At 62.9% G+C, this 55,429-nt stretch carries 52 protein-coding genes, 4 tRNA genes and 4 pseudogenes (1 of these 60 cut by a window edge); 38 read left to right on the forward strand and 22 right to left on the reverse strand.

The window, feature by feature from the left end; all coding sequences use genetic code 11:
* The 5 genes from ctaD to NKJ26_RS21895 all read right to left on the reverse strand — a co-directional run.
* Positions 1–1,457 carry the 5' portion of a cytochrome c oxidase subunit I gene (gene ctaD / locus NKJ26_RS21875; RefSeq protein ID WP_352697060.1) on the reverse strand. The gene continues 313 nt to the left of window position 1, outside the view, so 1,457 of the gene's 1,770 nt are visible here — the first part of the coding sequence; its start codon is at positions 1,455–1,457; its stop codon lies beyond the left edge, outside the window.
* Between the two features lie 21 nt (positions 1,458–1,478).
* A complete protein-coding gene (gene coxB, locus NKJ26_RS21880) occupies positions 1,479–2,363 on the reverse strand; it encodes a cytochrome c oxidase subunit II (protein ID WP_352697062.1) in 885 nt (294 codons plus the stop codon).
* A 398-nt stretch (positions 2,364–2,761) separates the two neighbouring features.
* Positions 2,762–2,835 (reverse strand) — tRNA-Gly (locus NKJ26_RS21885).
* A 336-nt stretch (positions 2,836–3,171) separates the two neighbouring features.
* Positions 3,172–4,266: an alkene reductase gene (locus tag NKJ26_RS21890; protein WP_352697063.1), complete on the reverse strand. Its 1,095-nt coding sequence runs from the start codon at positions 4,264–4,266 to the stop codon at positions 3,172–3,174.
* A 59-nt stretch (positions 4,267–4,325) separates the two neighbouring features.
* Positions 4,326–5,114, reverse strand: a complete 789-nt coding sequence (locus NKJ26_RS21895) for an SDR family NAD(P)-dependent oxidoreductase (protein ID WP_352598043.1) — start codon at positions 5,112–5,114, stop codon at positions 4,326–4,328.
* Positions 5,115–5,218: 104 nt separating this feature from the next.
* Here NKJ26_RS21895 and NKJ26_RS21900 point away from each other — a divergent pair, with 104 nt between their 5' ends.
* Together NKJ26_RS21900 and NKJ26_RS21905 are read left to right on the forward strand one after the other, a co-directional pair.
* The gene (locus NKJ26_RS21900) at positions 5,219–5,782 is read left to right on the forward strand and encodes a TetR/AcrR family transcriptional regulator (RefSeq protein ID WP_352697064.1); all 564 of its coding nucleotides are present in this window, start codon (positions 5,219–5,221) and stop codon (positions 5,780–5,782) included.
* A 234-nt stretch (positions 5,783–6,016) separates the two neighbouring features.
* Positions 6,017–6,271: a hypothetical protein gene (locus tag NKJ26_RS21905; protein WP_352697066.1), complete on the forward strand. Its 255-nt coding sequence runs from the start codon at positions 6,017–6,019 to the stop codon at positions 6,269–6,271.
* A gap of 47 nt (positions 6,272–6,318) precedes the next feature.
* Here NKJ26_RS21905 and NKJ26_RS21910 read toward each other — a convergent pair whose 3' ends face one another.
* Complete coding sequence (locus NKJ26_RS21910; RefSeq protein WP_502903169.1) at positions 6,319–6,621, reverse strand: transposase domain-containing protein; 303 nt, start codon at positions 6,619–6,621, stop codon at positions 6,319–6,321.
* A gap of 207 nt (positions 6,622–6,828) precedes the next feature.
* Between NKJ26_RS21910 and NKJ26_RS21915 the strand changes: the two genes are divergently transcribed.
* Together NKJ26_RS21915 and NKJ26_RS21920 are read left to right on the forward strand one after the other, a co-directional pair.
* Entirely contained in the window at positions 6,829–7,128 is a 300-nt protein-coding gene (locus NKJ26_RS21915; RefSeq protein WP_352697067.1) for a hypothetical protein, read from the forward strand.
* A 98-nt stretch (positions 7,129–7,226) separates the two neighbouring features.
* Positions 7,227–7,577 carry a hypothetical protein gene (locus NKJ26_RS21920; RefSeq protein ID WP_352697069.1) on the forward strand — a complete coding sequence of 117 codons (351 nt, stop codon included), beginning with the start codon at positions 7,227–7,229 and terminating at the stop codon, positions 7,575–7,577.
* Positions 7,578–7,625: 48 nt separating this feature from the next.
* Here the strand turns inward: NKJ26_RS21920 and NKJ26_RS21925 are convergent, their stop codons facing one another.
* Together NKJ26_RS21925 and NKJ26_RS21930 are read right to left on the reverse strand one after the other, a co-directional pair.
* Entirely contained in the window at positions 7,626–7,982 is a 357-nt protein-coding gene (locus NKJ26_RS21925) for a hypothetical protein (RefSeq protein ID WP_352697071.1), read from the reverse strand.
* A 142-nt stretch (positions 7,983–8,124) separates the two neighbouring features.
* Positions 8,125–8,199 (reverse strand) — tRNA-Asn (locus NKJ26_RS21930).
* 220 nt (positions 8,200–8,419) lie between these two features.
* Between NKJ26_RS21930 and NKJ26_RS21935 the strand changes: the two genes are divergently transcribed.
* The 5 genes from NKJ26_RS21935 (at position 8,420) to NKJ26_RS21955 (ending at position 12,138) form a co-directional block, all read left to right on the forward strand.
* Positions 8,420–8,680 (forward strand): PGPGW domain-containing protein, encoded by a 261-nt coding sequence (locus NKJ26_RS21935; RefSeq protein WP_027024869.1) that lies wholly within the window; start codon positions 8,420–8,422, stop codon positions 8,678–8,680.
* A gap of 138 nt (positions 8,681–8,818) precedes the next feature.
* Positions 8,819–8,892 (forward strand) — tRNA-Cys (locus NKJ26_RS21940).
* An 88-nt stretch (positions 8,893–8,980) separates the two neighbouring features.
* The gene (locus tag NKJ26_RS21945) at positions 8,981–9,649 is read left to right on the forward strand and encodes a protein-L-isoaspartate O-methyltransferase family protein (protein ID WP_352697073.1); all 669 of its coding nucleotides are present in this window, start codon (positions 8,981–8,983) and stop codon (positions 9,647–9,649) included.
* A 176-nt stretch (positions 9,650–9,825) separates the two neighbouring features.
* Positions 9,826–11,211 carry a TolC family outer membrane protein gene (locus NKJ26_RS21950; protein WP_352697075.1) on the forward strand — a complete coding sequence of 462 codons (1,386 nt, stop codon included), beginning with the start codon at positions 9,826–9,828 and terminating at the stop codon, positions 11,209–11,211.
* Between the two features lie 216 nt (positions 11,212–11,427).
* Complete coding sequence (locus NKJ26_RS21955; protein WP_352697077.1) at positions 11,428–12,138, forward strand: PopZ family protein; 711 nt, start codon at positions 11,428–11,430, stop codon at positions 12,136–12,138.
* 223 nt (positions 12,139–12,361) lie between these two features.
* Here NKJ26_RS21955 and NKJ26_RS21960 read toward each other — a convergent pair.
* Positions 12,362–12,910: pseudogene (locus tag NKJ26_RS21960) on the reverse strand (aromatic-ring hydroxylase C-terminal domain-containing protein); the annotation flags it as partial.
* Positions 12,911–12,994: 84 nt separating this feature from the next.
* Here NKJ26_RS21960 and NKJ26_RS21965 point away from each other — a divergent pair.
* From NKJ26_RS21965 to NKJ26_RS21990, 6 genes and pseudogenes are all read left to right on the forward strand, one after another.
* Positions 12,995–13,266: pseudogene (locus tag NKJ26_RS21965) on the forward strand (type II toxin-antitoxin system RelE/ParE family toxin).
* Positions 13,248–13,544, forward strand: a complete 297-nt coding sequence (locus NKJ26_RS21970) for a helix-turn-helix domain-containing protein (RefSeq protein ID WP_352697079.1) — start codon at positions 13,248–13,250, stop codon at positions 13,542–13,544. The pseudogene NKJ26_RS21965 and the gene NKJ26_RS21970 overlap by 19 nt, the downstream one beginning before the upstream one ends.
* A gap of 308 nt (positions 13,545–13,852) precedes the next feature.
* Positions 13,853–16,636 (forward strand): valine--tRNA ligase, encoded by a 2,784-nt coding sequence (locus NKJ26_RS21975; RefSeq protein WP_352697081.1) that lies wholly within the window; start codon positions 13,853–13,855, stop codon positions 16,634–16,636.
* 359 nt (positions 16,637–16,995) lie between these two features.
* Positions 16,996–18,225 (forward strand): outer membrane protein transport protein, encoded by a 1,230-nt coding sequence (locus tag NKJ26_RS21980; RefSeq protein WP_352697083.1) that lies wholly within the window; start codon positions 16,996–16,998, stop codon positions 18,223–18,225.
* A gap of 306 nt (positions 18,226–18,531) precedes the next feature.
* Positions 18,532–20,256: a dihydroxy-acid dehydratase gene (gene ilvD, locus NKJ26_RS21985; RefSeq protein ID WP_352697084.1), complete on the forward strand. Its 1,725-nt coding sequence runs from the start codon at positions 18,532–18,534 to the stop codon at positions 20,254–20,256.
* Positions 20,243–21,082: a tetratricopeptide repeat protein gene (locus tag NKJ26_RS21990; RefSeq protein ID WP_352607049.1), complete on the forward strand. Its 840-nt coding sequence runs from the start codon at positions 20,243–20,245 to the stop codon at positions 21,080–21,082. The genes ilvD and NKJ26_RS21990 overlap by 14 nt, the downstream gene beginning before the upstream one ends.
* Before the next feature lie 295 nt (positions 21,083–21,377).
* On the opposite strand, the gene NKJ26_RS21995 is transcribed toward NKJ26_RS21990, so the two are convergent.
* The 4 genes from NKJ26_RS21995 to erpA all read right to left on the reverse strand — a co-directional run bounded on the left by NKJ26_RS21995 (position 21,378) and on the right by erpA (position 23,335).
* Positions 21,378–21,695 (reverse strand): hypothetical protein, encoded by a 318-nt coding sequence (locus tag NKJ26_RS21995; protein WP_352607051.1) that lies wholly within the window; start codon positions 21,693–21,695, stop codon positions 21,378–21,380.
* Positions 21,696–21,777: 82 nt separating this feature from the next.
* Positions 21,778–22,572, reverse strand: a complete 795-nt coding sequence (gene xth, locus NKJ26_RS22000; protein WP_352607053.1) for an exodeoxyribonuclease III — start codon at positions 22,570–22,572, stop codon at positions 21,778–21,780.
* Positions 22,573–22,589: 17 nt separating this feature from the next.
* Positions 22,590–22,985 (reverse strand): VOC family protein, encoded by a 396-nt coding sequence (locus NKJ26_RS22005; protein WP_352607055.1) that lies wholly within the window; start codon positions 22,983–22,985, stop codon positions 22,590–22,592.
* Positions 22,986–22,987: 2 nt separating this feature from the next.
* Entirely contained in the window at positions 22,988–23,335 is a 348-nt protein-coding gene (gene erpA / locus NKJ26_RS22010; RefSeq protein WP_352607057.1) for an iron-sulfur cluster insertion protein ErpA, read from the reverse strand.
* Between the two features lie 88 nt (positions 23,336–23,423).
* On the opposite strand from erpA, the gene NKJ26_RS22015 reads away from it, so the two are divergent.
* The 13 genes from NKJ26_RS22015 to NKJ26_RS22075 all read left to right on the forward strand — a co-directional run bounded on the left by NKJ26_RS22015 (position 23,424) and on the right by NKJ26_RS22075 (position 39,854).
* Positions 23,424–24,638, forward strand: coding sequence for a deoxyguanosinetriphosphate triphosphohydrolase (locus NKJ26_RS22015; RefSeq protein WP_352697086.1), 1,215 nt, complete (start codon positions 23,424–23,426; stop codon positions 24,636–24,638).
* 61 nt (positions 24,639–24,699) lie between these two features.
* Positions 24,700–26,457 (forward strand): arginine--tRNA ligase, encoded by a 1,758-nt coding sequence (argS, locus tag NKJ26_RS22020; RefSeq protein ID WP_352697087.1) that lies wholly within the window; start codon positions 24,700–24,702, stop codon positions 26,455–26,457.
* 103 nt (positions 26,458–26,560) lie between these two features.
* Positions 26,561–30,007, forward strand: coding sequence for an SPOR domain-containing protein (locus tag NKJ26_RS22025; RefSeq protein WP_352697088.1), 3,447 nt, complete (start codon positions 26,561–26,563; stop codon positions 30,005–30,007).
* Positions 30,008–30,139: 132 nt separating this feature from the next.
* The gene (gene nagZ, locus NKJ26_RS22030) at positions 30,140–31,159 is read left to right on the forward strand and encodes a beta-N-acetylhexosaminidase (RefSeq protein ID WP_352607064.1); all 1,020 of its coding nucleotides are present in this window, start codon (positions 30,140–30,142) and stop codon (positions 31,157–31,159) included.
* A 61-nt stretch (positions 31,160–31,220) separates the two neighbouring features.
* The gene (locus tag NKJ26_RS22035; protein ID WP_352697120.1) at positions 31,221–32,021 is read left to right on the forward strand and encodes a segregation and condensation protein A; all 801 of its coding nucleotides are present in this window, start codon (positions 31,221–31,223) and stop codon (positions 32,019–32,021) included.
* The gene (gene scpB / locus NKJ26_RS22040) at positions 32,018–32,773 is read left to right on the forward strand and encodes an SMC-Scp complex subunit ScpB (protein ID WP_352697089.1); all 756 of its coding nucleotides are present in this window, start codon (positions 32,018–32,020) and stop codon (positions 32,771–32,773) included. Before NKJ26_RS22035 ends, scpB begins: the two co-directional genes overlap by 4 nt.
* Before the next feature lie 180 nt (positions 32,774–32,953).
* Positions 32,954–33,175 carry a twin-arginine translocase TatA/TatE family subunit gene (locus NKJ26_RS22045; RefSeq protein WP_027024888.1) on the forward strand — a complete coding sequence of 74 codons (222 nt, stop codon included), beginning with the start codon at positions 32,954–32,956 and terminating at the stop codon, positions 33,173–33,175.
* A 30-nt stretch (positions 33,176–33,205) separates the two neighbouring features.
* Positions 33,206–33,979, forward strand: a complete 774-nt coding sequence (gene tatB, locus NKJ26_RS22050) for a Sec-independent protein translocase protein TatB (RefSeq protein WP_352697090.1) — start codon at positions 33,206–33,208, stop codon at positions 33,977–33,979.
* Positions 33,976–34,839, forward strand: coding sequence for a twin-arginine translocase subunit TatC (gene tatC / locus NKJ26_RS22055; RefSeq protein ID WP_352697092.1), 864 nt, complete (start codon positions 33,976–33,978; stop codon positions 34,837–34,839). The genes tatB and tatC overlap by 4 nt, the downstream gene beginning before the upstream one ends.
* Before the next feature lie 372 nt (positions 34,840–35,211).
* The gene (gene serS / locus NKJ26_RS22060; protein ID WP_352607073.1) at positions 35,212–36,519 is read left to right on the forward strand and encodes a serine--tRNA ligase; all 1,308 of its coding nucleotides are present in this window, start codon (positions 35,212–35,214) and stop codon (positions 36,517–36,519) included.
* A gap of 223 nt (positions 36,520–36,742) precedes the next feature.
* Positions 36,743–37,501, forward strand: coding sequence for a 5'/3'-nucleotidase SurE (surE, locus tag NKJ26_RS22065; RefSeq protein ID WP_352697094.1), 759 nt, complete (start codon positions 36,743–36,745; stop codon positions 37,499–37,501).
* Positions 37,498–38,151, forward strand: a complete 654-nt coding sequence (locus tag NKJ26_RS22070; RefSeq protein ID WP_352607077.1) for a protein-L-isoaspartate(D-aspartate) O-methyltransferase — start codon at positions 37,498–37,500, stop codon at positions 38,149–38,151. The genes surE and NKJ26_RS22070 overlap by 4 nt, the downstream gene beginning before the upstream one ends.
* A 176-nt stretch (positions 38,152–38,327) precedes the next feature.
* Positions 38,328–39,854: a peptidoglycan DD-metalloendopeptidase family protein gene (locus tag NKJ26_RS22075; RefSeq protein WP_352697096.1), complete on the forward strand. Its 1,527-nt coding sequence runs from the start codon at positions 38,328–38,330 to the stop codon at positions 39,852–39,854.
* A gap of 312 nt (positions 39,855–40,166) precedes the next feature.
* Here NKJ26_RS22075 and NKJ26_RS22080 read toward each other — a convergent pair whose 3' ends face one another.
* A complete protein-coding gene (locus NKJ26_RS22080) occupies positions 40,167–41,042 on the reverse strand; it encodes an ATP-binding protein (RefSeq protein ID WP_352697098.1) in 876 nt (291 codons plus the stop codon).
* A 282-nt stretch (positions 41,043–41,324) separates the two neighbouring features.
* On the opposite strand from NKJ26_RS22080, the gene yajC reads away from it, so the two are divergent.
* The 5 genes and pseudogenes from yajC to NKJ26_RS33620 form a co-directional block, all read left to right on the forward strand.
* The gene (gene yajC, locus NKJ26_RS22085; protein ID WP_027024896.1) at positions 41,325–41,663 is read left to right on the forward strand and encodes a preprotein translocase subunit YajC; all 339 of its coding nucleotides are present in this window, start codon (positions 41,325–41,327) and stop codon (positions 41,661–41,663) included.
* Positions 41,664–41,715: 52 nt separating this feature from the next.
* Positions 41,716–44,268, forward strand: a complete 2,553-nt coding sequence (gene secDF, locus NKJ26_RS22090) for a protein translocase subunit SecDF (RefSeq protein WP_352607083.1) — start codon at positions 41,716–41,718, stop codon at positions 44,266–44,268.
* A 28-nt stretch (positions 44,269–44,296) separates the two neighbouring features.
* Entirely contained in the window at positions 44,297–44,689 is a 393-nt protein-coding gene (locus tag NKJ26_RS22095) for an Mth938-like domain-containing protein (RefSeq protein WP_352607085.1), read from the forward strand.
* Position 44,690: 1 nt separating this feature from the next.
* Complete coding sequence (locus tag NKJ26_RS22100) at positions 44,691–45,533, forward strand: phytoene/squalene synthase family protein (RefSeq protein ID WP_352697100.1); 843 nt, start codon at positions 44,691–44,693, stop codon at positions 45,531–45,533.
* A gap of 71 nt (positions 45,534–45,604) precedes the next feature.
* Positions 45,605–45,702, forward strand: a pseudogene (locus tag NKJ26_RS33620) (sterol desaturase family protein); the annotation flags it as partial.
* 18 nt (positions 45,703–45,720) lie between these two features.
* Here the strand turns inward: NKJ26_RS33620 and NKJ26_RS22105 are convergent.
* From NKJ26_RS22105 to NKJ26_RS22125, 5 genes are all read right to left on the reverse strand, one after another.
* Entirely contained in the window at positions 45,721–46,053 is a 333-nt protein-coding gene (locus NKJ26_RS22105; RefSeq protein WP_352607093.1) for a type II toxin-antitoxin system RelE/ParE family toxin, read from the reverse strand.
* Positions 46,025–46,327, reverse strand: coding sequence for a type II toxin-antitoxin system ParD family antitoxin (locus tag NKJ26_RS22110; RefSeq protein ID WP_352607095.1), 303 nt, complete (start codon positions 46,325–46,327; stop codon positions 46,025–46,027). The genes NKJ26_RS22105 and NKJ26_RS22110 overlap by 29 nt, the downstream gene beginning before the upstream one ends.
* Positions 46,328–46,394: 67 nt before the next feature.
* Positions 46,395–47,807, reverse strand: a complete 1,413-nt coding sequence (gene trmFO, locus NKJ26_RS22115; protein ID WP_352607097.1) for a methylenetetrahydrofolate--tRNA-(uracil(54)-C(5))-methyltransferase (FADH(2)-oxidizing) TrmFO — start codon at positions 47,805–47,807, stop codon at positions 46,395–46,397.
* 576 nt (positions 47,808–48,383) lie between these two features.
* Positions 48,384–48,524: a DUF1127 domain-containing protein gene (locus NKJ26_RS22120; RefSeq protein WP_352607099.1), complete on the reverse strand. Its 141-nt coding sequence runs from the start codon at positions 48,522–48,524 to the stop codon at positions 48,384–48,386.
* A 50-nt stretch (positions 48,525–48,574) separates the two neighbouring features.
* A complete protein-coding gene (locus NKJ26_RS22125; protein WP_081689447.1) occupies positions 48,575–48,715 on the reverse strand; it encodes a DUF1127 domain-containing protein in 141 nt (46 codons plus the stop codon).
* A 234-nt stretch (positions 48,716–48,949) separates the two neighbouring features.
* Here NKJ26_RS22125 and NKJ26_RS22130 point away from each other — a divergent pair, with 234 nt between their 5' ends.
* Both NKJ26_RS22130 and NKJ26_RS22135 read left to right on the forward strand, forming a co-directional pair.
* Positions 48,950–50,068, forward strand: coding sequence for a DUF2157 domain-containing protein (locus NKJ26_RS22130; protein WP_352607102.1), 1,119 nt, complete (start codon positions 48,950–48,952; stop codon positions 50,066–50,068).
* A complete protein-coding gene (locus tag NKJ26_RS22135) occupies positions 50,065–50,649 on the forward strand; it encodes a GDYXXLXY domain-containing protein (RefSeq protein WP_352607104.1) in 585 nt (194 codons plus the stop codon). The genes NKJ26_RS22130 and NKJ26_RS22135 overlap by 4 nt, the downstream gene beginning before the upstream one ends.
* An 86-nt stretch (positions 50,650–50,735) precedes the next feature.
* On the opposite strand, the gene NKJ26_RS22140 is transcribed toward NKJ26_RS22135, so the two are convergent.
* Positions 50,736–50,818: transfer RNA gene (locus NKJ26_RS22140), tRNA-Leu, on the reverse strand.
* Positions 50,819–51,337: 519 nt separating this feature from the next.
* On the opposite strand from NKJ26_RS22140, the gene tig reads away from it, so the two are divergent.
* Both tig and NKJ26_RS22150 read left to right on the forward strand, forming a co-directional pair.
* Positions 51,338–52,813 (forward strand): trigger factor, encoded by a 1,476-nt coding sequence (gene tig / locus NKJ26_RS22145; RefSeq protein WP_352697104.1) that lies wholly within the window; start codon positions 51,338–51,340, stop codon positions 52,811–52,813.
* A gap of 164 nt (positions 52,814–52,977) precedes the next feature.
* Entirely contained in the window at positions 52,978–53,502 is a 525-nt protein-coding gene (locus NKJ26_RS22150) for a hypothetical protein (protein ID WP_352598947.1), read from the forward strand.
* A gap of 144 nt (positions 53,503–53,646) precedes the next feature.
* On the opposite strand, the gene NKJ26_RS22155 is transcribed toward NKJ26_RS22150, so the two are convergent.
* Entirely contained in the window at positions 53,647–54,024 is a 378-nt protein-coding gene (locus tag NKJ26_RS22155; RefSeq protein ID WP_352697106.1) for a winged helix-turn-helix transcriptional regulator, read from the reverse strand.
* 132 nt (positions 54,025–54,156) lie between these two features.
* On the opposite strand from NKJ26_RS22155, the gene NKJ26_RS22160 reads away from it, so the two are divergent.
* Positions 54,157–55,011 carry an SDR family oxidoreductase gene (locus NKJ26_RS22160; RefSeq protein WP_352697108.1) on the forward strand — a complete coding sequence of 285 codons (855 nt, stop codon included), beginning with the start codon at positions 54,157–54,159 and terminating at the stop codon, positions 55,009–55,011.
* Positions 55,012–55,085: 74 nt separating this feature from the next.
* On the opposite strand, the pseudogene NKJ26_RS22165 reads toward NKJ26_RS22160, so the two are convergent.
* Positions 55,086–55,250, reverse strand: a pseudogene (locus tag NKJ26_RS22165) (JAB domain-containing protein); the annotation flags it as partial.
* Positions 55,251–55,429 lie beyond the last annotated feature (179 nt).

Genomic DNA, 55,429 nt, shown 5'->3' on the forward strand with positions numbered 1-55,429 from the left:
ACCGCCATGTCGGTCAATTCATTGTAACGCCGGGGCACGCCCATCAGTCCGAGATAGTGCATGGGAAAGAAGATCAGGTAGGCGCCGAGGAAGGTGACCCAGAAATGGAACCGGCCCAGCACCTCGTTCAGCATCCGGCCGGTGACCTTCGGATACCAATGGTAGATCGCGCCGAAGATCACGATGATCGGCGCGACCCCCATGACCATGTGGAAATGGGCAACGACGAACATCGTGTCCGACAGCGGAACGTCGACCACGACATTGCCGAGGAACAAGCCGGTCAACCCGCCATTGACGAAGGTGACGATGAAGGCCAGGGCGAAAAGCATCGGGATGGTGAGGTGGATGTCGCCGCGCCACAGCGTCAGCACCCAATTGTAGACCTTGATGGCGGTCGGAACCGCGATGATCAATGTCGTGGTTGCGAAGAAGAAGCCGAAATAGGGGTGCATGCCGCTGACATACATGTGGTGCGCCCAGACGACGAAGCTCAGCGCACCGATGCCGACGATGGCCCAGACCATCATGCGATAGCCGAAAATGTTCTTGCGCGCATGGGTGCTGATCAGGTCGGACACGATGCCGAAGGCGGGAAGCGCCACGATGTAGACCTCGGGATGGCCGAAGAACCAGAACAGATGCTGAAACAGGATCGGGCTGCCGCCATTATGCTGCAATTGCTCGCCCATCTCGACGATCGCCGGCATGAAGAAGCTGGTGCCGAGCGCCCGATCAAGCAGCATCATCACGCAGGCCACGAATAGCGCGGGGAAGGCGAGCAGCGCCATGACGGTCGCGGTGAAGATGCCCCAGACAGTCAGCGGCAGACGCATCAGCGTCATGCCGCGCGTGCGGCCCTGCAACACCGTCACGACGTAGTTCAGGCCGCCCATGGTGAAGCCGATGATGAACAGGATCAGCGAGACGAGCATCAGGATGATGCCCCAGTCCTGGCCCCCTGGTGTACCGGTCATGATCGCCTGCGGCGGGTAAAGCGTCCAGCCGGCACCCGTCGGTCCGCCGGGCGCAAAGAAGCTCGACACCAGAACCAGCACGGCAAGCAGGTAGATCCAGTAGCTCAGCATGTTGACATAGGGAAAGACCATGTCGCGAGCCCCGACCATCAGCGGGATCAGGTAGTTGCCGAAGCCGCCAAGGAAGAGGGCGGTGAGCAGGTAGATCACCATGATCATGCCGTGCATGGTGATGAACTGGTAGTAGGCTTCAGGCGTGATGAAGTCGAAGGTGCCGGGAAAGCCGAGTTGCAGCCGCATCAGCCAGGACAGCACCAGCGCCACAAGGCCGATCGCCGTTGCCGTTGCCGAATATTGGATGGCAATGACCTTGGCGTCCTGCGAGAACACGTATTTCGTCCACCAACTGTGCGGATGGTAGAGTTCGACTTCCGCGACTTCGGCCGGCGGGATGGCATCTGCAGGAGTAATATCGACCATAGGAACACCTCCGTGTCCTTTTTAGCGAGACCCGACGGTTTCGAGCTTTGCTGCAATCTTCGAACCTGACGCCGTTGTTTGGTCCGGCGCCTGGCCTGCCGAGCCCGTCTGCTGGGGGGCCGACATCTGTGCAAACGTCTGTTGCTGGCCGAGCCACGCCTGATAATCCTCCTGCGTGTCGACCATCACCACGCCATGCATCATCGGATGTCCTTGGCCGCAGAGTTCGGCGCACAGGACCTGGAAGGTCCCGGTTTTCGTTGGGGTGAACCAGAAGTAGGTGACCGAGCCCGGGATCATGTCCATCTTGGCGCGGAATTCCGGCACATAGAAATCATGCAGCACGTCGATCGAGCGAAGCAGCATCTTGACCGGCTTGCCAACCGGCAGATGCAGATCGGCCGCTTCGACCACGACATCGTCCTGGCCATTGGAATCACTAGTGATCACGCCCAACGGATTCTCAGCTTTGACGTCGCGGGTATCGGATGTGCCGAGTTTGCCGTCCTTGCCGGGCAGGCGGAAACTCCATTGCCATTGCTGGCCGACGACTTCGACCACGGTTGCGTCACTTGGAACGTTGACGAACCGGTTCCAGACGAACAGGCCGGGAACCAGCAAAGCCGTGACACCGACCGCGGTGACAACCGTCAGCCAGGATTCGAGCCGCCTGTTCTCCGGTTCATATGCCGCCTGATTGCCTTCCCGATGACGGAAGCGGAAGACGCAATAGGCCATGAACAAAACCACGGCGGCGAAGACGACGCCGGTGATCCAGAAAGTTATGATGATGGTGTTGTCGATATAGTCCCAGTTCGAGGCAATCGGCGTCCACCACCATGGGCTCAGGAAGTGGAACAACACCGAGCCCACGACTATCAGAACGAGTACAAGCGCAACGGCCATGTCCCGCTTCCTCCCGGCATTATAGGGCGCGCGAAGCTGTCCCGGCGAATGCCAATGTCATCATAGCTCTTTTTTCGGTCGAAATTCCAGAGCCGACTATCCTGACGGGAAAAATGCCGCCTTTTTCCACCGCGGGCCGTGGAGAACGACCATTCCTGGATCAGCCTTTCATGCTGGAGTGGCATTTTCGCCGACGATGATGTGGTCATGCGCGGCGATGCTGGCTCGATGCCTCCCATGGGAGGCACCGACTTACGCAGGCGATCTGTTGAAGCGTCCGATGGAAGCGTCCGAGCAGATTAGCATGAAGACGGCCCGGACCTCCTCATGCCGAAAAAAGGCAACCGCTTCCGTTTGCGGCCGCTGTGAATGCTCACGGCAGGGGCTTTGGGAGCCTTTGGCGCACTCGGCAGGGTTCGAACCTGCATCTGCCCGGGAGGTCCCGCTCTGTCCTAATTTGAGCTACGAGCGCTGACTTCGCAGGCTAAAGGAACAAGGCGTTTGATCAATTTGGAGATTGGGGGTAGCCGGCACATGCATTGGCAGTAGGCCAAGCCGCGATGATCCGGCGCTTCGCCAGCCGTGGCACACGTTGGGAGGTTGCTGGTTCTAGGAATTGGAAAGAGCCGCGCTTGCACGCCCCGCCAGCAAGGGAATCAAAGTTTGGCGGAGAGAACGGATTGCAGGTGCCGCGCGTACCCATTGTGTATCTGGGGCGGAATCCGGCTTCGCGGCGTCGGTAGTTAAGTATTTGAAAATGTAGGCGTGCGTATCGGTCGGGGCCACGCCTGCGCGCGGCCCCGAAGCGTCAGGGGCGACCTGCGGCTGCGAGGGTGGGATAGTCGGTATAGCCGGCGGATCCACCGCCATAGAGGGTCGCTGGGTTGAACTCCGCCAGCGGCGCGCTGGTCTTCAGCCTATCCACCAGGTCGGGATTGGCGATGAAAGGCCGACCGAACGCGAACAGATCGGCCTTGTCCTCGGCGACCTGCGATGCCGCGAGTTCGAGGTCATAGCCGTTATTGGCGATATAGGTATTGTTCAAGCGCCGGCGGAGCGATCCGAAGTCGAACGGCGCGACATCGCGCGATCCGCCCGTGGCGCCCTCGACGACATGGATATAGACGATGCCCAAGGCGTCGAGTTGATCGACGATATAGTCGAACTGCGCCTGGGGGGCGCTGCTCGAGACGCCGTTGGCGGGCGAGACGGGCGAAATCCGGATGCCGGTGCGCTCGGCACCGATCTCCTCGATCACCGCAGCGGTAACCTCCAGCATCAGCCGGGCGCGGTTCCCGACCGATCCGCCATAAGCATCCGTCCGGACATTGGCACCGTCCTTGGCGAACTGGTCCAGCAGATAGCCGTTGGCGCCGTGAATCTCGACGCCATCGAAGCCGGCCTCAATGGCGTTCGCTGCTGCTTGCCGGAAATCATTGACGATCCCCGCAAGCTCGTCGAGCGCCACCGCACGGGGCTCCGAAACTTCGACAAAGCCGTTGTTCACGAACGTCTTGGTCGCGGCCTGGATTGCCGAGGGTGCAACGGGCGCGGCGCCATGCTCCTGCAGGTCGACATGCGAGACGCGGCCGACATGCCAGAGCTGCAGGAAGATCCGCCCGCCCTTGGCGTGCACGGCTGCCGTGACCTTGCGCCAGCCGTCGATCTGAGCCTGAGTGTAGATGCCGGGTGTGTCCTGGTAGCCCTGTCCCTGCTGCGAGATTTGCGTGGCTTCGGAAATCAGCAGGCCGGCCGATGCGCGCTGGCCGTAATACTCCGCGGCGAGATCGCCTGGAACGAAGCCCGGGCCAGCGCGATTGCGCGTCAGGGGCGCCATGACGATACGATTGGAGAGGGTCAGCGAGCCGAGAGTATAGGGCTCAAATAGCGTTTTGCTCGTCACAGGTCACCTTTGTTTGTCCCCGCCGCGGCGGGTCATCTATTAAAATGGCTTCGTTGGTACTAGGCGGCTGTGCGGTACCGCTCGGCGGGATGTTCGTTCCCATAGTTCGGAAGCATGGCCTGGCGCGCGGCCTGAAGCGCGTCCCACTGCCCGGCATCGGGAAGCGGCGGGATGGTCACCGGTTCGCGGCGGTCGAAGCCGACCAGCGCCGCATCAACCAGATCGTCCACCTCCATCACGTTGGAAAGCGTGTTGATGTCGGCACCGACGTGTTCCCAGATCTCCGTTCGCGTCGTGGCGGGAAGCACGGCCTGGACGTAGACACCCTTCGGCGCGAGCTCGAGGCTGAGCCCCTGCGACAGAAACAGCACGAAGGCTTTGGTTGCGCCGTAGACCGTCATGCCGAACTCCGGCGCCAGGCCGACCACGGAGCCGATGTTGACGATCGCCCCTTCGCCGGCCTTCGCAAGACGCGGGGCCATGGCGCTGGCAAGCCGCAGAAGTGCGGTCGTGTTGAGCGCAACAAGCCGCGCGACGTCATCGGTGCTCTGCTCGATGAAGCTTCCGCCGATGGCCGTTCCGGCATTGTTGACGAGGATCCCGATGCGGGCGTCATCGCGCAGCCTCGTTTCTACCGTTGCAAGCTCGGCAGGCTGCGTAAGATCAGCCTGGATGATGTCGATCGCCACGCCGTTTTCCAGACGCAGACGCGCCCCCAGTGCCTCCATCCGTGCCGTATCACGGGCAACAAGCACGAGGTCGTGCCCCCGGCGCGCGAAGCGCTCGGCATAGGCGGCTCCAATGCCGGTGGAGGCGCCGGTGATGAGGACTGACGAAATGGTGGCCATGGGTTGCTCTCTTTTCTGGTGGGACCTATATTCATGACGGTCATCATGATTGACGCTAAATATGATGGGCATCATGTAAATGTCAACGGGCGGAGAATTTTAAAATGAAGGTGAGTCGAGAGCAGATGGCGGAGAACCGTCACCGGATATTGGATGCGGCCAGCCGGCTGTTTCGCGATAAGGGGTTCGACGCGGTCAGCGTGGCGGAGGTAATGAAAGCCGCCGGGCTCACCCACGGCGGCTTCTATGGCCATTTCAGTTCGAAGGACGACCTGATCGCGCAGACCCTTGCTTACGTCCTCGCCGCGGACTCAGGCGGGGGGGGCGATTTTCGCGCTTATGTAGGTTCCTATCTTTCGCCCCGCCATCGCGACAATGCCGCGGGTGGTTGCCCGACGGCGGGCCTTGCCGCGGCCATCCGCCATCAGACCCCGGCTGCTCGCTCGGCCATGACGGAAGGCCTTCGGTCGCAGATCGACCGTATTGGCAAGGCGCTTCCGGAGTTGGATCCGGCAGACAGACGTCGCGCGGCGATCGGAAGCTGGGCAGCAATGGTGGGGGCAGTGATCCTCGCCCGGGCGATCGACGACCCAGCGTTTTCCGATGAAGTGCTGGAACAGACGCGTGCCTGGGTTGATGCCGGTATCAACCAAGTGTCAGCCAGTTAGCCTCGACCGGCTTGTTGTGCAGAGTTCAGAGAGCGGTCGTTTCCGACAGTGCCGTTTGTTCCCCGGCCAGCGTCGCAGTGCGGGCTTCGGCTGGTTCTGGCGCGCCATGGCTTAGAATGCGCGGCCTGAGACATAGGTGAGGTTTTGTACCGGACACCATGTCTAAGGTACAATCTGGTCAGTCCCGCAACAGCCATGGCAGATACCATGATGCTCTCACCAAAGGAGGGATGGATGGTTTCGGTTATTGCAAGTCAGCATCGGAAGGCACCGGAAACTCAACTGAAAGCCGCCAAGCCAGAAACAGGCGAAGGATTTGCGCCGGGCAAGAGCGCCGACAGCGTAGGACATCGCGCCAAGGCGATGATTGCCGAATCGGGCGACACAGCTCCCAATTCACAGGGAAACGCTGCATCGAAGATCGCCAGAATGGACATCACAGTTCTGACGCCGCCGCAAGAAGCGTCACCAACGGTAGCGTTAGAGTAGCACTTTACCGGGAGCTCAAGGCGCCTGGACTTGGCTGCTCGGACGATTCAAGCCGGTTGTCCTAGGGACCAGCTCCATGGCGGCAGTTCATCGATCCGGTTAATCGGATGTCCCTCTGCAATGCGGGCGAGAATGTTCGTGAGCCAAGCTTCCGGGTTGACGCCGTTGAGCTTTGCCGTGCCGATCAGCGTGTAGATTCCCGCAGCCCGTTCGCCACCAGCATCGGAACCGGCGAAGAGGTAGTTCTTGCGCCCAATGGCGATACCATGGAGCGCATTCTCGGCGATATTGTTGTCGGCTTCCAGCTGCCCGTCATCGAGGAAACGCGACAACGCAATGCGGCGCTTGATTGCGTAGCGGAACGTGCCGAGAGTTTATAAATCGTTGCCTCCATCCAGGAGAAGAGACCGGCGAGCAGCGGCTTCGAGGTGGCGCGGATCGCCAGGCGCTCATGCTCCGGCTTGCCTCTTGCCTAAGCCTCGACAGCATAGAGTCGCGCGATTCGCTCAAGCGCTTCCTTCGCAACAAGCGATGCGGTCGCGTGGAAGGAGCCGGACATGCCGGAAGACGTAAGGACTGCGTTCGACGCCATGACGATCAAAGACATGGCACAGAACATCAAGCCGGCCATCTACGCCGCATGGCGCAACGAGATCAAAGAACAGAAAACCGCGAACAGGGCCTTGCGGGATGCTGCCGAAGAGGCATTCAACGCGATTTGCGACGAGGAATGGGAAATAGGCATGCGCATTTGCGCGATCCCTGCCCATACCCTCGAAGGCATGACGGTAAAGCTTCGGGGTGAGCGATATATTGGGATTGGGATTGGGATTGGGATTGGGACTGGAGATTTATGACAGTCCGAACGAGGTGTTCCTGTCGATCGCCGAAGATATCAGGCGCCTTTCGGCTCGCTCGAGTTGAGCCCGGAAGGTGCTGGACCTTTCGACCAAGAATGGCCTGCTGCCTCACGGTGGCGGGCTTCTTCGTAAAATGGGATAATTCGCCGGTTGGGCACGGGGTGGCGGAAATGCTTAGGGTTCTTGTTGGCGCGGCCAGCATCTGCATTATCTTGGTGAGCGGTATCTGGTTATACGGCAAAGCCGCTGAATTCAGGGACTGGCGAGCGCTCGTCAACAAGCAAGGCGAGCGCGAGCGCTGCCTCCAGGTGTTGCGTGAGTGGTCGAAGCTGGGCAGAGACCCGACCTCAGCGCTGCTACTTGATAAGATGTCATCTTGTGAGGCTGCGGGCGCCATAACAAATGACGATTTGAAAAAGGCCCTTGCTGATGCGCTGAGCCACTAGGCCCTGGCGCCGCTGGCGGGCTTTTCAATCAATCGCGTTGAACTCGCACTATTCGCCCCACACTGCTTGTGCATCGGAGCAATACTTTTCGTGCGCCCCAGCGGGGAAAAGGTAGTTGGCGTTCCGAATTCCCGCGAGGTACATCTGGTCGAGCGTGGCTTCCTTGCCAATCTCCGCCTCGGCTGCTGCGAATTCGCGCCGGTGATCCTCCTTTGTACGCTCGTTGTCGATGCCACAGGCCAGGTTGATGGCGTTAAGGTATTCGACCTGTTCAGCATGACGGTTGAACGGTTGGTGTTCCTCAAAAAGCGACTTGACCACCCGGGAAACCGGCTGCCTCTCCCCAGCGCCAGCTGTGTAGGTGGAAGGTAGAGCCGCGACGAGCAGGGCGAGCAGCTTGTACATGGTAGAGACCCGATCCAAGTGTTCGGAGACATCATTTCGAAACAAAGCACGATTCGCTTGGCGTTATTGCCCCAGATGTTGCCGAAAGGGGACCTTCCCGCTTTTGAGGGAAAGTGCATTCGACGCTAAGCGCTTGAAAATTTGGCTCCCCGGGCCGGATTCGAACCAGCGACCAACCGGTTAACAGCCGGTTGCTCTACCACTGAGCTACCGGGGAACAGAGGCTCTGAAGCAAGTGGCGCAGCCTATAGCAAACCCTTTTCGGCTTTGCAAAGAAGCATTTCGTATTTTTCCGAGACTTTTTCGCGCAGCGGTTTCTCGCAATCGGAGTTGTCCGTCCTCATATTAGCCGTCTTGGCGAAGGCGCGGAACCGAAACGGCGGTGGCGGCTTTCGTGAATAACATTGCAGAGCCACCAGACGGACCAGCCATTCGAGATGACGGCAGCAGACGAAAACCAGGAACCGGCGCGAAAAATCTCGGTCTTCGGGCGTCAATTCACCATGCCGCGTTCGCGCGCCCTCAGAATCACTATCGGCGTGATCTTGATCATCGGCGGCATTCTCGGGTTCCTGCCGATCCTTGGCTTCTGGATGGTTCCGCTCGGGTTGCTGGTGCTGTCCTATGAATTCGCCATGGTGCGCCGCCACCGCCGTCGATTCGTCGTCTGGTGGGAGCGGCGGCGCCGGCCGGATTGACGCTCTGCCTCATCGGCCCAACGATCGATGCGGGGCATCGGACCGAATGCAGAGGAAACCGCGGGGAATGCGCGGTGGCCGCTTGACGGCATTTTCGCCGCAACCTATTGGAACCGGGTGGAACGCCGGGAGCAATGAGGCCTCGTGGCGGAGTGGTTACGCAGAGGACTGCAAATCCTTGCACCCCGGTTCGATTCCGGGCGAGGCCTCCAATGCCCGGCTCCCGCGCGCCAGCGCCGGAGTTAGACGTTCCAATCTAGATGAACCGCGGTTTGGCGCGGCAAGCGGACTGGTTGGGACATGAGCGCTGATTTCTCCGAGCTTCGCGTCAAGATGGTCGATGGTCAGGTTCGCACCACCGACGTGACCAGCGCGCCGCTGCTGGATGCGATGCTTTCCGTGCCGCGCGAGATTTTCGTCGGCCAACGCCAGCGCGACCTCGCCTATATCGACGAGGACATCCGCATCGCCGACGGCGCCGGCGGGGCGCGCTACCTCATGGAAGCTTCGCCGCTGGCCAAGCTGATGCAACTGGCCGAGATCAGCCCGGCCGATTCAGCGCTCGATGTCGGCTGCGGCACCGGCTACGCCTCGGCCATCCTGTCGCGGCTGGCGAAGTCGGTCGTGGCGCTGGAAAGCGATTCGGCGCTCGCCGAAACCGCCAGCTCGGCGCTCTCGTCGCTGGGCTGCGGCAATGTGACCGTGGTTCAGGGCGCGCTGCCGCAGGGCCATGCGGCCAAGGCGCCTTACGACGTCATCTTCATCGGCGGCAGCGTCGAGAAAGTCCCGGCGACGCTGCTTGCCCAGCTTGCCGAAGGCGGCCGACTCGTCGCCGTCGAAGGGCAGGGCAATTCAGGCGTGGCGCGACTTTTTTATAAAGCTGGGGGGGTTGTAACCGGAAGACGGGCATTTAATGCGGCAATTAAGCCACTACCCGGTTTCGAACGTGAGCATGCTTTCGAATTCTGAATGATTTGCCTTGCAGCAAAGGCCTTGTCATGGTCGCTTGGGCTTGAACGATCGTTGCTGAATCCCAGACTGGGGGCACTTTGGGCTAGGCGACAGGGAATATTAACGCCGCTCCGGCTGCTCAAAGGAGAAGCTGGCGTGGCGCGGTTCCCATGGAAAACGAATGAGGGATACCCGTGCCGTCTTTATCCAAGTCACTTTTTGCCGCCGTCCTCGTTTCCGCGACCGCGCTTTCTTCCTTCCCGGCCTCGGCCGAAACCATCTCCGGCGCGCTTGCCAAGGCCTATCAGTACAATTCCTCGCTGAATTCATCCCGGGCCGGCGTGCGCGTCACCGACGAGAGCGTGGCGATCGCCAAGTCGGGATGGCGCCCGACGATCGCCGGATCGTCCGGCATCGATTATACGAACACCCGCCGGGCAAATGACGGCGGCAATTCGAAGCTGACGACCGCCAATTTCGGCATCCAGATCAACCAGACGCTGTTCGACGGTTTTCAGACCAGGAACAATGTGGCGGCCGCCGAATCGCAGGTCAAAGCGTCGGTGGAAAGCCTGCGCAACACCGAAGAGAACACGCTGCTCAACGCGGCCACGGCCTATATGGACGTCATTCGCGACCGGCAGATCGCGGTGCTGACCGAACAGAACCTTCAATTCCTGACCGAGCAGGCGCGCGCCGCGCGTTCGCGCTTCGAGGTGGGTGAAGGCACGCGCACGGACGTTGCCCAGGCCGATGCGTCGCGCGCTTCGGCGGTGGCCTCGCTCAGCGCCGCCCGCGCGCAGGCGCAAGCCAGTGCCGCATTTTACCATCAGGTCGTCGGCGACGAGCCGGGCAAGCTCAGGCCCGCTTCGCCATTGGGCAAGCTGCTGCCGTCGAGCCTCGATACGGCCATAGCGATCGGCTCGAAGGAACACCCGGCCATTCTCGCCACGCAGCATCTGGTCGACGCGGCGGCGTTCTCGGTGAAGTCGTCCGAGGGCGCGCTGTTGCCGCAACTGTCGGCGTCGGCCGGTATTTCTGAGAATTACCGCAAATCCATCCCCGACATTTCGGGTTCCAATGGCGATTCGACCTCGGCCAATATCGGCGCGACCCTGACCATTCCGATCTATTCGGGCGGCCGCACCTCCGCGGTCGTGCGGCAAAACAAGGAATCGCTCGGCGAGGCGCGCATCCAGGTCGACGTCAGCCGCGACCAAGTGCGCCAGGCCGTCGCCTCGGCATGGTCGCAGTACACCGCCGCGCAGCAGAGCGTTGCCGCCAACAGGCAGGTGATCGACGCCGCGCAGTTGGCGCTGAACGGCGTCATCGAAGAGCGCAATGTCGGCCAGCGCACCACGCTCGACGTGCTCAACGCGCAGGCCGCCGTCATCACCGCCAAGATCAACCAGGCCAATTCCGAGCACGATGTGGTGGTGGCAAGCTATGCCATCCTGTCGGCGATGGGTCGGCTGTCGGTCGACCGGCTTGCGTTGCAGGTTGCGAAGTACCGGCCCGAAGAGCACTACAACGCCGTCAAGGACAAATGGATCGGCCTGCGCACGCCGGACGGTCGCTAGACGCCGCCGGCTCCGAATCCGGTTTCCCCGGTCGAGTGGAACTTTTTCAAAGCGGTTCCGCTCTTTCTGTTCCGTGCCTAATCTGTTGAAATCCCACATGTCCCCAGATTGGGGATTCTCGTACGGCGATCCGTCGGTTACGCTGTCGCCATGATTCGAATCCGGCCTGCGCCGGAGCGGAAATCCACAGAGGTCACAAGGGCGGCGGATGTGACGATGGCGACGGCAAGCAGCGCACAGCGCGAACCTTCCATGGAAGAGATACTGGCTTCCATCAGGAGGATCATCGAGGACAGCGACACCGGCCGCAAGCCGCCGGGCGACGCCGATGAATTGCGGCAGGACCTGGAGCCTGCATCGAGCACGGCTCCAGCCGCCGATTTCGACGCGTTTCGTGCCGAGTTGCATGCCCCCGAAGTCAGGAAGCCGGTCGCGCTGGCGGAGCCGCCGGCCGCCGAGCCGGCACCCGCCGCAGGGATCGACCCGTCGGCGGCGCCTGATTCCGCCGCGACGAGTGAGGAAATCGTTGCCGATTGGCGGCGCGAGATCGCGGCGGTCGGCGAGCAGGCGAAAGCAATACCGGGCATCCGCAAGCCGGCCGCCCAGCCCGAGGCGTCGGTCCACGAGCCGGTGGCGGAGCCTGCGTTCGAGCGGCCTTCGTCGGGTGACGATCTTGGGCGACCGGCGGCAAGCGACGGCCCGGCTGTTCGCCCGGCAATTCTTTCCGAGCACACGGGCCGCCAGGTGGCCGCGGCTTTCGGCGAGCTTTCCGACGCCTTTGCCAGCCGCGGCAAGAAGACGTTCGACGAGATGGCCGAAGAGATGCTGAGGCCGATGCTGCAGGACTGGCTGGACAACAATCTGCCGACGCTAGTCGAAAGACTGGTGCGCGAGGAGATCGAGCGCGTGGCGCGCGGAGCGCAATGATTTCCGGATCCCTTAGGTAGCCAGTTGGACCCGGTTGCGCCGTCACCCTGGCGGCGCAGGCACGGTAATCTCGGGGCCGGCATGGCGAGGAAGGCTAGCTCCGATGATGGCGATTGCCACGATCACTCCGCTCAGCATCAACCGCCAGTCGAGCCTGTCCGACGCGCCAGCCACATTCTTCCAACACCTCTCGACGCTTATTTCGGTTCTTCTTCGGGTTGGACTACGCCATGCGGCTCAAATAGATTTCGAGCTTCGCGGTTCGGTCTGCACCAAGGATCGCGATCGCACCGACATACCCGTCCGGCCGGATCAGCACACACTCGCCCGGTGCCAGCGCATAAGCATCGCGAAGGTGTCCCCAGGCGTCGATGACGCCTTGCGGGCCGATGTGGTGGACATGCAGCCCCTGGCGTGGCCCAACCGTCTCTCTGCCGGCTTCCTGAACAAGCAGCGTCCAATGCGGTCCCTGGAGCAGTTGGAACAGTCGCCATGGTTGGCCCGCCGCGCCCCTGATTGGGGCATCCGGCGCGCGGTCCCCCGCACGCAGGCCGCCGCCGCGTTCGGCCAGCTCCCTGGAGAGCGGCGAGTCCGGATAGCCGATATCGAGCTGGCGCACCTCGCGGCCGCGCATCCCACCCTGTTTCTGGGCGTCGAGCAGCCGGGTCGAAAGGCCGAGAACCGATTCCGCGACTGGACGCCGTTCCTGCTCATAGGTGTCGAGCAGCCAATCCTCCGCACCGCCGAGCACGGCGGCGAGTTTCCATTCCAAAAGCCAGAGGACCCCAGCGCATCCTGAGGTGTCGCACTATTCCTAAGGTTCGCGATTGACTTTCTCTCTAGCCAGCGTGTATCAATATCGATACAGTACGAGCCATGTGGCTGGCAGCTCGAACTTGTCCAGCGCGGCGACGATCCCGACGACTGGAAACCTATGCAGACCGTCGGACCGGTGTCAGGGAAATCAGGGTTCGGGAAGCATCGGGAGCATTTCGCGTCATCTATCTGGCGACACTAGATGACCGCGTTTTGGTGCTTCATGCGTTTCAGAAGAAGACACAGGCCACATCCAAGAAAGACCTCGATCTAGCGACACAACGGCTGAAGCGATGGAAGGCAGAACGATGAACGTAGAAATCTATGAGAACGTCTGGGATGCCCTGGCGGATACGGAACAAGAGGCAGCAAACCTTAAAGCGCGCTCGGCGCTGCTCTACGAAATCCGTAAGGTGGTCCAGCGTTGGGACATTCCCCAGGAGGATGCCGCCAAGCGGCTCGGCCTGACGCGCCCCCGCACCAATGATCTGCTGCGCGGCAAGCTCGCCAAATTCTCGCTTGACGCGCTCGTCAACATCGCCGCCTCCGCGCACCTCGAGATAGAAATCCGGGTAAAACAGGCAGCGTAGTCACGAGATGTTTCGCGAAAATCGGGAGTTTTGCGACACACCCGTTCCGCTTCCACGTTTGGACGTTCCTGATCTCAACAACATCTTCGAAGCGGACGCTCGTTCGAATTGTGCGATCAATGGAGGCGTGGAGCAACGTATCGCCTGGCGGTCAAGCACGGTGCCCGCTGGCACCCCTGCGTTGAAATGAACAAGGCCGTGCCTATTTGCTCGTGATGAGCCGGGGCGGCCCCTTGCGGTTGACTTGGCCAAGACCTTCCGATTTACACCGGACCAGCAAAAATCCCGACAGCGCGGACCATTTTCCCATGCTTGAAAAGACCTACGACGCAAAATCCGTCGAGCCGAAGATCGCCAGGGTTTGGGAAGAGGCCGACGCGTTCCGGGCCGGCGCGGGTGCCGAGGAGGGGGCCGAGGCCTTCACCATTGTCATCCCGCCGCCCAACGTCACCGGCTCGCTGCATATGGGCCACGCGCTCAACAACACGCTTCAGGATGTTCTGGTGCGCTTCGAGCGCATGCGCGGCAAGAACGTGCTGTGGCAGCCCGGCATGGACCATGCCGGCATCGCCACGCAGATGGTGGTCGAGCGGCAGCTGATGGAAAAGCAGATCCATCGCCGCGACCTGACGCGCGAGGAATTCATCGAGAAGGTGTGGGAGTGGAAGGCTGAATCTGGCGGCGCGATCTTCAACCAGCTAAAGCGGCTCGGCGCCTCGGCCGACTGGTCGCGCGAACGCTTCACCATGGACGAGGGCCTGTCGAAGGCCGTGCTCGAAGTGTTCGTCACGCTCTACAAGGAAGGCCTGATCTACAAGGACAAGCGCCTTGTGAACTGGGATCCCAAGCTGTTGACCGCGATCTCGGATCTCGAGGTCGAGCAGCAGGAAGTCAACGGCAATCTCTGGCACTTCCGCTATCCCATCGAGGGCCAGATCTTCGATCCGGAGAATCCAAAAACCTTCATCACCGTGGCAACCACGCGCCCCGAGACGATGCTGGGCGACACGGCCGTCGCCGTGCATCCGGACGACGAGCGCTTCCGGCACCTGGTCGGCAAGAATGTCGTCCTGCCGATCGTTGGCCGCAGGATACCGGTGGTGGCGGATGAATACTCCGATCCGGAGAAGGGCTCCGGCGCGGTCAAGATCACGCCGGCGCATGATTTCAACGACTTCGAGGTCGGCAAGCGCCACAAGCTGCCGGCGATCAACATCCTCACCATCGAGGCCGCGATAAGCCTCGTGGATAATGAGGATTTCCTGGCCGGCCTCGACGTGACACCGGAGCGCCGGGCGGTCTGGGACGAACTCAACGGCCTCGACCGCTTCGCCGCGCGCAAGAAGATCGTCGAGCTGATGGAAGAAGGCGGTTTCCTCGACAAGGTCGAGCCGCATCGCCATGCCGTGCCGCATGGCGATCGTGGCGGCGTGCCGATCGAGCCGTTCCTGACCGAGCAGTGGTATGCCAATGCCGCCGAGCTCGCCAAGCCGGCGATCGCCTCGGTGCGCGAGGGCCGCACGAATTTCGTGCCGAAGAACTGGGAAAAGACCTATTTCGACTGGATGGAGAATATCCAGCCCTGGTGCATTTCGCGCCAGCTGTGGTGGGGGCACCAGATCCCGGCCTGGTACGGGCCGGACGGACGTGTCTTCGTCGAGAAGTCCGAAGAAGAGGCGCTTGCCGCGGCGATTGAATATTATCTGGCGCTGGAAGGGCCGTGGAAGGCCTGGGTCGAGGACAAGCTCGAGAATTTCAAGCCTGGCGAGATCCTGACCCGCGACGAGGATGTGCTCGACACCTGGTTCTCGTCGGCGCTGTGGCCATTCTCGACGCTCGGTTGGCCGGACCAGACGCCGGAGTTGAAGACCTACTACCAGACCGACGTGCTGGTGACCGGCTTCGACATCATCTTCTTCTGGGTCGCCCGCATGATGATGATGGGCCTGCATTTCATGGACGAGGAGCCGTTCCACACGGTCTATGTCCACGCGCTGGTGCGCGACAAGAACGGCGCCAAGATGTCGAAGTCGAAAGGCAACGTCATCGATCCGCTCGACCTCATCGACGAGTATGGCGCCGATGCGTTGCGTTTCACGCTGACGGTGATGGCGGCGCAAGGGCGCGACGTGAAGCTCGATCCGGCGCGCATCGCCGGCTATCGCAATTTCGGCACCAAGCTGTGGAACGCGACGCGCTTCGCCGAGATGAACGAAGTCGCGCGCAACGACGATTTCTGGCTGAACGATGCCAAGCTGGCCGTCAATCGCTGGATCCTTACGGAGCTGACGCGCGCGGCGCGCGAGATCACCGACGGCATCATCTCGTACCGCTTCAACGAGGCGGCTGGGGCGGCCTACCGCTTCGTCTGGAACCTGTTCTGCGACTGGTATCTGGAGCTGCTCAAGCCGGTGTTCATGGGCGCCGACGAGGCTGCCAAGGCCGAGAGCCGCGCCTGCGTCGCCTTCGTGCTCGACGAGATCTACAAACTCCTGCATCCGATGATGCCGTTCATGACGGAAGAATTGTGGGCGCAGACCGCTGGCGAAGGCAAGGAGCGTCCGTCGCTGCTTTGCCATGCCACATGGCCGTCGCCGGACTTCGAGGACGCGGAAGCGGCCGCCGACATCAACTGGCTGGTCGACCTCGTCTCCGGCATCCGCTCGGTGCGTTCGGAGATGAACGTGCCGCCCGCGGCGATCGCTCCGCTGGTCGTGGTCGGCGCCAATGATGTGACGCGTGAACGGCTGGTGCGTCAGGACTCGGCGATCAAGCGGCTGGCGCGCGTCGGCGACGTCTCGCTGGCCGACGCGGCACCCAAGGGCTCGGCGCAGATCGTGCTCAACGAGGCGACGATCTGCCTGCCGCTAGGCAGCCTAATCGATCTCGGCGCCGAGGCTGTGCGGTTGCAGAAGGAATTGGCCAAGGTGACCGAGGAAATCGCGCGCCTGCACAAGAAGCTGTCCAACGAACGGTTCGTCGCCAGCGCGCCGGCCGAGATCGTCGAAGCCGAGCGTGAAAAGCTCGCCGAATACCGCGATGCCCAGGACAAGCTTTCGGTCGCGTTGACCAGGGTTCGCGACGCCGGTTGAGGGATGGATTCGCGAGGCTTTAGCGCTCTCTAAAATGACGAGCTTTTTGCCCCGAAAGCAGGCATTCCGCAGCGTTAATGTTGACGTAAACGGAAGTTTTAGCCCCATTGTTGCCATAATGTAACAATGGGGCCGCAGCCTCTTAAAACTGGGTGTTTTTGGGCCTTTTCGGCTGTCTTTTCTCCATTTTTAGGGCCGGCCGAAGCTTCGGAAGCCGGTTTTCGGCGTTCTGACGCTCCCCCGCATTTTGTCGAAAATGCGTTTGGCGAATATGTACATGTACGCCCAAGAATTCATTGTTGCGCCGTTAACCCGAATTGGTTCTAGCTTGATGCACTAGTTATTCGGGGAGGACATTCATGAACAATCTGCGTCTGAAAGCACTGCTGGGGGCAGGGTGCTTTTCGCTGGCTTTGATCGGCCCGGCGCACGCCGGCGGCATCGAGCGCGGCGGCTATGACATCGATCTTCTGTTTGATCCGGCTCCTTTCGCGACGGAAGCCGAAGCGACCTTCGTGATGCCGGATCGCAAGCTTAAGAACGCGAAGGATACTGATCCGCTCAACGGTACCGTCGTAGGCTCGACCAGTGCCAACGATAGCGAGAATTACTGGGTGCCGCGCATCGGCGTTAAGGCCCAAGTCGTGCAGGGGGTCGACTGCATGTTCGACTACTCGCAGCCTTGGGGCGCGCATACGGCCCCCGGCCAGTGGGTTGGCGCGCAGTCCAACATGGAAACTGAAATCAAGAGCAACAACTACGCAGGTACCTGCTCCTATAAAATGGATGCTGGTAAGGGTCAGGTTCGCTTCATTGGCGGTGTGTTTTATCAGGAAGTCTATGGCTTCAAGGAAGACCTTGTAACTCCGCTGCTACCGAATTTCTCCGGTACCGGCCGCGTCGATCTGACGAGTAGCGGCTGGGGCTGGCGAGCCGGGCTGGCCTACGAAATTCCTGAGATCGCGTTGCGAGCCAGCCTCGTCTACAATTCCCAGGTGAGGCTAGATAATATTTCGGGCACTCTTGATCTGACCCATGTCGGTGGTCCGATTATTCCGATCTACGGTGAAGCTTCGATGCCGGATTCTGTCGAATTGAAGCTCCAGTCGGGTATAGCTCCCGACTGGCTCGCCTTCGGCTCAATCAAGTGGGTCAACTGGAGTGTTTTACAAAGCATTCCCATCTGCTCGCAGGCCTCGAAAGGGGTTGCTGCTTGTACAACGACCTCTCCGCAGCCGGTCAGGTGGACTTCCCTCGATCTGATGTATCGCGACGGCTGGACCGTTTCGGGCGGCATCGGCCACAAATTCAACGATCAATGGAGCGCCGCCGGTCAGCTTACCTGGGATCGCGGTACCTCACATGGCTACGGCTCACAGACCGACACCTGGACGTTGGGTGGCGGCGTCGCTTACACGCCTCGCCCCAACATCGAACTTCGTCTGGCTGGCGCGATTGGCGTGCTGACCAGCGGCCACTCCGGTACACTGACGGATGAAAACGGGTACGTGGCCGGTACCGATGCAAGCTACGACTTCGGCAACGATCTGGTCACGGCGTTTTCGGGCGGTCTCAAGATCAAGTTCTAAATCTCTGAAAAATCGAACAAAAAGGCCGGGCAATGTCCGGCCTTTTTTGTTGGGATGGGTATTGCCTGAGATGCAGTTTGCAAGCTGCTTAGCATATTAGCTTCGCCGCTTTCACCTCCTGCGATTGTGACGTTTTGGCAACACTTTCTGGACAACCCCTGCGCTGGAAGCCGGGCCGGGGAAATTGCCCATTTCCCGCCATAAACCCGGCGCACCTCGATCCTGTCTCGGGACACGCGCCAAAAGGCTCGGCGATGGGGTAGGCCGCACCGCCCCATTTGCAGGGAAGATGCGGCAAGGAAGAGTATGAACGCCAGAGTCATCTCCAAGGCTAAGCTCCCTAGCCGCCATGTGACCGTCGGTCCGGCACGTGCGCCGCACCGTTCCTATCTCTATGCCATGGGCCTGTCGGCGGCCGAGATCGCGCAGCCGCTGGTCGGCGTCGCATCGTGCTGGAACGAGGCCGCGCCTTGCAACATCTCGCTGATGCGCCAGGCGCAGGTGGTCAAGAAGGGGGTCGCCGCCGCCAACGGCACGCCGCGCGAATTCTGCACCATCACCGTTACCGACGGCATCGCCATGGGCCACCAAGGCATGAAGTCGTCGCTGGTATCGCGCGAGGTCATCGCCGATTCGGTCGAACTCACCATGCGCGGCCATTGCTACGACGCGCTGGTCGGGCTCGCCGGCTGTGACAAGTCGCTGCCCGGCATGATGATGGCCATGGTGCGGCTCAACGTGCCGTCGATCTTCATCTATGGCGGTTCGATCCTGCCCGGCAGCTATCGCGGCCGCCAGATCACCGTGCAGGATGTGTTCGAGGCGGTCGGCCAGCACTCGGTCGGCACGATCGGCGATGCCGAACTGCTTGAAATCGAGCAGGCCGCCTGTCCGTCCGCCGGCTCCTGCGGCGCCCAGTTCACCGCCAACACGATGGCCACGGTGGCCGAGGCGATCGGCTTGGCGCTGCCCTATTCCTGCGGCGCGCCGGCGCCTTACGAGATGCGCGACCGCTTCAATTTCGCTTCCGGCGAAAAAATCATGGAGCTGATCGAGAAAAACATCCGCCCGCGCGACATCGTCACGCTGAAGGCGCTGGAGAATGCAGCGACCGTTGTCTCGGCCACCGGCGGCTCGACCAATGCGGCATTGCATCTGCCGGCCATCGCGCATGAGGCCGGGATCAAGTTCGACCTGTTCGACGTGGCGAAGATCTTCGAGAAGACGCCCTACATCGCCGACCTCAAGCCGGGCGGCAAATATGTCGCCAAGGACATGTTCGAAGCCGGCGGCATTCCGCTCCTGATGAAGACGCTGCTCGACAACGGCTACCTGCATGGCGACTGCCTGACCGTGACTGGCCGCACTTTGGCCGAAAACATGGAGCACGTTGCCTGGAATGAAGATCAGGATGTGGTCCGCCCGGCCAACAGACCTATTACCCAAACCGGCGGTGTCGTGGGGTTGAAGGGAAACCTCGCCCCCGAAGGCGCGATCGTGAAAGTCGCGGGCATGACGGAGTTGAAATTCTCCGGTCCGGCGCGCTGCTTCGATTCGGAAGAGGAATGTTTCGAGGCGGTGACGCAGCGCAACTACCGGGAAGGCGAGGTTCTCGTCATTCGCTACGAAGGACCGCGCGGCGGCCCGGGCATGCGCGAGATGCTGTCGACGACGGCGGCCCTTTACGGCCAAGGCATGGGCGGCAAGGTGGCGCTGATCACCGATGGCCGTTTCTCGGGCGCGACGCGCGGCTTCTGCATCGGCCATGTCGGGCCGGAAGCGGCGGTCGGCGGCCCGATCGGGCTGCTCCGGAACGGCGACGTGATTTCGATCGATGCGGTGAACGGAACGATCGACGTGGCGTTATCCGAGGCTGAACTGGCGGCGAGGGCAAAGACATGGAAGGCGCGCACGACCGACTATCAGTCGGGCGCGATATGGAAATACGCACAGACGGTCGGGTCTGCCCGCGACGGCGCGGTCACCCATCCGGGCGGTGCGAAAGAAACACACTGCTATGCGGACATCTGAGTTGTTGAAGTCGTCTGTCCTTTCGGCACTGGTCGTGCTCGCCACTTTTGGCGCGACCTTTGGCGCCGTGGGCCAGGCCATGGCCTTCGACGACAAGGTGTTCGACGACAAGACTGGCGTGAAGCCGCAGTCGAGCCCATGGGCGGTGTTCCAGTTCGGCTTCTCCGCCTACAAGAACGGACACAAGGAACAGGCCGCCGAGGCCTACAAATACGCCGCTGAAAACGGCCAGATCGGCGCCACCTGGAAGCTTGCCCGCATGTACGCCGAGGGCGACGGCGTGGCGCGCGACGATTACGAGGCGTTCAAGTTCTTCTCGGAGATCGTCGACCAGGATGTCGAGCCCGGATCGCCCGAGGAAAGCTACGTTTCCGACGCGCTGGTGGCGCTTGGCGATTATCTGCGCAAGGGCATTCCAGGCAGCCCGGTCGCCGAAAACGAGGTGGCGGCCCAGGAATATTACATGCGCGCCGCCGCCAACTACCGCAATCCCAACGCCCAGTTCGAAATGGGGCAGATGTTCCTGAAGGGCGAGGGCGGCGTCAAGGCCAGCGTCAAGCAGGCGGGGCGCTGGTTCCAACTCGCCGCCGAGAAGGGCCATGCCGGCGCGCAGGCGACGCTCGGTCATCTGCTGTTCCAGAGCGGCAAGATAGTTCGCGGCCTGGCGATGATGACGGCAGCGCTCGAACGCGCATCGCCTTCCGATCAGCCCTGGATCCGCGGCATGCAGGAAGAGGCCTTCGCCGCCGCCGGCGAAGCCGACCGCCGCACCGCGATCTCGCTGGCCGACGACATTCTCACCAAGGGCGGCACCGCGGATCAATAGGGGGCGGTTGGGGTAGCCGCCGGTAGGACACAGATCTGCTCCGCAGTGGTTTGGGTTCTTGTAAATTGGAAGCGTAGCGCCGCCCCTCATCCGGCTGCCGCCACCTTCTCCCCGTATAGTGACGGGGAGAAGACGCAGTCCGCGACTTTGGCACTCATTCTGCAACGCTGGTAGTTGGCGAAATCGTCGGACACAGCTCACTTCTCCCCGTCACTATACGGGGAGAAGTGCCCGGCAGGGCGATGAGGGGCAGCCAAAGCGTCAGGAAAGTATCGGCCCAGCACCTACCCCAAAATCAGTTCTCGGTCGGCTCGGTCGGCACCATGCTTGGCGCTGGTGTCGAGATCGGCGTCATGTGCGGATGCGGCGCCAGCGTGTTTTCCGGACAGCTATTCCCGACCTTTGTCCATGAGGTGTTGTTGAGCACCATGTCGCAGCGGGCGAGGTGGCTCTGGTCGGCAATCGTCAGGCAGGCGACCTGGCCGATCTGGAACGATTTTCCGTTGGCGAGACATTCCGGGGCGGCAAAGGCCGGTGCGATCGCGGCGATGGCGAATGCCACGCCGATCGGACAAAGAACAATTCGGATGGTCATGGGAACCCCGGCCGCCATGATGATCTCCCATCATGCGCCGGAATGTGGCGATATGAGGTTCAGCGCGTTCGGCGTCCGGCGTCGGGACGGAGGCTCTCCGTCAGGCCGGCTGGAGCGCGAGATCGATCGCCACCGGCACGTGGTCGGATGGCTTTTCCCAGGCGCGCACATGCTTTTCGATCGAAGCCGACGAGAATCGGTTGGCGGCCTCCGGCGACAGCAGCAGATGATCGATGCGGATGCCGTTGTTCTTCTGCCAGGCGCCGGCCTGGTAGTCCCAGAACGTGTAGGTGTCCGGCGCGTCGGTGACGGCGCGCACGGCCTCGGTGAAACCGAGATTGAGCAGCCGGCGGAAGGCCTGCCGCGTCTGTGGCTGGAACAGCGCGTCGCCCAGCCAGTTCTCCGGAAACCGCGCGTCGACCGGTTCGGGAATGACGTTGTAGTCCCCGGCCAGCACCAGCGCCTCTTCGAGGCTGAGCCGCTCCTGCGCCCACCGCTCCAGCCGCGCCATCCAGTTCAGCTTGAAGGAGAACTTCTTCTCGTCGTCGACCGGATTGCCGTTCGGCAGGTAGAGCGAGGCGACGCGGAGCGCGCCCTTGTCGGTCGAGAACACGCCTTCCATGAACCGCGCTTGCTCGTCGGCGTCGTCGCCGGGCAGGCCTCTGATAACCTCGTCGAAGCGCAGTTTCGACAGGATGGCGACGCCGTTGAAGCCTTTCTGGCCATAGGTTTCGACATTGTAGCCAAGCGCCTCGATCTCGGCGCGCGGGAACTGGTCGTCGACCGTCTTGATCTCCTGCAGACAGGCGATGTCGGGCGCGCTCTCGGTCAGCCAGTGGGTAAGATTGCCGATGCGGGCGCGCACGCCGTTGATGTTCCAGGTGACGATTTTCATGACGGTCTCGATGCTGTTCAGTGGGGTTCTTGTGGCGGATGGCGTTCGACGAGTCCGATCGTATTGCCTGCCGGATCCTTTATAAAGGCCATCCATTCGCTTTCCCCCGCCGGACCGAACAGGCCCTCGGCATCGCGATGGACCAGCGTCGGCGGCGCGGTGAAGGGGACGCCGGCGGCGGTCGCCGAGGCATGGAAGTCGTCGAGGCCTGTTATGTCGAGATAGACCGTTCCCGCCGGTATGCCGTCGGTGAACAGCAGCCTGACATCACCGGCCATGATGAAGGCGATGCCGGGCGGGTCGAAGCGCGCATGCACATTCATGCCGAGCACGTCGCGCCAGAAGGCCAGCGTTGCGTCGAGGTCGCGCCCGGCCGACAGCGCGATCTGACGGACCGCGCCGATTGCAGGCATTTCTAGATGGAGAAGCTCGTGCCGCAGCCGCAGGAGGCGACGGCATTCGGATTGCGGATCTGGAAGGACTGGCCCATCAAATCGTCGACGAAGTCGATCACCGAGCCGCCCATATAGACCAGCGACAAATCGTCGATCAGCACCGTGGCGCCATCCTTCTCGATGGCGACATCGTCGTCATTGCGGGTGTCGACGAGATCGAACTTGTAGGAAAAGCCGGAGCAGCCGCCGCCTTCGACCGAAACGCGCAGCGCGGTCTTGCCGGCCTCGCCCGAAATGATCTTGGCGATCCGCCTTGCGGCGGCTTCGGTCATGTCGACTTTCATGGCAGTCTTGGCATCAGCGCCCATGGGCGTCACCTTGCTTTCGGTTTCACATGATAGGTATGAAGCGCGAGGGGCCAAGTCAACCAGATCACGTTAAGCTGCGGCATCGATCATGACCAACGAGTTGGGCGACATCGGATTTGGCTACCGGCCGCGCGCGGCCTATGCCACCGATCCTGCGCGCTCGCGCGGCCGGCTGTTCGATGAAGTGGAAAGCCCGACCCGCACGCCGTTCCAGCGCGACCGCGACCGCATCATCCATTCGACGGCCTTCCGGCGGCTGAAGCACAAGACGCAGGTCTTCATCGCCCATGAAGGCGACCACTATCGCACCCGGCTGACGCATTCGATCGAGGTGGCGCAGATCGCGCGCGCCCTGGCCAGGGCGCTGCGCGGCGACGAGGATCTGGCCGAGGCGGTAGCACTGGTGCATGATTTCGGCCACACGCCCTTCGGCCACACCGGCGAGGACGCGCTCAACGAGAAAATGAAAACCTGGGGCGGCTTCGACCACAACGCGCAATCGCTGCGCATCGTGACGAGGCTGGAGGCCCGCTATGCCGAATTCGACGGGCTCAATCTGACCTGGGAAACGCTGGAAGGCCTGGTCAAGCACAATGGGCCGTTGACGGACGCCCAAGGCAAGGGCCTGAAAGGGCCGGTGCCGCAGGCGATCCGCGATTATTCGCAGCTGCACGACCTCGAGCTGGACCGGTTTGCCGGCATCGAGGCGCAATGCGCGGCGATCGCCGACGATATCGCCTACAACGCCCATGACATCGATGACGGCCTGAGGGCAGGGCTGCTGACGCTGGACATGCTGGAGGCGGTTTCGCTGCCCGGAAAAATCCTGGACGGCGTGCGGGCGCGCTATCCCAGGCTCGACGACGTGCGCACGGGCCACGAACTGATGCGCCGGCAGATCACCGCCATGGTCGAGGACGTCATCGTCCGCGCGACCGCCAATCTGGAACGCGTCAAGCCGCGGAGCGCCGACGCGGTGAGGGCGGCGGGCGAGACGATGGTCACTTTCTCCACCGAAATGGCCGTGGCCGAGAAGGAACTGAAAGCTTTTCTCTACAAGCATCTCTACCGGCACGAAGAGGTGATGCGGGTGCGCGCCGATGCCGAGCAGATCGTCAGGGACCTGTTCGACGTCTATTTCGCCGATCCGCGCGCCATGCCGGATGGCTGGCGCGAGGGGCTGGATCGGGCCGACGATCGCATAAAGGCGCGCAGCGTCGCCGATTTCCTGGCCGGCATGACCGACACCTACGCGCTCAAGGAACACCGGCGTTTGTTTGACCGCACCCCGGATTTGAGCTAGGGCGGGCTCGATTTTGCCGGCCAGCGAGCCGGATTCGATGCAAGCCGCCAGAGCAACACCCATGAACATCTTCGCCGATTTCACCGCGCGAGTCATAAAGGCCGTCGAAGCGCTTGACCTGAAAGACGGAAATGGCGGTTCGCCCGACCTGTCGCGCATCGCCGTCGAGCCGCCGCGCGACGCCAGCCATGGCGACCTGGCGACGAATGCGGCGATGGTGCTGGCCAAGCCGACCGGCCACAACCCGCGCGCGCTCGCCGAGAGACTGGCGCTGGCACTGCGCGACGACAGGGATGTCGCTGCCGCTGACGTCGCCGGCCCGGGCTTCGTCAATCTCAGGCTGAAGGACGGCTTCTGGCAGGCGCATCTGACCGCGCTTCTTGGTGAAGGCCGCAACTACGGCCGTTCGACGGTCGGGGCTGGCCGGAAAACCAATGTCGAATATGTCTCGGCAAATCCGACGGGGCCGATGCATGTCGGCCATTGCCGTGGCGCGGTGGTCGGCGATGCGCTTGCCAATCTGATGGCCTTCGCCGGCTACGACGTGACCAAGGAATATGTCATCAACGATGCCGGTTCGCAGATCGACGTGCTCGGCCGCTCGGTCGTGCTGCGTTACCGCGAGGCGCTTGGCGAGGATATCGGCGAGATCCCGGCCGGGCTTTATCCCGGCGACTACCTGGTTCCGGTCGGCCAGGGACTGGCCAAGGAGTTTGGCCATTCGCTGCTGCAGATGCCGGAGGACGAGGCGCTGGCCATCGTCAAGGACCGCACCATCGATGCGATGATGGCGATGATCCGCGAGGACCTGGCGCTGCTCAACGTGCATCACGATGTGTTCTTCTCCGAGCGCACGCTACATGCCGACAACGCCAGGAAGATCCGTTCCGCGATCAGCGACCTGACGCTGAAGGGCCATATCTACAAGGGCAAGCTGCCGCCGCCCAAGGGCGAGAAGCCGGATGACTGGGAAGACCGCGAACAGACGCTGTTCCGCTCGACCGCGGTCGGCGACGACATGGACCGGGCGCTGGTCAAGTCGGATGGCTCGTTCACCTATTTCGCCGCAGACGTCGCCTACCTCAAGGACAAGGTCGATCGCGGCTTCGTCGACCTGATCTATGTGCTCGGCGCCGACCATGGCGGCTATGTCAAGCGGCTGGAAGCGCTGGCGCGGGCCATTGCCGGCAACGAGGTGAAGCTCACCGTCCTGCTGTGCAACCTGGTCAAGCTGTTTCGCGAAGGCGAGCCGGTGCGCATGTCGAAACGATCAGGCGATTTCGTGACGCTGCGCGAGGTGGTGGAAGAGGTCGGGCGCGATCCGGTTCGCTTCATGATGCTCTACCGCAAGAGCGACGCGCCGCTCGATTTCGACTTTGCCAAGGTGACCGAACAGTCCAAGGACAATCCGGTGTTCTATGTGCAGTATGCCTCGGCGCGCTGCCATTCGGTGTTCCGGCAGGCAAGCGAGCAGTTGGGCGAGGCGAATTTCGACCGTAATAGCCTGGCGGCGGCGGTGTCATTGCTGACCGACGAAGGCGAGATCGGCCTGATCCGCAAGCTCGCCGAATATCCGCGCCTGATCGAGTCGGCAGCCCTTGCGCTCGAGCCGCACAGGCTGGCATTCTACCTCTACGACCTGGCTTCCAGTTTCCACGGACACTGGAACCGCGGCACGGATAATCCGGACTTACGTTTTGTTAAGGTTAACGACCGAGAATTGACGCATGCCAGACTAGGGCTGGTGCAGGCTGTTTCGGACGTTCTGACGTCCGGCCTGACGTTGATCGGAGCCGCCGCGCCCACCGAAATGCGTTAGGTTTGACTAAAAAACCTGTCACCTTTTGCCCACATTGCGCTGGTAAGGGCCAACCCTGCGCGACGTCCATGGCGTCCGACTGAGTGCGAGTTCGGGAACAATAATGGCAGACAGAACCCAGCTGAGAGCAGCCGACAACAACGATATCGCCGACGACGATCCGTTCGCGGAACTGACCAGGATCATGGGATTCGACCCGCGCCAGCCGGTCAGGCCGCAGGCGCCCGCCCAGCCCAAGGCCATCGCTGACGTTCGGTCGGCGGAAGACGGCGATTTCGACATCGACCTCGAAAAGGAACTGATGGGCGATTTCGACGCTGGCTACGGCGACGCCGCTTCGGTTGCCGAGGAGCCGGCGTCCGAAACGGTTGCCGCCAGCGCGGCGGATGACGATCTGGCGCTGTCGCTCGACGACGATTTCGATCTGGACATGGCTGATGTCGACACGGCCGAAGCCGACATGGCCGAAGCCGGCGATCACGCGACCGCCGCCAGCCATTTGCATTCAGATGCCGCGGAAGTCGCGCCATCCGTCGAACCCGCCTTCGACGTCGATTTCGACAATGCCGCCGCCAGTTCGCTCGAAGACGTTTCGCCGTTCGAGGACGATCAACCGATGGAGGATGAGCTTGCCGCGTCGCTCGATCAGGGATTCCAGATCGAGGAAGAAGCGAGCGAAGCCCAGCACGCCGTTGCCGAGGCGCCGGTTGCCTTCGAGCCTGCCTCCGATCATGAGTTCGACGATGCGATCTCGGTCGAAGACGAGCTGACGCTCGACGGCCATTCGGCGGAGCAGCATCCCGTGGCCGCGCCCGCGGTCGAATATAACGAGGTCGAGCAGGCCTCCGCTGCGGATGACGCCCAGCCGATTGCCAAAGAGGATTTTGGCGGTCGCTCAGACGACGCCATGGCCGATGTCGACATGGATCTCGATATTCAGGCGGATTTCGACGTTCAGGCGGAAGAGCCGCAGGCTTTCGACTGGCCGGAAGCGCACGAAGTGCTCGCCGACACCGCGCGGGAAGAGACGTCCAGCCCGGAAGCCGTGTCGGATGATGCGTTCGATCTGAATTTCGACGACCAGTTTGTGCAGACGGCCGAGGAGCCGGTCACCGAGATCGCCGCCGCTCCCGCCCAGCCGGTGGCCCTCGCGGCCGAACCGGTGCAGGCCCCCGTGGAAGATGAACGGAGCCTGGAAGACGAGTTGAGCGCGCTGCTGGGCGCCATGACCGCGCGCCCCGCGCCCGTGGCCAGGGAGCCCGTCACGGTCCAACCGGCCGTCGCTCAGCCGGGCGAAGCCCAGCCGGCTGCCGCTGCTGCAACGGCAGAGATCGCGGAAGAGCCGGCCGTTCCGGCCGCGGACCTCGAATGGGATCTCGATGAACCAGCCGAGGAGCCGCATCACGCCGATGCGACCCAGGCGGCCGATGCCGATTTCGACAATCCGCAGGCCTATGAACTTCAGGACCAGGACGATGAACGTCAGGGCCAGGATGCTGGCGCGCACGCCGCCGGACAGGACGATGTCGATTTCGACGATGATGCGTTCGACGCGGCATTGGCCAAGAGCCTCGATCCGCGTGATGACGAGGCTTCCCGGCAGGATCAGGATGATTCCCTCGATTGGCTGGCGGAACGCTCCACGCCCGCGGAGCCGGCCCGTTCGTGGAGCCGCGTGACACCGGTTCCGCAGCAGCCGGCATTCGCCGCGCAGCCGAGCCTTGCCAGGAGCGCGGCGCCGGAAGTGGCTGCCGTGCCGTCCTACCGTTCGGCCGAACCGGCCGCGCCTGCTTATGAAGCCCCCGCATTCGTACCGCAGGCGCAACAGCCGGCGCGCTACGAAGACATGCCCGATGTCGAGACTGTCGACGTGCCGGAGCGCGTCGTAGCGCTGGCGGACGATCTCGACATTCCCGAACTGCATTTCGAGGAAGACGAGCCTGCCGCGCCCGGTTATGACGACCTCGACGCCGAGTTCGCCAGCCTTCTCACCGAGATGAATTCCGTGGAGGTCGCTCCCGCGCCGGCGAGCAGCGCCGCCTATGCCGATGAATCCTACAATACCGGATTCAAGCCAGGCCATGATGGATTCAATCCGGGATATGAGCCGGCCAATCCGGGCTACGCGGCGCTCAATCCGGGCTATGAGGGGCTCAATCCGGGATATGAGGGGCTCAATCCGGGTTATGAGGAGCCCAAGCCAACCTATCAGCCGGAAGCACGGAGCTACGCGGCACGGCCGGCGGCAATGTCGGCGCGCGCGGCCGCGCCCACGGGTTATGCCGATGCCGCAGGCTTCGACCTCGATAGCCTGCCCGGCAGCCAGCCGGAGGCGGACGATTTCACCGTCGACGAACTCGACTACGATCCCGAACTGAACGAGGCTATGACCGTTCCGGGTCTCGGCGAGCGCGCGGCCGCGAGACCTTCGCGCGGGCGTGGCCTGTTCATTGCCGCGATTGTCGCTGCCGTGGCGGTCGCGGGCGGGGTCGGTGCCTTCGCGCTGTCCTTCGGCGGCAAGGGCGGCAGCGAAGCGCCGGTGATCGTCAAGGCCGACAATGCGCCGATCAAGATCAAGCCGGAAAATCCGGGCGGCGCCGTGGTGCCGAACCAGGACAACAAGGTCTATGACGCGGTGGTGAAGGGCGCGAAGCCCGCCGAAGCGGTCCAGCAAAAGCTCGTCACCAATGTCGAAGAGCCCGTGGACGTCGCGGCGAAGGATCCGGCTCGCGTCGTCGATCTTGCGCCTGAACAGGGCACGGCCATCGGCGGAGCGGATGACGGCAACGCCGCGCCGGCCGCCAGCGCCGCGCCAGTCGACAATGCGGCGCCCGCGCCCAAATCCGAGGATCGCATCGCGCAGGTGCTGCAGGATGCCGACAAGGGCACCGATGCCGATGGCGTCGCGGTTGCACCACGCAAGGTGAGGACCATGGTGGTCAAGTCGGACGGTTCGCTGGTGCCGCGCGAGGATCCGGCACCTGCCGCGCAGCAGGTTGCCGCCACGGAGCCGGTCGATCCGGCGCCGCAGCATGTCGCGCCTGCCGCGCAGGCCGACGGGGCACAGGCCAATGCCGACCAGACCGGCACGGTGCCGCCCGCCGCCGCGCAGGCGGATGACGAGCCGGCGCTCAAGCCCGTGGCCGCCGCCAAGCCCGCGAAGGAAGCCAAGGCTCAATCGTCCAACACGCCGGCCAGGGTTCCGCTCGCGCCGCAGCGCCCGTCCGACCAGCCGGTCGACGTCGTCGGCGAGGTCAAGCCCGACCAGGTCGCGTCCATCGATCCAGCAACGCCGGCCGCCGGCGGTGGTTCGTGGTCGATGCAGATCGCTTCGCAGCCGACGGTGGAAAGCGCCCAGTCGACCTATCAGGATCTGCAGCGCCGCTATGGCAGCGTGCTTTCGGGTCGCACCGCCAACATCGTCAAGGCAGAGATCTCCGGCAAGGGCACGTTCTACCGGGTCCGCGTTCCGGCCCAGTCGCGCAACGATGCCATCAACCTGTGCACCAGCTACAAGGCCGCCGGCGGCAACTGCTTCGTTTCGCGCTAGCAACTCATCCAATCGATCAGCCGGCGCGGTCCTGGACCACGCCGGCTTTTTTCATGGGGAAGCGGATTCCGCGTTCGACCTCATGTGATCGGGGCGATTCCCTTTGATCGCGGGAAGCCTTAGACTCCTGGCATGACCGAATCAAAATCCATGATCCTCGGCTGTGCCGGGAAATCGCTCACCCGCGAAGAAATCAGTTTCTATCGCAATGAATGTCCCTGGGCCTTCATCCTGTTCGCCCGCAACATCGGCGAGACCGAACAGATCCGCGATCTTGTCGCCGAAATGCGCGACTGTATCGGCCGACCGGACGCGCTGGTGTTCATCGACCAGGAAGGCGGCCGGGTGCAACGCCTGCGTCCGCCACTGGCGCCGAACTATCCGGCCGGCGGCGCTCTCGGCGCGCTGTGGCGCGACGATCACGACGCCGGAGCCCGCGCCGCCTGGCTTATGGCGCGGCTGCACGCCTTCGACCTGCTGCGCTACGGCATCACGGCGGATTGCCTGCCGGTGCTCGACGTGCCGATCGAAGGCGCCAGCGACGTCATCGGCGCGCGCGCCTACGGCAAGGACCCGCGTCCGGTCATCGAACTAGGGCGCGCCGCTGCCGAGGGGCTGATAGCGGGCGGGGTGCTGCCCGTCATGAAGCACATTCCGGGCCATGGCAGGGCTTTTGCCGACACGCATTTCGAGTTGCCGACGGTCGACGCTTCGCTCGGCGATCTGCAGCGTCACGACTTTGCCCCGTTCCGGGAGCTCAACCATCTGCCGATGGCGATGACGGCGCATGTCGTCTACAGCGCGATCGACCCGAAGAACCCGGCGACGACTTCCGGCAAGGTCATCGACGAGATCATCCGCCGCGACATCGGCTTCGATGGGCTGCTGATGAGCGACGACACCTCGATGAAGGCACTTTCTGGGGATTTCCCGACAAAGGCGGCCTCGATCCTTGCGGCGGGCTGCGATCTGGTCCTTCACTGCAACGGCGTTTTCGAGGAGATGGCCGGTATCGCGTCGCGCACCACGGGGCTTGAAGGCAAGTCGCTGGAGCGGGCAAAACGGGCGATGACCTATATTAGCAAAAGCGACGCGGCCGAAGAGACCGAGATACGCGCCGAATTCGCCACCTATTTCGACGCGGTGGCCTGACCAAGGGGAAGAAAGCAACGTGGCGGAAGCATTGGACCAGAAGGTCGCGAAGGCCGCGCCGATGGACCGCCTGTGGGCCGAAAACGACGATTCACGGCTGACTGGCGATCCGTCGCTGGTCGTCGATGTCGACGGCTTCGAAGGTCCGCTCGACCTTCTGCTGCATCTTGCCCGCAACCAGAAGGTCGACCTGGCGCGCATTTCCATTCTGGCGCTGGCCGAGCAGTATCTGGCTTTCGTCGAGACGGCGAGAACGCTGCGCCTCGAGCTCGCGGCCGACTATCTGGTGATGGCGGCGTGGCTGGCCTTCCTCAAATCGAAGCTGCTGATCCCCAAGCAGCCAGGCGAGGAGGGCGAAAGCGGCGAGGAACTGGCGGCGGTGCTGCAATTCCGGCTGAAGCGGCTGGAAGCGATGCGCGATGCGGCGGCGCGTCTCGTCAATCGCAACCGGCTCGGCCGCGACGTGTTCGCGCGCGGCATGCCGGAAATGGTCATCATCGAGAAGCGCAACGCCTATTCGGCGTCGCTCTACGATCTCCTGACCGCCTATGCCCAGCAGCGGCAGAAGCAGGCGATCACCAATGTGACGATCGCCAGGCGCGGTGTCTGGTCGCTCAAGGACGCGCGCGACATCCTGACCCGGCTGGTTGGGTCGCTGCGCGACTGGACGGCCCTGGAGAGCTTTCTGGTCGGATACATGACCAGCCCGGAAGAGCGTCGTACCGCGATCGCCAGTTCGTTCGCGGCGACGCTGGAACTGGTGCGCGAAGGCAAGATGGACGTGCGGCAGGACGAGGTGTTCGCACCGATCTACCTGCGCGGCCGCGCACAGGCAATCAAGGCAGTCGAGGTGGCATCATGAGCGAACGCGCCAACGCTTCGGTTATCCCATTCAAGGTGGACGACGAGCCGGAGGAGGGCGGGCTTGACCAGACTCCCGCCCAGAACCCGGCCGAGCGGCTGCATATGGCGGAAGCCGTGCGCATGGCTGAGGCTATCGTGTTCGCCAGCACTGAGCCGGTCAGCGAAAAGCAGCTTGCAGCGCGCCTGCCCGACGGCATCAATGTCGGCCTCGCCATGGCCGAGCTGCAGCAGATCTATGCGCGGCGCGGCGTCAATCTGGTGCATGTCGGCGATGCCTGGGCGTTCCGCACCGCCGGCGACCTTGCCTTCCTGATGAGCCGCGACACGGTGCAGCAACGCAAGCTGTCGCGGGCGGCGCTCGAAGTGCTGGCGATCATCGCCTACCACCAGCCGGTGACGCGCGCCGAGATCGAGGACATCCGCGGCGTCGAAACCTCGAAAGGCACGCTCGACACGCTCTTGGAGACGGAGTGGGTGCGCATGCGCGGCCGCCGCAAAACGCCGGGACGCCCTGTTACCTACGGCACCACTGAAACCTTCCTTGATCATTTCGCGCTGGAGGAAATCCGCGATCTTCCCGGCATGGAGGAGCTCAAGGGGGCCGGCCTGCTTTCCGGCCGCATGCCGTCGAATTTCTCCATCCCGCAGCCACCGGCCGACCCCGACGCGCTGACCGAGGACGAGGATCCGCTGACCGATATCGACCTCGAGGAGCTCGGCCTGCTGACTCCGCGCGTCACGGATGATTGACCGCCGGCCTCCGTCAAAGGACGCCGGCTGACCGTGGATGCGCGGATTGGTAGCGGGCCGACGCGTCGAAAAAGCGTGACATCGCGCGGCCTTTCATAAACTCTGTCGCAGTTGTGTTTGAATCCCACCGCGAAAGCGCATAGATCATCGCCAGGGAAAAACGTTCGAGAGAGATTTGTTATGGGTTCATTTTCGATTTGGCACTGGATGATCGTGCTCGTGATCGTGCTTCTGGTGTTCGGCCGCGGCAAGATCCCCGAGCTGATGGGCGACATGGCCAAGGGCATCAAGAGCTTCAAGAAGGGCATGGCCGACGACGATACCGCCGACGACAAGCGCACCGTCGAGCACCGTGCCGACGAGACCGTTTCGGCCGCGAAGGAAAAGGCCAGCAAGAGCTGAGCCGCAAAGTTCTAGTCGGAACAGATTGCCATGTTTGAAGTCGGCTGGACCGAAATGCTGGTGATCGCGATCGTCATGATCGTGGTCGTCGGGCCGAAGGACTTGCCCAATATGCTGCGCACCTTCGGCCGCACGGCGGCGAAGCTGCGCACCATGGCGGCCGATTTCCAGAAACAGTTCAACGAAGCGCTGAAGGAAGCCGAGCTCGACGACGTCAAGAAGTCGGTCGACGAGCTCAGGGGCCTCAGCCCGGTTGCCGAGATCAGGAAGCAGCTCAATCCGTTCGAGCAGGCGGCGACCGACGTGCGCGCCGGCGTCGACGCGGTGATGAAGCCGAAGCCGGCCGTCGATACGGCAGCGCCCGCTGCCTCGACCCCGCAAGCGGTCGAACCGTTGAAAAACGGCGCGGCGACGGCGACGGACCTCAATGGCCCCGAGGCAGGACCGGCTGCCCCTGCAACGTTTCCGGCGATGACCGATGAATCGGTGGTGACGTCGTCAACGTCCACCGAGCCGGCAGCGGCGGCGTCTTCGGCAAAGAAAGCCAAAAACGCACCAGTGGCAAAAGCACCGGCCAAGGCTTCGGCCAATGGCGGGAAAATTTCCGCGCCGCCGAAAGCCGCGAAGGCCGCGCCTGTGTCCAAATCACCTGCGCCCAAGGCGGAGGCGATAGCGGCGGCAAAGCCTGAGAAGACCGCTTCGGCCAAGACGGTCGCTACGAAGACAGCGGCGAAAGCAGAGCCCAAGCCTGCCGTGGCGAAGAAACCGGCCTCGGCGAAGAAGCCGGCGGGAGCTGCCAAGTGAGCGTTTCGGACAAGGAAAAAGACGAGATCGAAAAGTCGTCGGCGCCGCTGATGGAGCACCTCATCGAGTTGCGCCGGCGGCTGATCTGGTCGCTCGGCGGCTTCTTCGTCGCTTTCCTGGTCTGTTTCTTCTTCGCCAAGAAGCTGTTCAACCTTTTGGTCGTCCCGTTCAGATGGGCAACGCAATGGGCTGGACTCGATCCGCACAAGGTCGAGCTGATCTACACCGCGCCGCAGGAATTCTTCTTCACCCAGGTCAAGCTCGCCATGTTCGGCGGCATGGTCATCGCCTTTCCGCTGATCGCCACGCAGATCTACAAATTCATCGCGCCCGGCCTCTACAAGAACGAGCGAAACGCCTTCCTGCCGTTCCTGATCGCGTCGCCCATCCTGTTCCTGATGGGCGCTTCGCTGGTCTACTTCTTCTTCACGCCGATGGTGATGTGGTTCTTCCTCGCCATGCAGCAGTCGGGCACCGACGAGCAGGTGCAGATCTCGCTGCTGCCGAAAGTGTCGGAATATCTCAGCCTGATCATGACGCTGATCTTCTCCTTCGGGCTGGTGTTCCAGCTGCCGGTGGTGACCAGCCTGATGACGCGCGTCGGCATGCTGTCGTCCAAGGCGCTGGCCGAGAAGCGCAAATGGGCGATCGTCATCGCCTTCGTCGTCGCCGCCGTGCTGACGCCGCCCGATCCGATGAGCCAGATCGGCCTCGCCATCCCGACCATCCTGCTCTACGAGGTCGCCATCTGGTCGGCGCGGCTGATCGAGCGCAGCCAGGAGCGCGAGCGTCTGGCGCGGGAGAAGCAGCAGGCCGAGGAAGAAGTGGCCGAAAAGCCGGCGGACGTATCGTCCACATAGGCGAGGACGCGGCTCCCGTCAGGGGTCGCCGGGTCCGGACCGGCGCATGGCAAGAATAGGAATTTTTTCTTGACAGGTGAGTGCAGCTATGGTAGATATTTATCTATGGTGTAGATTCGCGCCAGCGACCCGCCGCCAAGGCGGGTTTTTTGTTTCGGGCCGTCGCACTATCCTTCACTGGTCGAAAGCGAGCTCGCGACCGTGCCGTGACCAAGCCCGATCTTGCATCGATCAGAGATGCGGTTTACCCCGTCTGGCCTGAAACGCATCGCGAAACCGGCGATGCGTTTCAGGCTTTATTCTTGAGCATATCGTAGCGCGCAAACCGCCGCGCGCTTTTGGGCGGCACGCTACCGCAGGAGCTTTCAGACCATGCTTGACATCAAATGGATTCGCGACAACCCGAAGGCCCTTGTCGAGGCGCTGGCAAAGCGCTCCTGGTCGGCCGGTGAGGCGCAGTCCACCGTCGATGATCTAATCGCCAGGGACGAGGCGCGGCGCGAACATGTCACCGAGCTGCAGTCCAAGCAGGAACGCCGCAACGCCGCCTCCAAGGAGATCGGCAATGCCATGCGCTCGGGCGATGCCGCGCTTGCCGAAAAGCTCAAGGCCGAGGTCGGCGAGATAAAAACCTTCATCCAGGACGGCGAGGCGCGCGAACGTGAGCTCGACAAGGCGCTGAACGACGCGCTGGCGGTGCTGCCCAATGTGCCGTTCGACGACGTGCCGGTCGGCAAGGACGAACATGACAATGTGGTCAAGCACATTGTCGGCAAGGTGCCGGCGCGGCCGAACTGGGTGAAGGAGCATTTCGAGATCGGCGAAGCGCTCGGGATGATGGATTTCGAGCGGGCGGCAAAGCTGTCCGGCTCGCGCTTTACCGTGCTGAAGAGCGGGTTGGCCCGGATGGAACGCGCGATCGGCCAGTTCATGCTCGACCTGCACACCACCGAGCATGGCTACGAGGAGATCATTCCGCCGTTGATGGTCAAGGACGACGTCCTGTTCGGCACCGGGCAGTTGCCGAAATTCGAGGAGGATCTGTTTTTCATGGCGCACGGGGAGGGCAGGCTTGGCCTGATCCCCACCGCCGAGGTCCCGCTCACCAATCTGGTGCGCGAAGAAATCACCGCGCATGAAAAACTGCCGCTTCGCTACACCGCGCTGACGCCGTGCTTCCGTTCGGAAGCCGGTTCGGCGGGGCGCGACACGCGCGGCATGCTGCGCCAGCATCAGTTCTACAAGGTCGAGCTGGTGTCGATCACCGACCAGGAATCCTCGCTCGCCGAACACGAGCGGATGACGCAATGCGCCGAGGAAGTCTTGAAGCGGCTCGGCCTGCCGTTCCGCACCATGGTGCTGTGCACCGGCGACATGGGGTTTGGCGCGCGCAAGACCTATGACATCGAAGTCTGGCTGCCCGGCCAGAACGCCTATCGCGAAATCTCGTCCTGCTCGGTCTGCGGCGATTTCCAGGCCAGGCGCATGGACGCCCGCTACAAGGACAAGGACGGCAAGGGCAACCGTTTCGTCCATACGCTGAACGGCTCGGGCACCGCCGTCGGGCGCGCACTCATTGCCGTCATCGAAAACTACCAGAATGAGGATGGCAGCGTAACCATTCCTGAAGTGCTGCGGCCTTACATGGGCGGTCTGGAAAAGATCGAATCATCGAAGTGACAGGCTTGGCAGTGTCGCATTCCTTGGCGCCCCCCTCTGCCCTGCCGGGCATCTCCCCCTCAAGGGGGGAGATTGCGCGGTCATCACAGCTTTCGCCAATTGTTGGCGGAAAGGCGGCGACCACGAAACTGCCGATCTCCCCCCTTGAGGGGGAGATGGCCGGCAGGCCAGAGGGGGGCGCCGTAGAGCGCTGCCGGCAACCCAATTCTGCGAAGGCAGTCCCATGCGCATTCTCCTGACCAATGACGACGGCATTCATGCCGAGGGCCTGGCCTCGCTCGAACGCGTCGCGCGCACGCTGTCCGACGATGTCTGGGTGGTGGCGCCCGAGCAGGACCAGTCCGGCTACGCGCACTCGCTGTCGATCTCGGAGCCGCTGCGGCTGAGGAAAATCGGCGAGAAGCATTTTGCCGTTCGCGGCACGCCGACCGACTGCGTCATCATGGGCGTGAAGAAGATCCTGCCCGGCGCGCCCGACCTGATCCTGTCGGGCATCAATTCCGGCGCCAACATCGCCGACGACGTCACCTATTCGGGAACCGTCGCCGGCGCCATGGAAGGCGCGCTGCTCGGTATCAGGTCGATCGCGCTCAGCCAGGGCTACAGCACTGTCGGCGAGGACCGCGTCGTCCCTTACGAGACGACCGAGGCGCTGGCGCCGGCGCTGCTCAAGAAACTCGTCGCTGCGCCGCTGCCCGACGGCGTGCTGCTCAACGTCAATTTTCCCAACTGCCTTCCCGAAGAGGTCGCCGGCACCGTGGTCACTTCGCAAGGCAAGCTCGTGCACAGTCTGTGGGTCGACGAGCGCCGCGACGGACGCGGCCTGCCTTACTACTGGCTGCGCTTCGGCCGCGAGCCGGTCGAGGGCAAGCAAGGCACCGATCTCCACGCCTTGCGCAACCGGCTGGTGTCGGTGACGCCGTTGCAGCTCGACCTTACCGCGCATGAAATCCGTGACCAACTGAGCAAGGCGCTTGCATGAATCTGCCAATCGATGACCGCGAAGGCTTCGCCGCTTTTCTGCTGCGCCTGCGCGGCAGGGGAACGGTGCCGAAGCCGCTGATCGCGGCATTCGAGGCGACGCCACGGCGCGGCTTCCTGACCGCCCAGTTCCACCCCATCGCCTGGTCGGACCGGATGCTGCCGATCGAATGCGGCGAGGCGATCGAAGGCGCCGACATGCAGGCGGCGGTCATCGCGGCACTTGCCATCGAGGCGGGAAACCGCGTGCTGGAGATCGGCACCGGGTCCGGCTATACGGCCGCGGTGATGTCGCGGCTGGCGGCGCGGGTCGTCACCATCGACCGTTACAAGACGCTCGTTGAACAGGCCAGGCAGCGGTTCGAGGCGCTCGGTATCGGCAATGCCATCGCGCGCCAGGCGGATGGCTCCAACGGCCTGCCGAATGACGGGCCGTTCGATCGCATCGTCGCCTGGGCCGCGTTCGACAACCTGCCGCGCTTCCTGCTCGACCAATTGTCGAGCGGCGGCATCGTCATCGCCCCGATCGGCCCCGAGGAGGGCGAGCAGGTTCTGGCCAAGCTCACCAAGGTCGGCAGCCGTTTCGAGCGGGAGGATATCGGCCTGGTCCGGCTGCAGCCGATCCTGCGCAGCCTGGCGTCCGTCCTGTAGATTTCGCCCGCCCGCACGATCGCCGTGCGGGGCCAATTCGGCCTCAGGATATGCACCGCCAGCGCCCCGAAATATTTTAAGAAAATTTGCGTCTGATTCTAAGGGGTTAACCGACCAGTAACATTAACGCGCTTTAATCCTGTCCAGTTGGTTCAGCGTTTGTGCGGGTTAGTGCGATGCAATTCAGTGTTTTGAAGGCAAATAGTCGCAATCTGGCGCGGGGCTGCGCCGTTCTCATGATTGCGGGCGCCGCGGCGGGGTGCAGTTCCCAGGCCTCGCGGTTCAACAGCGTCGACGACGTCTTTACCTCCTCGACCAATAATCAGCGTACCATCATCAACAAGCAGGACGCCGTACAGCCCTATCCGGGCGATGTCGCGGCCGCTCCGCTCGATGGCGCCAATACACAATCTGTCGCCCGTTCCAGCCTCGAGCCGGTGTCGTCGCGGCCGCTGCCTCCGCCCGTCGCCCAGGCGCAACCGGCTCCCGCACTGGCTCCCGCGGCCAATCCGGTCCGCACCGCATCGGCCCCGGCCCTGGTGCGTCCGGCGCCTCATGTCGACCGGACGACGACCGGCACGGTGGCTCCCGCGGCAAAGCCGTTCAAGGATGCCCAGCCCGATGCGCCGAAAATGGCGACGGCGCATGCCACCGAGATCGTGGTCCGGGACGGCGAGACCATTTCGGGCCTGGCGCAGCACTATAAGGTGCCGGCCGACGTCATCATGAAGGTGAACGGCCTGAGCGCGACCAAGGGGCTGCGCTCCGGGCAGAAACTGATCATCCCAGCCTATGGCTATTCGAGCAAGGCCGAGCCGACGGTGGCAGACGCCAAGCCGGCGAAGGATGGCAAGCACGACCTGCCGGCGACCGCGCCGGAGAAGGTTGCCGTGCTGCCGCAGCAGCCCAAGCCTAAGGAAGGCAAGTCCGCTCAGGTCGGCGCGTCCGCCGCCGCGAACCAGCCGAAGGAGCCCAAGCCCGCACCGCAGGCCGCCGCCGCCAAGACGACCAATGCCGCTGGCACCTACACGGTCCAGTCGGGCGATTCGCTTTCCTCGATCGCCAGGAAGACCGGCGTCGGCGTCGTTGCGCTGAAGCAGGCCAACGGCATGCAGGACGGGTTGCTCAAGATCGGCCAGACCCTGAAGGTGCCGGCCGGCGGAACCGCGACGGTCGCCGCCGCCAAGCCGGCGAAGATCGATCCGGTGACCACGGCCACCACGCAGCCGCCCGCGAAGGCCACGCCGTCGGAAACGCTGGCGTCCTACACGCCGCCGAAGAAGGACACGAAGGTCATCCAGCAGGCCGAGGACGACGACGCCGTCGCGCCCGACGCCACCGGCATCGGCAAGATGCGCTGGCCGGTGCGCGGCCGCGTGATCTCCGGCTTCGGGTCGGGCAAGGACGGCGTCGATATCGCCGTGCCCTCGGGCACGCCGGTCAAGGCGGCCGAGAACGGCGTAGTCATCTATGCCGGCGACGGCCTCAAGGAATTCGGCAACACGGTGCTGGTGCGACACGAGAACGGCCTGGTCACGGTCTACGGCCATGCCAGCTCGATCGAGGTGCAGCGCGGCCAGAAGGTCAAGCGCGGCCAGGAGATCGCGCTGTCGGGCATGAGCGGCACGACGGACTCGCCGAAGCTGCACTTCGAAGTGCGTAAGAATTCGGCCCCGGTCGATCCGTCGGGCTATCTCGAATAGCCGGGCTATCTCGAATAGAACAAAAAAAGCGATTGCGGGCCGTCTGACCTCCAGTCCGGCCCGCCGGCTCAGCCCGTTCCGCAAGGAGCGGGCTTTTTCAGTTTGGCATCTTGCAGTTTCGGATATTCGACCCTTTGACTGGGTCTGATGTGCTTGCGTTGCCGAACTGCATGTCTTGGCGATTGGCGAAAACACACATCGCGTGGTCATCAACTCTGAGGGATCGTAGCATCTCGGAATTCGGGCCTACGGAGCGCCTCCTCATCCGCTGCATTTCTCGGCAGGCGTCACACAGGATCCTAGGGTCTGCGCCTAATCCTTCAGCGGCTTTCCAAGCCGGCCGGCGAGGTCCTGGGTGAATTGCCAGGCGACGCGGCCGGAGCGGCTGCCGCGCGTGGTCGCCCATTCCAACGCTTCGGCGCGCAGTTGCTCGGGGTCGACGGCAAGGCCGTGATAGCTGGCGTAGCCGTTGACCATGTCGAGATAGTCGTCCTGCGAGCATTTGTGGAAGCCGAGCCACAGGCCGAAACGATCGGACAGGGAAACCTTCTCCTCGACGGCCTCGGACGGGTTGATGGCGGTGGAGCGCTCATTGTCGATCATGTCGCGCGGCAACAGATGGCGGCGGTTCGAGGTGGCGTAGAAGATGACGTTGTCCGGACGGCCCTCGACGCCACCTTCGAGCGCGGCCTTCAGCGACTTGTAGGAGGTGTCGTCATGGTCGAAGGAGAGGTCGTCGCAAAACAGGATGAAGCGGTAGGGGGCCGCCTTGAGCAGCCCCATCAGCTTGGGCAGCGTGTCGATGTCCTCGCGGTGGATCTCGATAAGCTTCAAGGGCAGGTCGGACTTGGTCTTGGCGTTGATCTCGGCATGCACGGCTTTGACCAGCGACGATTTGCCCATGCCGCGCGCGCCCCACAACAGCACGTTGTTGGCCGGGTGGCCGGCGGCGAAGCGCTCGGTGTTGTCGACGAGGATGTCGCGCACGCGGTCGACGCCCCGGATCAGCCCGATGTCGACGCGGTTGACCTTGTGCACCGGCTCCAGATAGCCCGGATCGGCCTGCCAGACGAAGCAATCGGCCTCGCCAAGGTCGGTTTCGGGTACCGGCGGCGGGGCGAGGCGGCCGACCGCCTCGATCAGGCGGTCGAGTTTCTGGTTCAAGGCATCGAGGGTGCTGTCGGTCATGTCTGGCTTTGTCTTCGCGTTTGAAGTATGGACCCATCCGGTTCCGTCAGGTTCGAAACCGGTTCCAACTGTTTGTTCGAGCGTGATCTTTTCGCAAAACCGGCTCGCGCTTTTGGCGCTCATGCTCTAACACGCGCAAACAGGCCGGAAAAGCTGCCGATTTGCTGGGCAGCGCAGTTGCATTGACAACTTTACCGACTATATTCCGGCCAAATTTCGCGGGGCCGCCAAATTTCCGCAGGGATCGTTGGCGGCTGTCTTTCAAAATTCAGGAGTACCTCGATGTTCGTGACACCGGCATACGCGCAAGGCATTGGGGCTTCTCCCGACATGTTCATCAGCATTTTGCCGTTTGTCCTGATCTTCGTGATCATGTATTTTCTGATCATCCGCCCGCAGCGCACGCAGCTGAAGAAGCGCGGCGAGATGCTGGCGGCGGTTCGCCGCGGTGACACGGTGGTCACCGGCGGTGGCTTCGTCGGCAAGGTGACGAAGGTGATCGACGACAACGAACTCGAGATCGACCTCGGCGGCGGCACGAAGGTGACCGCGCTGCGCTCGACGATCGCCGACGTGCGCGTCAAGGGCGAACCGGTCGCCAACCAGAACGCCAAGAAATAACCAGATTCCAGGCGGAGCGATCCGCGGACACGCTCTGACGGACGACGCCCATATGCTTTATTTTTCGCGCTTCAAGATGATCCTGATCTGGGTGGCCGTGGCCATCACAGTGATCCTCGCCGCGCCCAATCTGTTCTCCGCCAGCACGCTGGCGCAACTGCCCAGCTGGGTGCCGAAGCGGCAAATGACGCTCGGCCTCGATTTGCAGGGCGGCTCGCACATCCTGCTGGAGATGAACCAGAACGACCTGATCAAGGATCGGCTCGAGACGACGCGCGACGAGATCCGGACGTTGCTGCGCGACGCCAAGATCGGCTACACCGGCCTCGGCGGCACGGGGCGCAACTTGCAGGTCCGCATAACCGATCCCAATCAGCTCGATGCCGCCAAGAAGGCGTTGAAGACCCTGACCGATCCGGTCGCAGCCGGCCTGTTCACCGGCGGTTCCATCCAGGAAATGTCGCTGGATGATTCCGAGCCCGGCCTGCTCAAATTCACTGTCACCGACGCCGGCATCAAGTACCGCACGTCGACCGCGTTGGCGCAGTCGATCGAGGTGGTCGAACGTCGCGTCAACGAGCTTGGCACGACCGAGCCCATCGTGCAGCGCCAGGGCGACGACCGTATCCTCGTCCAGGTGCCGGGCCTGCAGGACCCGCAACGGCTGAAGGAAATTCTCGGCCAGACCGCCAAGCTGACCTTCCAAATGGTCGACCAGTCGATGCCGGTGCAGGACGCGCTCAAGGGGCGTCCGCCCGCCGGCTCGTCGGTGCTCTATTCGCAGGACGATCCGCCGGTTCCTTATCTGATCGAGAACCGCGTCATCGTCTCGGGCGAAAATCTCGTCGACGCCCAGGCGACTTACAATTCGCAGAACAATGAGCCCGTGGTCTCGTTCCGCTTCGATTCGAAGGGCGCGGCGCGCTTCGGCCAGGCGACCTCGCAGAATGTCGGCAAGCTGTTCGCCATCATTCTCGACAACCAGGTGATTTCGGCGCCGCAGATCCGCGAGCCGATCCTTGGCGGCACCGGACAGATCTCCGGCAATTTCACCGCACAGAGCGCCAACGACCTCGCCGTGCTGCTGCGCGCCGGCGCACTGCCGGCGACGCTGACGGTGATCGAGGAACGCACGGTGGGCCCGGGACTCGGCCAGGATTCGATCCATGCCGGCAAGGTCGCCGGCATCATCGGCTCGATCCTCGTCGTCGCCTTCATGTTCGTTTCCTACGGCTTCCTCGGCTTCCTCGCCAACATCGCGCTGGCGGTACACGTGGCGATGATCGTCGGGCTGCTGTCGCTGCTCGGCGCGACGCTGACCTTGCCCGGCATCGCGGGTATCGTGCTGACCATCGGCATGGCGGTCGATTCCAACGTGTTGATCTATGAGCGCATCCGCGAGGAGCGGCGGGCCGGCCGCTCGGTGATCCAGGCGATCGACACCGGCTTCTCGAAGGCGCTGGCGACCATCGTCGATTCCAACGTCACCTCGCTCATCGCCACCGTGGTGCTGTTCTATCTCGGCACCGGCCCGGTGAAGGGCTTTGCCATCACCTATGCCATCGGCATCCTGACCACGGTCTTCACCGCCTTCACCTTCACCCGGCTGCTGGTCTCGATCTGGCTGCGTCGGGCTCGTCCGAAGGAGCTGCCGAAGGCTCCGGTGACCTTCGTCAAGCCCGGTACGAAAATCCCCTTCATGGGCATCCGTCGCTGGACGTTTGCGCTGTCAAGCACCCTGTCGATACTGTCCGTGGTGTTGTTCATGACCCTCGGCATCAATTACGGCATCGATTTCAAAGGCGGCTCACTGATCGAGGTGCAGGCCAAAGGTGGCAATGCCGATATCGCCGACATCAGAGGTCGACTGTCGGACCTCAACATCGGTGAGGTCCAGGTGCAGCAGTTCGGTGCGCCGAACGACGTGTTGATCCGCGTCGGCACTCAGGATGCAGGTGAGAACGCCGAGCAGACCGTGATCGACAAGGTACGCGGGGAACTGCAGGATCAGTACGATTTCCGCCGCGTCGAAGTGGTGGGCCCGACCGTTTCGGGAGAACTGGCCAAGCAAGGCACTATCGCCATGCTGGTCGCGCTGATCGGGATCCTGGTCTATGTCTGGTTCCGTTTCGAATGGCAGTTCGCGGTCGGCGCCATCGTGGCGACCGTGCACGACGTCGTCATGACGCTGGGTTTCTTCGTCATCACTGGGCTGGAATTCAACCAGTCGTCGCTGGCGGCGATCCTGACCATCATAGGCTATTCGCTGAACGACACGATCGTGGTCTATGACCGCGTTCGAGAGGATCTGCGAAAATACAAGAAGATGCCGCTGCCGCAGCTGCTGAACAACGCCATCAATGAGACGCTGTCGAGAACGACGCTGACCTCAGTGACGACCAGCTTGGCGCTGCTGGCGCTGGTGCTGTTCGGCGGCGAGGTGATCCGCTCCTTCACGTTGGCGATGCTGTTCGGCGTTGTCTTCGGCACTTATTCGTCGATTTTCATCGCGGCACCGCTGCTGATCCTGTTCAAGCTGCGGCCGCAAGCCACAGCCGACGAGGAGAAGCCGGTTGGCGGCGGTGGCAAAGCGGTCGCGACCTGACGCGCGGCCCCGAAGGGATGACAGAACGGTGACCGGCAAAGGCATCGTCATCCGCGAGGCGCACTTCCCGGGCCGTGCGCCGATCGAGGCCTACGGCAATGGCGGGTTCCGCTTTGCCGACATGTCGCATCGCGGCTCGCTGCTGTGCCTGCCATCGGGCATCCATGGCTGGGAGCCGGCTGATCCCCTGGCGTTGACGGTGGCTGATTTCGACAAGCTTCTGGCAGAGGCCGGCAAGGTCGAGATCCTGCTGGTCGGCATGGGCAGGGATCTGCGGCCGTTGCCGGCAGCGTTGCGGGCGGCGCTGAAGGCGGCTGGCATTGCCTCCGACCCGATGTCGACCGGTGCGGCGGTGCGGACCTACAATGTCCTTCTGGCGGAAGACCGCGCCGTGGCCGCCGCGCTCATCGCCGTCGATTGATATGTCCGAAATTAGCAAAATCGTCATGGACGCGGTGCGCGCGGCCGATCATGACCGCTATCTCACCGCGCTCTACGCACCGGCCGACAAGCGCGATGCGCTGTTTTCGCTCTATGCGTTCAATGCCGAGATCGCGGGCATTCGCGACCGCATTCATGGGCCGTTGCCGGGCGAGGTGCGGCTGCAATGGTGGCGCGACGTCATCGCCGCCGGCGGCGACGCGGGCGCCGGCCATCCCGTTGCCAGTTCCTTGAATGCGACCATTGCCGCGTTCAAGCTGCCGAAGGCGGCGTTCGAGAACATGCTCGAAGCGCGTATTTTCGACCTTTACGACGACCCAATGCCGTCGCGCACCGATCTCGAAGGCTATTGCGGCGAGACAGCGGCGGCACTCATCCAGCTTGCGGCGATGGTGCTCGATCCCATCGAGGCGCCACGGTTCGCGGAACTGGCGGGCAGGGCAGGCTGCGCGCAGGCGATGACCGGCCTGCTGCTGCTGTTGCCGCTGCACCGCAGGCGCGGACAGTGTTTTGTCCCGGCCGATATCCTGGCGGCGGCAGGCTCTTCGCCGGAGGAGTTCGTCGCCGGCGACGGTGGTCCCGGTGCGCGGCGCGCGGTGGCGGCGATGATCGCGCTGGCGCGCGAACATCTGTCCGTCTTCGAGAAGGGCGCCGCGGCATTGCCGGTTTCGCTGCGCGCGTCATTTCTGCCGCTCGCCCTGTCGCGCGCCTATCTGGCGAAAATCGAGCGTGGCTCGCCGCTCGACGGCGTGGCGCGGCTCGCGGCGTTGCGCCGGCATTGGCTGCTTGTGCGCCGTGCAGGCAAGGGCTGGCCGCCACTTTGACGTAAACGTCAATCGTGTTAAGACTTGCCGAGCCGTGAACTGTCGCCAAGACGACAGGCCGGCCCGGAGGAGATACCTCCGAAAGCCTGAAGGCAGCCTATGTCAGGCGAAATCCCGGTGAGGCGGGCAAGCCAGATTGCCGATGGCGAGTGCCGGGCCGGCCGAATAACAGGTTCGTTCGCTGCCGTTAAGAGGGGTCGCCCGAACCACTATCGCGCATCATCGTCTCGTAGTCGCGACCGCCATAAAAGACATTGACGACGTACACGAGATCCTTGTCGACGATGTAAGCGATGACAGCGGAATGCTCGAACGGAACCGTTCGCAGCCCCGGCACGATATCGTCGCGGGAACGACCGCCGCGAGGCGCATTGCCGATGCTCTGGCAGCGCACCTTGATCCGGTCGACAAACTGGTCGGCTGTGCTCTCGCTTCCGCTCCGATCCAGGACGTAAGCGGCAATCGATTCCAGATCGGTGATCGCGCTTTCGCTAAGAACGACGGCGAGACGCTGGATCATCGCTGTCTCTCGCCAGTTCCGAAATCCTGCTTTTTACTCTTGCGATTGCCTCATCCAGCGGAACGCCTGGCCTCGTATCCTCGATCGACGCCTTCACCCGCGCCCTGATCGAGGCCATGCGCTCGGCGTGCTCTTCCTCTTCGCGCTGGAAGACGCGAAGCGCGGCGCGGATGACCTCGCTCGCCGACCCGAAGGAGCCGTCCTCGACCTTCTCGCGGATCATGCGCGCCATGGCGGGCGTGACGGTGACCGACAGTTTCTCGGCGGATTCCATGGCGACCTCCTTCCAACGGAAAGTAGGATATTATCCTACTTTACGCCAATGATGCAACCAGAGCGATCTATTCCGCGGCCTCGGCCGTTTGCGCGGGCAGTCCCAGCCATTGCCGGCAATCGGCTCGCGCGCGCGATGTAATGGCGTGCCGCTTGGCCGACGTCTTGTCCTTGCCGCGCAGGCGCTTGCCTTCGGTTTTCGGCGCTTCCATTGGCGGGAACAGGCCGAAATTGACGTTCATCGGCTGAAACGAACGTTTCCCCGGTTCGTCATCGGACACGATGTGGCCGCCGGTGATGTGGTTGAGCAAGGCGCCGAAGGCGGTGGTGAGCGGCGGCAGGGACGGAGCATGGCCGAGCCGCTCGGCGGCGGCGAAGCGCCCGGCGAGCAAGCCGATCGCGGCACTTTCCACGTAACCTTCGCAACCGGTGATCTGGCCGGCGAAACGCAGGCCGGGCCGCGATTTCAGCTGCAGCGAGGCGTCGAGCAAGGTCGGCGAGTTGATGTAAGTGTTGCGGTGCAGGCCGCCGAGGCGGGCGAAGTCGGCGTTTTCCAGGCCCGGAATGGTGCGGAATATGCGCACCTGCTCGGCATGCTTCAATTTGGTCTGAAAGCCGACCATGTTGTAGAGCGTGCCCAGCGCATTGTCCTGCCGCAGTTGCACGACGGCATAGGCCTTGACCGTCGGATTGTGGGCGTTGGTCAGCCCCATCGGCTTCATCGGCCCGTAACGCAGCGTCTCGACGCCGCGCTCGGCCATGATCTCGATCGGCAGGCAGCCATCGAAATAGGGCGTGCCTTCCCATTGCTTGAACTCGGTTTTTTGGCCGTCGACCAGCGCCTGCACGAAGGCAAGGTACTGCTCCTTGTCCAGGGGGCAGTTGATGTAGTCCTTGCCGGTGCCGCCGGGCCCGACCTTGTCGTAGCGCGACTGGAACCAGCAGGTGTCCATGTCGATCGTGTCGAAATGGACGATCGGCGCGATGGCGTCGAAGAAGGCGAGCGCATCGGCGCCCGTGGCTTCGGCGATCGACTGGGCAAGCGAAAGCGCCGTCAGCGGACCGGTGGCGACGATCGCCTGGTCCCAGTCCGCCGGTGGCAGGCCGGGTACTTCCTCGCGCCGGATGGTGATCAGCGGGTGCGCTTCGAGCTTCTTCGTCACCGCTTCGGAGAAGCCGTCGCGGTCGACGGCCAGTGCGCCGCCGGCCGGCACCTGGTTGGCGTCGCCGGCGTTCATGATCAGCGAGCCGGCCAGCCGCATTTCGGCGTGCAGCAGGCCGACGGCGTTGTTGTCGGCGTCGTCGGAGCGGAAGGAATTGGAACAGACGAGTTCGGCCAGCCCATCGGTCTTGTGGGCATCTGTGCCGCGAACGGGCCGCATTTCATGCAGGATGACGGGCACGCCTACCTGCGCCGCCTGCCAGGCGGCTTCGGAGCCGGCGAGGCCGCCGCCGATGATATGGATGGGATTTTTGCTCATGAGCGCCGGAATAATCGCTTGGGGCAGCGATTGCAATTGCGGCGTTCACGCAGAGCGGACGCCGCTGACGCAAGCGAGCCCTGAAAACAACAACACCCGCCGGGGGAGGAGGTCCGGCGGGTGTCGTTTTTGGGGTCGACCCTCGGGAGGAGGTGAAGGCCGACCGTATTCGTCATCGCCGGGGAGGAGGTCGGCTTTGACGAAATCTCTTTCGCTATTTTCAAAAGGGGCGAAACCCTTTTTTGGAGCAAAATTCATTTGCTCCGGGGAAACAGCGCCCGCCGCGGGAGGAGGTGCGGCGGGCGCCGTTTTGGTGGCCAACCCTCGGGAGGAGGTGAAGGTTGGGCCTATTCGTCATCGCCGGGGAGGAGGTCGGCTCTGACGAAATCTCTTTCGCTATTCTCAAAAGGGGCGAAACCCTTTTGGAGCAAAATTCATTTGCTCCGGGAAACAACGCCCGCCGCGGGAGGAGGTTGCGGCGGGCGCCGTTTTTGTGGTCAACCCTTGGGAGGAGGATAAGGGCTGGCCGTCTTCGCTGCGGTCGGGGAGGAGGTCGACCCCAGCGAAATTCCTGTGTTACATCGCCTTGCGGGCGATGATCTTGATTTCGTCGCGGACGATACCGAGATCATGCAGCTGGCGGTTGGAAAGGCGACCCAGCTCGGTAACCGTCTCGCGATATACGCGCCAGTTACGATAGTTGCGGATCAGGTTCATTGTCGTTCTCTTCTTCAAAACTGGTTTCGGACCATTTGCGGTCCGAAGGATTAGACCGCCTTGCGAGCGACGTAAGGAATGTCGCTGCGGCTGATGCCGAGGTCGACCAATTCACGGTTGCTCAGGCGGCTCAGCTCGGAGACAGTGTCCCGGTAGCGGCGCCAGTTGCGGTAGTTGCGGATCAGGTTCATGGTATTCTCGTTTCGTCTTTCTTCGGATCATTCCGTCTCTTGTACGCAGCATAGATAGGCGGGCTCATATCGATTTAAAAGCGCTATGGCTGCATGGCAGCAATGCAAATTGTGCAATGCAACATTAACGCGGCTTCACGGACCTGACACAAAGAATCCAGAATCAGAAAGTGCCGTGACGTCAACGGTTTGGCCGTTTCGGTTGAAAGCCGACATGGAAAGGGAGGGGGCGATATGGCAAGCTATTCGACACGGGTGAGGTCGGATATCGCGCGGTGGCGGCAGGGCGGCCTGATCAACGCCGCGACAGCCGATATCCTTGCGCGCGACATCGAGGCCAACGCGCGCAACTCACTCAGCTTCGGTTCGATCCTGGCGATGATGGCGGCCTTGCTGTTCGGCGCGGCGATCCTGATCTTCGTCGCCGCCAACTGGGAAGCAATCCCGCGGCTGGCGCGGGTCGCCGCACTGTTTGCCATCATCCTTGGCGGCTATGTCGGCGGCGCGGTTTTGAAGACGCGCGACCATGCGGCAATCGGCGAGGCATTGTGGATCGTGGCGGCCGCGGCATTCGGCGGTTCGATCGCGCTGATCGGCCAGATGTATCACCTCTCCGGCGACGAGGCCTCGGCCCTGGTCACCTGGGGCGCCGGTACCGCATTGGCGGCCGTGGCGCTGCGCTCGAACCCGCTGACCGTCGCTGCGGTCGGCATCGCCGATGCCTGGCTGTTCCTGAAAGGGTTCGACTATTTCACCCGCAACGAATTTCCGCATCTCTTCGTCGTCATGGCGGCCGTGCTGTTCGCCGTTTCGTTCTGGACCCGCAGCCAGCCGGCCCGGCACCTGATCATCCTGTCGCTGCTCTTCTATGTCATGCTGCTGGCTATGGATCACGCGACGCTGCCGGTGGCGATCCCCCTGGTCATCGCATCGGTCGCGCTTTTCGCGGCTTCCGTCCTGGCGCCGGAGCCGGCCGACGCGATCGTTCGGCTCGGCGGCCGCTTGCCCTTGCACGCGCTGCTCGGTTTCCTCACCGGCCTGGCCATCATCCAGTTCGAACTGGCCGACGAGAGCAGCTACGCCAGCGGCTTCGCTATCGCCTCCGTTGTGGCGCTCGCCGGTATCGTCGGGGCGATCGTGCTGGCGGGGCGGGAGAGCCGGGGACTGCGCTGGCTCGCCTATCTCGGCTTCGCCTTCGAACTTGCCATAATCTATGTGGTGACCTTGCAATCGATGCTCGACACGGCCGGCTTCTTCCTTGCCGCGGCGGTGCTGCTCGGCCTTCTTGCCATCGTCATCATCCGCGTCGAAAAGCGCATGAAGGGCCCAGCCACCGAAGGAGCCGCGGCATGATGACCGGAAAGAGACTAATCGTCTCGGCGCTGGTGCTGGCGCTTGTCCAGATAGGCTTCCTGAGCTGGATCATCGCCGGCCGGGCGGCGATCCTGCGCAGCGGCAAGGACGTGCTCCTGAAGGTCGAACCCGTCGATCCGCGCGATCTGCTGCGCGGCGACTATATTACCCTCGGCTACGAGATCTCGCGCATTCCGGTGAAGATGATCGCCGACATACCCGCCGGCAAATTCTCCAGCGACGACACCTCGATCGTCGTCAGGCTGAAGCAGGGCGCCAACGGCTACTGGACGCCGACCACCGCCTGGTTCGGTAAGGCGCCGGCACCCGCCGCGACCGACGAGGCCGATATATCGGGCCACGTCGCCCAGGGCTGGGATCTTCGCGGCGAAGGCATGACCATCGCGCCGGACTACGGCATCGAGCGCTTCTATCTGCCGGAAGGCGAGGGCATGGCGATCCAGAACGACATGCGGGTGCGCCCGTTCGGCATAAGGCTTGCGCTCTCCGCGAACGGCACCGCCCAGATCAAGGCGCTGGTGGATGGCGACAAGACGCTGTTCGAGGAACCGCTTTATTAGAGCGCGAAAACCTCATCGCGTTGGCTCTCCGAAGGGATTGAAATAATGCGTCGGCGCGCAGAATCTCGGCGGCGAAGGGGAAGGGGTGGTGCGGGTAGAGGGACTCGAACCCCCACGTTCTCACGCCAGAACCTAAATCTGGTGCGTCTACCAATTCCGCCATACCCGCCGATCTGGTGACCTATGCCACGTCTATGTCACAAGCCATGTTACAAGTTCAAGGGCGATAACGCCGCGTCGTGGGTCGGTCTGAATTTTCCCTTCTCCAGAACCACTGGACCGCGATCATGGTTCCGACAGGTCATCTACCAGTTCCGGCCACATCCGCATTGTCCGGCAATCCCGTGTAGCCATCATTCCGTCAATGTCAGAGACAAGATGTTGGGTGAGGGCCGAGATATTGCTCATTCGCCGAAACGCGAAGATGGTTGAAAATTAAGCTCGCCTGTGACAAAAGGCGTGTCGAATGTGACGAGACGCGACGATCCGCTTCTGCAAAATGTGATAAGAAGTAGGAAAAACAAAAACTTATTCACATTTTGGAACGCAGCTCGGGAGAGTTTGAGCCGTATTTTCGGTCAAATCGCCAGCTTCCGTACCAAAAGCCATTTCCGGCAAGAATTACCGGCAGGCTGTGAGCGGCAGAAAGCCGCTTTGCAGCCTCATTGGTGAAAACAAAGGTTTTACGATGCAGGTCACCGAAACACTCAACTCCGGTCTCAAGCGCGAGATCAAGATCACCGTGCCGGCCGGTGACATGGAAGCCAAGCTGATGGCGCGGCTGTCGGACGCCAGGAACAAGGTCCGCATCAACGGCTTCCGCCCGGGCAAGGTGCCGGTGCAGCACCTGCGCAAGGTCTACGGCAAGTCGTTCATGGCCGAAGTGGTCAACGAGATCCTCAACGATTCGACCCGTTCGATCATTTCGGGCCGCGGCGAAAAGGCCGCCATGCAGCCCGAAGTCATCATGACCGAGGACGAGAAGGAGGCCGAGAAGATCCTGGCCGGCGGCGCCGATTTCGAATTCCGCCTGAATTACGAAGTCATCCCGGCGATCGAGATCAAGGATTTCTCCGACATCAAAGTGACACGCCCAGTGTTCGACGTGCCTGACACCGAGATCGACGAGCAGGTCAAGCGCGTTGCCGAATCGGCGCGCAGCTACGAGCCGAAGACCGGCAAGGCCGCCGAGGGCGACCGCGTGACCATCGACTATCTCGGCAAGATCGACGGCGAGGCCTTTGCCGGCGGCGCCGGCACCGATCAGCCGCTGGTGCTGGGCTCCAAGGAGTTCATTCCCGGTTTCGAGGACCAGCTGGTCGGCAGCAAGGCCGGCGACGAAAAGCAGGTCACCGTGACGTTCCCGGAAAACTACCAGGCGGCGCATCTGGCCGGCAAGGAAGCGACCTTCGACGTTACCGTCAAGGAAGTGTCGAAGCCCGGTGAGCTGGAAATCAACGACGAGACCGCCAAGAACCTCGGCCTGGAATCGCTGGAGCGCCTGCGCGAGATCGTGCGCGGCCAGATCGAGAACCAGTTCGGCTCGATGACGCGCCAGAAGGTCAAGCGCCAGCTGCTCGACCAGCTCGACGCGGCCTACTCGTTCGAGGCGCCGTCGAAGCTCGTCGACGCCGAGTTCGACAATATCTGGGCGCAGGTCAACCGCGATCTGGAAGCCGCCGGCCGCACTTTCGCCGATGAAGAGACGACCGAAGAAGAGGCGCGCGCCGAATATTTGCGCCTTGCCGAACGCCGCGTGCGCCTCGGCCTGGTGCTTGCCGAGATCGGCGAGAAGGCCGGCGTCACGGTGTCGGACGAGGAGTTGCAGCGCGGCCTGTTCGAGCAGGTTCGCCGCTTCCCGGCCAACCAGCAGCAGGAAGCCTTCGAGTTCTATCGCAGCAATCCCGAGGCGCTGAATGCACTGCGGGCGCCGATGTTCGAGGAGAAGGTGGTCGATCACCTGCTCGGCCAGATCTCGGTCACCGACGTCAAGGTCAGCAAGGAAGAGCTGATGGCCGACGACGAGGAAGCGGAAACCGCGACCAAGGTGAAGCCGGCGAAGAAGGCCGCCGCAAAAAAGGCTGACGACAAGAAGGCCGACGAGGCGGAAGAGCCGAAGAAGAAGGCCGCGCCGAAGAAGAAGGCCGCCAAGAACGCCGAATAAATTTCCGCTTGATGGAATCGACGAAGGCCGCCCTCGAGGCGGCCTTTTTTCGTTGCGAAACTGCAACAGCCGGTATGCTTCGTGGGCAGCGGCACTTGGCGATACCAGGCGTTGATCATTATCTGCGCTTCTGCTGCAAACCTTAATGGTTCCTGGAGGGGGCGTTGAGCCTATTCTTCGAAACGGGGCGTGTCGTCGCCTTGGCACTCGTTCTGGCCTTCACCTGTAATTTCGCCCAAGCCGAGGCGATCACGGGTGACTGGCGTTTCGCCACGGATGATGACGGCCTCGTCACGGCTTCGCTCCATGCCACCAACAAGCTGATCACCGGCGGCGGGGCCTTGAGCTACAGCCCGGTCCTGACCATTGCCTGCCGGGCAAACAGCGAACCGCGCTGGACGGAGTGGCTCCAGTTGAACGACGCCGTTTCGGCCAGCCGCAAGGTCACCATGTCGGTCACCGTCGATACCGGCAACAAGGTCGACGAGAGCTGGTTGGTCGGCCCGCGCGGCAGGATGCTTGTCCGTGACGGCGCCGATGGCGTCCGGCGGCTTGCCGCTGCGAGCCGGCTGTCGCTTTCCTGGCGGTTCGGATTGCTGTCCGGGCGCGGCCAGGCGGATTTCGACCTTGCCGGATTTGAGCAGGCGGTCGAGCAGATTGCCGGAACTTGCCAGACGGACCCGCCCTGAACGGATCCGCCGGAGCGCCTTCGCCGGCGGTGTCCGTCCCGCCTACTTCAGCAGGCCGACCAGAACGTCGAAGGCGGCGTCGCCGCAGATACCCCACGCCCAGGCGCGATGGTCAACACTCGGCGAGCCACCGCCTCGCGCGGGCTAGTCGCGGAGGGATGGGCTTGCGATCATCAGGCGGGGAGAGTCACGCAGCAGCAGGCGCGATCCGACCTCCACGATAGACCTGATCGCTGGGAGCAGCTCCTGCCCCAATGAGGTCAGCTCATACTCCACGGTCGGCGGCGATGTCGGCATCACGTGGCGTGCGAGGACGCCGCGCTCCTCGAGATCGCGCAACCTGCCGGTCAGCACCTTAGCCGAAATGGCTGGGATATCGCGGCGCAATTCGGAGAACCGGCGCGGTCCGTCGCTCAAGGACCAGAGCACCTCGGGTGTCCAGCACCCGCCAAGCAGCGCCATGCACTTAGACATGGGGCAGCCGGGAAGCGCCTTCACCTTCGTTCGCATCCTGAGGACCATCGCGCATCTTCCATGGGAGTTTCCAGTTGGTTACCGGAAAATGATGGTAACCACAAGATACGTGGTTTCCGATGGTAACGAGAGCCGCTATCTGAGGCTCTCAATCCATCCAACCACGAAATGGACAGAACGATGTACGCAATAACTGGAGCAACAGGACAGCTTGGCCGTCTCGTGATCGACGCACTGCTGAAGACAGTTCCGGCCGACCGGATTGTGGCGGCGGTTCGCGATCCGGCAAAGGCCAGCGATCTTGCCCAACGCGGCGTAGTCGTGCGGGAGGCGGACTATAATCGTCCCGACACGCTCCCGATGGCACTGGCCGGCGTCGATAGACTGCTGCTGATTTCCTCGACCGAAGTCAACGGCCGCTTGCCGCAGCATCGGTCAGTGATCAAGGCCGCCCAACGGGTGGGCGTTTCGCTGATCGCTTACACGAGCATGCTGCATGCGGACACGTCTCCCGCGAGGCTCGCGGTCGAACATCGGCAGACGGAGGAGGTCATCGCGGCCTCGGGCCTGCCCGCCGTCATCCTGCGCAACGGCTGGTACACCGAGAACCATCTGATGGCGCTCCCGGCGGCTCTGGAGCACGGCGCCTTCATCGGCGCCGCAAATGAGGGGCGCTTCTCGTCCGCGGCACGGCAGGACTATGCCGAGGCCGCGGCCGTGGTGCTGACGAGCGAGGATCAAGCGGGGAGGACTTACGAGCTCGCCGCGGACCAAGCCTTCACGCTCGCCGAGCTTGCGGCGAAGGTTTCGCGGCAATCGGGCAAGGCGATCGCCTACAATGATCTTGCCGGGGCGGTCTATGAGGGTGTGTTGACAAGCGCCGGGCTGCCCGCCGATCTCGCCGCTATCCTGGCCGATGCCGACATTGCAGCCTCACGCGGAGCGTTGTTCGATGACGGCGGCGCCATGAGCCGGCTGATCGGTCGACCGACAACGCCACTGGAGAGCGTCGTTGCGGCAGCATTGCGCGGTTGAAACCGAGATGAGTGTTCACATCACCAAAGGATCAGAGGACCGTCTGTCGCTCGTGCCACAGGTAATTCAAGCGACTAGATCAGCAGCAAGCCCTTCATGCTGGAATGGCCTTTGCGCCCGATGATGATGTGGTCGTGCACGGCCACGCCCAGCCGCTTGGCCGCGTCGATGATCTCCTTCGTCATCTCGATATCGGCGCACGATGGCGTCGGGTCGCCTGACGGATGGTTGTGGATCAATCTTTCCAGCTATGGCACGGGGTCTTGGATAACGTTTCCGTTCTCCATCCGATCCAACGTTCCGTCATAGAGAGCGATCGGTGGATGGCCGCCTGGGTCCGTCAGCACGTCGAGCAACGCCACGGCATCGGATTCAGCCGCACGATCGAACGCGGCGTCCAGGTCGCTCGCGCGCTCCA

Origin of the sequence: Mesorhizobium sp. M0152, assembly GCF_040322415.1 — a bacterium.
GTDB lineage: Bacteria > Pseudomonadota > Alphaproteobacteria > Rhizobiales > Rhizobiaceae > Mesorhizobium.

Coding starts and splice junctions, on each gene's coding strand:
- coxB (WP_352697062.1), bottom strand. CDS start 2,363: ATGGCCGTTGCGCTTGTACTCGTTCTGATAGTCGTGGGCTCGGTGTTG.
- NKJ26_RS21895 (WP_352598043.1), bottom strand. CDS start 5,114: ATGGCCACCATTTCGTCAGTCCTCATCACCGGCGCCTCCACCGGCATT.
- NKJ26_RS21900 (WP_352697064.1), top strand. CDS start 5,219: ATGAAGGTGAGTCGAGAGCAGATGGCGGAGAACCGTCACCGGATATTG.
- NKJ26_RS21905 (WP_352697066.1), top strand. CDS start 6,017: ATGGTTTCGGTTATTGCAAGTCAGCATCGGAAGGCACCGGAAACTCAA.
- NKJ26_RS21915 (WP_352697067.1), top strand. CDS start 6,829: ATGCCGGAAGACGTAAGGACTGCGTTCGACGCCATGACGATCAAAGAC.
- NKJ26_RS21920 (WP_352697069.1), top strand. CDS start 7,227: ATGGCCTGCTGCCTCACGGTGGCGGGCTTCTTCGTAAAATGGGATAAT.
- NKJ26_RS21925 (WP_352697071.1), bottom strand. CDS start 7,982: ATGTACAAGCTGCTCGCCCTGCTCGTCGCGGCTCTACCTTCCACCTAC.
- NKJ26_RS21935 (WP_027024869.1), top strand. CDS start 8,420: ATGACGGCAGCAGACGAAAACCAGGAACCGGCGCGAAAAATCTCGGTC.
- NKJ26_RS21945 (WP_352697073.1), top strand. CDS start 8,981: ATGAGCGCTGATTTCTCCGAGCTTCGCGTCAAGATGGTCGATGGTCAG.
- NKJ26_RS21955 (WP_352697077.1), top strand. CDS start 11,428: ATGGCGACGGCAAGCAGCGCACAGCGCGAACCTTCCATGGAAGAGATA.
- NKJ26_RS21970 (WP_352697079.1), top strand. CDS start 13,248: ATGGAAGGCAGAACGATGAACGTAGAAATCTATGAGAACGTCTGGGAT.
- NKJ26_RS21975 (WP_352697081.1), top strand. CDS start 13,853: ATGCTTGAAAAGACCTACGACGCAAAATCCGTCGAGCCGAAGATCGCC.
- NKJ26_RS21980 (WP_352697083.1), top strand. CDS start 16,996: ATGAACAATCTGCGTCTGAAAGCACTGCTGGGGGCAGGGTGCTTTTCG.
- ilvD (WP_352697084.1), top strand. CDS start 18,532: ATGAACGCCAGAGTCATCTCCAAGGCTAAGCTCCCTAGCCGCCATGTG.
- NKJ26_RS21990 (WP_352607049.1), top strand. CDS start 20,243: ATGCGGACATCTGAGTTGTTGAAGTCGTCTGTCCTTTCGGCACTGGTC.
- NKJ26_RS21995 (WP_352607051.1), bottom strand. CDS start 21,695: ATGGCGGCCGGGGTTCCCATGACCATCCGAATTGTTCTTTGTCCGATC.
- xth (WP_352607053.1), bottom strand. CDS start 22,572: ATGAAAATCGTCACCTGGAACATCAACGGCGTGCGCGCCCGCATCGGC.
- NKJ26_RS22005 (WP_352607055.1), bottom strand. CDS start 22,985: ATGCCTGCAATCGGCGCGGTCCGTCAGATCGCGCTGTCGGCCGGGCGC.
- erpA (WP_352607057.1), bottom strand. CDS start 23,335: ATGGGCGCTGATGCCAAGACTGCCATGAAAGTCGACATGACCGAAGCC.
- NKJ26_RS22015 (WP_352697086.1), top strand. CDS start 23,424: ATGACCAACGAGTTGGGCGACATCGGATTTGGCTACCGGCCGCGCGCG.
- argS (WP_352697087.1), top strand. CDS start 24,700: ATGAACATCTTCGCCGATTTCACCGCGCGAGTCATAAAGGCCGTCGAA.
- NKJ26_RS22025 (WP_352697088.1), top strand. CDS start 26,561: ATGGCAGACAGAACCCAGCTGAGAGCAGCCGACAACAACGATATCGCC.
- nagZ (WP_352607064.1), top strand. CDS start 30,140: ATGACCGAATCAAAATCCATGATCCTCGGCTGTGCCGGGAAATCGCTC.
- NKJ26_RS22035 (WP_352697120.1), top strand. CDS start 31,221: ATGGACCGCCTGTGGGCCGAAAACGACGATTCACGGCTGACTGGCGAT.
- scpB (WP_352697089.1), top strand. CDS start 32,018: ATGAGCGAACGCGCCAACGCTTCGGTTATCCCATTCAAGGTGGACGAC.
- NKJ26_RS22045 (WP_027024888.1), top strand. CDS start 32,954: ATGGGTTCATTTTCGATTTGGCACTGGATGATCGTGCTCGTGATCGTG.
- tatB (WP_352697090.1), top strand. CDS start 33,206: ATGTTTGAAGTCGGCTGGACCGAAATGCTGGTGATCGCGATCGTCATG.
- serS (WP_352607073.1), top strand. CDS start 35,212: ATGCTTGACATCAAATGGATTCGCGACAACCCGAAGGCCCTTGTCGAG.
- surE (WP_352697094.1), top strand. CDS start 36,743: ATGCGCATTCTCCTGACCAATGACGACGGCATTCATGCCGAGGGCCTG.
- NKJ26_RS22070 (WP_352607077.1), top strand. CDS start 37,498: ATGAATCTGCCAATCGATGACCGCGAAGGCTTCGCCGCTTTTCTGCTG.
- NKJ26_RS22075 (WP_352697096.1), top strand. CDS start 38,328: ATGCAATTCAGTGTTTTGAAGGCAAATAGTCGCAATCTGGCGCGGGGC.
- NKJ26_RS22080 (WP_352697098.1), bottom strand. CDS start 41,042: ATGACCGACAGCACCCTCGATGCCTTGAACCAGAAACTCGACCGCCTG.
- yajC (WP_027024896.1), top strand. CDS start 41,325: ATGTTCGTGACACCGGCATACGCGCAAGGCATTGGGGCTTCTCCCGAC.
- secDF (WP_352607083.1), top strand. CDS start 41,716: ATGCTTTATTTTTCGCGCTTCAAGATGATCCTGATCTGGGTGGCCGTG.
- NKJ26_RS22100 (WP_352697100.1), top strand. CDS start 44,691: ATGTCCGAAATTAGCAAAATCGTCATGGACGCGGTGCGCGCGGCCGAT.
- NKJ26_RS22105 (WP_352607093.1), bottom strand. CDS start 46,053: ATGATCCAGCGTCTCGCCGTCGTTCTTAGCGAAAGCGCGATCACCGAT.
- NKJ26_RS22110 (WP_352607095.1), bottom strand. CDS start 46,327: ATGGAATCCGCCGAGAAACTGTCGGTCACCGTCACGCCCGCCATGGCG.
- trmFO (WP_352607097.1), bottom strand. CDS start 47,807: ATGAGCAAAAATCCCATCCATATCATCGGCGGCGGCCTCGCCGGCTCC.
- NKJ26_RS22120 (WP_352607099.1), bottom strand. CDS start 48,524: ATGAACCTGATCCGCAACTATCGTAACTGGCGCGTATATCGCGAGACG.
- NKJ26_RS22125 (WP_081689447.1), bottom strand. CDS start 48,715: ATGAACCTGATCCGCAACTACCGCAACTGGCGCCGCTACCGGGACACT.
- NKJ26_RS22130 (WP_352607102.1), top strand. CDS start 48,950: ATGGCAAGCTATTCGACACGGGTGAGGTCGGATATCGCGCGGTGGCGG.
- NKJ26_RS22135 (WP_352607104.1), top strand. CDS start 50,065: ATGATGACCGGAAAGAGACTAATCGTCTCGGCGCTGGTGCTGGCGCTT.
- tig (WP_352697104.1), top strand. CDS start 51,338: ATGCAGGTCACCGAAACACTCAACTCCGGTCTCAAGCGCGAGATCAAG.
- NKJ26_RS22155 (WP_352697106.1), bottom strand. CDS start 54,024: ATGGTCCTCAGGATGCGAACGAAGGTGAAGGCGCTTCCCGGCTGCCCC.
- NKJ26_RS22160 (WP_352697108.1), top strand. CDS start 54,157: ATGTACGCAATAACTGGAGCAACAGGACAGCTTGGCCGTCTCGTGATC.